The organism is Luteolibacter flavescens (assembly GCF_025950085.1).
Classification (GTDB): Bacteria; Verrucomicrobiota; Verrucomicrobiia; order Verrucomicrobiales; family Akkermansiaceae; genus Haloferula; species Haloferula flavescens.
Map to the genome: position 1 here is coordinate 1 of NZ_JAPDDS010000001.1, position 57,671 is coordinate 57,671.

Genomic DNA, 57,671 nt, shown 5'->3' on the forward strand with positions numbered 1-57,671 from the left:
GTGGCTGCGCCTGTTGCGAAGAAGGCGGCTGCGCCTGTTGCGAAGAAGGCGGCTGCGCCTGTTGCGAAGAAGGTGGCAGAGAAGCGTGCCATTTAGGTTCACACCACTGCCGTAACTATCCGGAAGGGGATATTTTGCTCGGTTGTTTACGGGGCCAGAAAGTTTAAACCGATGGGTTTGCTTGTTGACGGACTCGGCCCCATGGGTTTTGAGAGTTACCGTCAGAGGTTTCTTGCGGAGGAGAGGATTCGCACCGGGCGCCGGATGGCGGCGGAAATCGATACTCCCCGGGACAAGACTGTTTGCATGCTTGTGACAGAGGCTGAGAAGCAGGAGATCGATGAATGATCTAGCCGCGCGATTCAGCCGAACTCGATCTGCCGTGTTGGCCAAGATCGTCACCGCCTTTGTCGCTGATGCCTCCGAAGGCGGGGAGCCAGCGCGCTTGCTGGAGCTTTTTGGCGAGTGCCGGGGAGCGATGGGCTGCGGAAAGCCCTGAAACGGAGGATCGAAGGCTGTTTCAGCCGGGTTCGCCGGAACGAGGGTGGACGAAATGAAGTAAGCGGTGGAGTAAATCTGGAACGAAAGAAGCTCTCAGGATTCCCTGATTACAGCGTTTTACAGGGACTTCGAGGTGAAAAGGCGCCATTCTCAGCGATTTGGGCAATGGGGGACTCCGTAAGTCACTGATTTTCCGAAGCGAAAGCGAGGGGATTCCTGAGTTCCCTGTTGCCCGTAATTACAGGGAACTTGATTGCTTCGGTAACCACAGATGGCGGAGGTGGCTTGGACGAAGCACAGGGAGGTGTTATTTGAATGTAATCCCTCAGAATCATGGAATCAGAGCCTGAAGCCAAGCAGCCAACACGACGTGAGCTATACGAACGAGTCTGGACAACTCCAGCAACAAAGCTGGCCGCCGAGCTTGGAATCTCCGATGTCGCGTTTGCCAAGCGTTGCAAGAAGCTGAACATCCTTCGTCCCTCCCGCGGCTACTGGGCGAAGCTCGCGGCCGGGCAAAGTCCGCGTAAAGATCCGCTCCCTCCCGGAGACGAAGAGAAGCTGCTTGGTCAAGACCAGGTGTCGAGCCGCATCGACTTTCCCGACAGCAGCAGGAGTCTTCACTCTGCTGCTCGAGAGCTCCTGGCTGCACTTCGGTCGGCGAAGCCAGACAACGATGGCCTCGTTAAGGCGAAAGGACCTTCATTCCCCGAAGTGGAAGTCTCTAAAGCGTTGGCCGAGCACGCCGCACGCTGCGTCAGCACGATCATTGTTTCAGCGGAACGGCGCGCTGTGTCGTTCAAAGGTGTCCGCCGCTCTTACGGGACGGCCCACTTTGAAAGAGAGCGAGAGGAATTGTACCTAACCGTGAGCGAGAAGGTTGTCACCTCGAAGAGACAGCCCACCGAGCTAGACAAGCGCCGACCGCCTTGGGAATGGGAAACGAATGTTCGTGAGGTTTCAAAACGTCTGACATTTTCCATTAGCACTGACGAATATCGTCGAGGCCGTTCCGACAAGAGGTGGACCGAAAGCGAGGATAAATCCACCGAAGAAACCCTACGGGCGGTAGTAGATGGCATTTGCGATTATTACATTGAGCGGGATCGTGCGCGCATCCGGGAAGAAGAACGGCGGCGTGAACAAGCCGAGGCATACAAGCGAGAACAGGAAGAGGAGCGCAAAAAGAAGCATCTTGATTCGATCCAAGCGACCGCGAGGCAGAGGGCGGCCGACCTGGTCATAGCGGCCGAGTGGTGGCGAATCTACCGGAATGCGTGCGAGTTTGTCGCTGCATGTGAAGGAAGGTGGCGTGATTCTCAAGAACTGGTGCTGACTGCCGACCAAGAGGATTGGCTCCGCTGGGCACGAGAGCACGTTGAGTCACTTTCACCGTTCGAACTGGGTTTCCCAGACCCGACCGTGGATGGAGAGTTCGACACGGAGGCCGTCCCGTTCGGTGGCCCGTATCCACAAACGAGGAAGCTACCGAGGCCGCCGACGATGCCGGAGCTTAACCCTCCTCCCACCCAGCAATACTCAAGCTGGGGGCATGCGCCTGATCCCAAGCCCTACCCATTCTGGCTGAAGTATCAGCGGAGGTAGTCCAGACAGACGGCCTTAGAGCGCAGCGATGTCGTCCAGAAGGAATTTGTCCCTTTCCAAGATCTTCGAACGAATCGCGGGTGTTCTGACAAGCTCCTTCAGGGCCGCTGGTGAGCCAGCTCCCGGAGTGTGAACGATGGGCCGAAGGGCTTTTGAAATTGATTGGGATTCCAGCCTCAGGAGATTTCGCCGGATATTGGGGATCTGATCCAATGCGGGGCACCATTTCGCCCCTCGATCCAGCAGCAAGTTCATGCATGAGATTGCGGCTTCTTCCCGTTCCTTCAGCCTGTATGAGTAGAAAGAGGGACAAGGAAAACTCTCCAGCAATCTTTCGAGCCCCAAGCAAGTAGGGGGATACCCTTGATTGATCAAAGGGCCAGGAAGAAATCGAAGGATCTCCTTCAAGATTTCAACGGATTCGCAGAACGCCGCTCGACTCAGAAGCACGTTGGCCTGCTCAGAGTTCGGCCGCAACTGCAACGCCTTGAATACCTCCAAGTCTCCGCTCATCGCGCCTCGCTCCGCCGGCATCCATCCATAGTCTTCGTCGTCCTCGTCATCCCACGTATCGTCGAGGTTGTACGGGACCCTCAAGAATGGGTCTGCTCCAGCCCAAACAAGGAGCGCTACCCATCGAGGTTTCTTTTCGTTGATCGCTTCGATTAGAGCCAATGAAGCTTGCCTTCTGAGCGCTGGAAACTCTTCCCCAAGCGATCGGATAAGGCCTAGAAGGGGACGAGCCCTGATCCGATTAAGCGCATGTGCAAAGGCATTTTCCTTCGCTGGATCCATTCCGCTTCGAAGCGCTCGTTCAATGAGCTCCGGCCTTACGGTCTCGCAAATCTCTTCGAAATCCATCTCGGTCAAGGAAGCACCGTGATTCTCTATCAACTCCGCGAGATCCCAGCGCTTCATTTCCATCGAATCCGCTAGTGCCCGATCGAGGGTCGCCTGACTCCATCCTCCGAGCCTCAAAAGTTCCTCAACCATGCTGTGAAATCCCGTTTCCACGGCCTTCAGAAGAGGACTGAAATTGGCCGGCACCGATGGATCAAGGACGTCGGGCAGCTGTAGGGCGGGCCTCTTTCGAAGAATTTCATTGAGCTTGCCCGTTTTCACCAAGTTGAGGAGCTCCTGAAGCTCACTTGATGGCAGGTATCGATCCCGAGGCATTTGCACGCACTAGCATGCTTTTGACGCTTCGGAAAGGCCCTGACAAATCACGGATTTCGGCTTGGCGGGCTCAAATCGATCCTAAGCTCCGTGATAATTGCTGCACGCTCCGCCTCTGGAACCTCGGTCAAGAGGTAGGCGATGAGATCTTCCTGTCGGCTCTGACCCAACACCAGTCGATAAAGGGCGAGCGACTTTCGAAGCAAAGACAGGCGATCAACTTCTCGACTGAACGGAAGAGCAGGAACGTGCCGTTCAATCATGGCTTCACCTGGGTAGTGCCAATAGGGCACCAAATCATTGTCTCCGGCTCCCCGGCTGGACCGTGCTAAAGCGAAGAGATCATTCCACGCGTCCCCTTCATCCCTTGCCAGAGCTTCGAGGCCATGAGCCGAAGCAAGATTCTTTCGAATGGCATGGCCCTTGTAGCGATGGACGCGGCCTTCGCGTTGCTCCAAGTCCACCGGATTCGCCGGAAGATTCCAATGGGTGATCGCGTGACAATAGTGATGAAAATCCAAGCCTTCTTGACCGACAGAGGTTGATACCAGGACGAAAGGCCAGAACGGCGAATTGAAGGCACCCCGGACTCGCTCTTTCCGTGTGCCGGAAGAGCCCACAATTGGCGGGCCAAGTTCCTCGTTCCTTCTCTCATCACCGAAGCGCATGGCAAACCGTATCCGCATCGACTCATCCGACACTTTGACCTCGCGAGCATACTTTGGAGCATCGATCCGATCCACGCGAAGCGAAGCAACGCGGAGAGTCACCGACGCAATCAACTCGGCGGCAATTCCCTCCGCAACCTCGGCGCTGGATGAAGACGAGCCTCCGAGCGATTCGCGAAGAACATGGGAGTATTCATCCAGGACCGCCTGAAGCTGACCTGCGTGGGAATACTCGAGAACCCGTCGCCAATATGCGTATGCCTTGAATTCAGCCCGGACCATTTCGGTGACCTCGACGTGGTTGAAGAGTGTCAGAAAAGCCCTGCCAGCCTGTGCCGCGGAGATGCGGGTTCTCAAGCAGGCTCCGGGAGCGAGTTCGGTGACGCGGGCCAATGCCCGGAGCGCTGCAGTGGCAGGGCCGGCTGAGGCGATCAGTGCCAGAACCTTGAAGAGGTCAGGTGGAGGCGGGCCGAGCACCAGCCCGTCGTAGCGAATGCGCTCAACAGTTTCCTTCGCGTCCTGTACGTGCCGGGACCAACCGGCATCTTCCTCTGCCGATTCGGCGCCAGCCCAGCGTGAGGAGAGTTCCTCCAATTTCCACCACTCCCGGGATTGCTTCGGGAAGAACCGGAAATCCAAGAGCATCGGGACAATCCAATACCAACGCTCGTCGGGATTGCCTGTAGTATCCGAGTCGATGGCTAGGCTCTCCACCAAGGTTTTCAGCCTGCTCTCGAAAACTTCGAGCACCTCCAAAGCAGAGAAGTGTCCTGTACGCGCCAAATCCCGCGGGTCGAGCTCGCGGGCAAAAGTGATGCACGGATACACAAGCCCCATAAGAGGTAGGCCGGTCAATCGTCCGGCCGAGATTCCAAAGCGCAGCAAACCGCGCTTCTTTTGCAGGATCTCTGCGGTCAAGCTCCCCTTTGGCGAAGAGGAACGCATCATCCGTCTTTCCGCTTCATAGGACACCAGGGCCGAGACAGCTTTCGGCACCACATGCCAGGCGGAAAACACCAATCGTTTGGTCGCCCCCTGTAGGGCTGGGTCGGCATATGGTCCGGCGGGCTCGTAGTAGCTCAAGGAGGGTGGGAGCCAAAGCAGCCGCCACATGCCCCGGTCCACGGTTTCCGCCAAAAGGCCACGCAGGCGTGGATTTGATGGATCAACAGGCTTGTAGGACTGCATCTGATCGACCGGCAAAAAAGACTCCGGAAAACTCTGGATCAACCCGATAAGGTCGCGGTCTCCGGTTGTATCCTTGAACGCGGATTTCAACGCGTAGGTATCCATAAAATTGAAGAGGTAGGGAGCCGACTTCCAGTAATCGACGACGTCCCCTTCCTCCAAATGTTCAGCGACCTTTTGGGCTCCCAGGAAGGCCCGCACGTCGTGAGACTTCAGTTGTAGTCCGGCCGACTCCCGCTCGTGGAACATCCCGGCACGGGTTGTACTGTTTGCAAGCTTCTCGGTCCGTGCCATGACCTTCCGCAGGCGTTCCTGGAGCTGATCCTTCGCTTTCTTGAGAGAGGCCAGTCCCTCAGGACAACGCACAGAGGGCAGGGCGGAGCGGTAGTCCTCCAACACTGCGGAACAGTCCGGGCCAGAAGACCTCTCCAGAAAGCTGAGCAGCGTGGAAAACTCCGAGAACTGATCGTCCTCTTGCTCGTGATGCAGGCTTAGGCTCTTGTAAGGTGTCGCGGAAAGGAGCAGCAGGCGGGCACCGTGGCCAGCTTCTGATTCGAACAAGGATTGCGCGAGCTCGCCTGCTTCGGAGCGATCGTTGAGGAGATGGTTGAATCTCTGGAACTCGTCAAAAATGATCAGGTCCGGTTCCAGCGCATTCAAACACACTCGCGCAAGTAGCCGGCGGAGGTTTCCGATCCAGCGGGTCCGGCGCACCGTGGCTTCCCGCCCGGGCGTTATGTCGTTCCGGTGAAAGGTCCGCAGCAGATCTTCAAAGCGTGTGCGCAAGTTCGGCACACCTCTGGCGGTCTCGTCAGCCACTTGCTGCGCAAGCTGCCGGATGAAGGCCTCGGCAAGAGGGCGGTTCACGCTCGTTCGGTCGAAAGACTTCAGCGCTTTCTCGAATGAAGTCACACTGGCGTAATCGCACAGCACGTTGAGCGGCCTTCGGGATCCCTTTAGGTTCCAAGCCTCATCCAGAAGCGAGTAGAGCAGCACACGTTCCGGAACCGTTCCGCCATAGTTGTTCTGATCGAAGGAAGTTCCCGGGGTAAGCGCGATGAAGTTCACGCGATTCTTCCGGAGATCTTGAAGTTGCAGAGGGAGAAGAGTGAGGCGGGTTGATTGGGTTGTTGCGTTGCATCCGGGGATGCCGAGTCGCTGAACATTCTGCCTTGCGATGTCGGCGTTGGAGCAGACATAAATCACATCGATCCGTTCGACCGTCTCCCAGAGATGATCGATGGCCCGGGCAATCACGCCCCGCGCAACGAGCGTTTTTCCGAGCCCGACCTCATCGGCCACGAGGAATCGACGGGTCGGGTCTTCTCCATAGAACCGATCGAAAACGTACTCCACCGTCGAGCGTTGAAAGTCCTTCAACCCGGCGATGACGGATGCAGTGTCGGGACGCGGGCTCATTTCTTGGCGATGGATTGCTTTGCGACTTCCCAAATAGGCTCCCAGATTGACTGGAATTCCGGACCTACGAGATCCGAGGACTTCCCGCATCGCTGCAATGTCTCCAGGAGCGAGGCTACTCTTTCCATTTGGGCCGGGCCGCGGTGTAGAGCACGCAACATGGTTTCCAGCAGACAGGGTGGAGTGATAGCGAGGTCAGCAGCATCTCCTGCACCTTGGAGCAAAGTCGCCAATTCTCCGGAGGCGGCGGCATCTCCATCTCCATCTCCAGCCGCCAGCAGGAACAGGATGTAACGCAGGAGCTGCTCCTTTCCCTGAAGTAGAGCGGCCACCACGCGGTCCTGTCGGTCTGCCGGAGCACCCTCGAGCGGGAGATTCAATACGAAGGACGATTCGCGCTTCTTCCCGGCGATCTCACATTGCAAGCAGATGGCCAGCAGTGGCGTTAGAGCTTCATGCGAAACTTCTCGAAACGCCATGTCAGGTTCGAATGGCTGTGCCCGCTCTTCAGGCAGTGTGATCGGCCAAGCTTTCACCCGCACTCGTACGTCGGCGATTGTCGGAAATTCGTTCCACTGGAGACGCATATTGAACAGCGCCGGTTGCCCGCCCGCTGAAACGATGATCCGCGGCCGTCCCTCGATTACCTCGCGCTTGAGCAAGCGGAATAGGTCGTCAAATTCTTGCCTCAATGGATCGGTCGGCATGGGAACCTCATCCATGCCGTAAATCTGGAGGAGATCGGAGAAGCCAGTCACACCCTTCTCTCCAGCCAGAAAGCGGTCAACGCCGACCTTGCTCTTCTTTCCCACCATTTCGACCATGAACTCGACGTTGCGCTCGAGTGCGTGATTAGTGGCATTGAAGGAGCCGCTGAAGACGCTGGCAGACCAGCCGCGATCGATCACAAAAAGCTTCGCATGCAAACCTTCCAAGACTTCATCGGGTTCCGGATTCCGGGGCTCTTCAATCGCTTCCTCGCTGAGCTGGGGTCGGAGGAAGTGGACACTTTTGCAGCCCTTCAGGGTATCCACGGGGATATCCTGAAGGCTTTCGGCCCGGGATACCAAGTGAGTCGCCCGGCCGCGCATTAGGAAGTCGCGAATCACTGAATCGGAAAGGAATGGCGATACGATCAGGCTTTGGTCGCGTTTTTCACCGAAGGGTGCGCTTCTCTTTCCAGACAGCCCCGAGGTCCAGAAGCGGCATTCGCTCGCATCGAATCCCTCCGGCCATTCGAAGCGAACCCGCAATAGTTCATCAGCCATGCGGTGCGCTGCTCTCCTGCGACCTGCAGCAAGCGGATGCACGCAGAGGTTGGGGAGCGCTTCGACGAACTCCGCCAGCGGCCGGTTGGCGGAGATGGCTCTGGTTCGATCGGTGAGTTCTCCGTCCAGCGCCACCACCGTATCCCAAGAGCGATCAAAGGTGAGATTTCGGCTTAAGCAGAGTACGCGGTACTTTACGGAATCATCCTCGTCCACGTAGCGGACCACCCAGACCTTTGGATGGAAGACTCCCCCCGGTTCCTCCGGCTGAACCTCGTGAATGCAGGGTTCAAGGAAGGTGACAAGAGGTGAGTATTTCGTGGGAAGTCTGATATTGCCCGCCTGACAAAAGACCGAGAAGCGGTCACCATTCAATCGAAGCGCCTCCAGCAAGGCCAGGGGATCCGACAATTCCTCGTCTTGCCTCTCCCAATCGAAGAACACGAAGGAGAGTGGCAGCATCAGCGCGCTCATCAGATCGAGCGAGAAGGTCGTTCCTATGGCCCGGTCAAACCGACAACCAGCGGGTGGGCGCAAAAGCTCCATGAGGTGGGAGCGTGAGTCTGGCCTAAGCATGGCTCGCCTCCAGTCCATTGAAGATATCCTTTAGAATCCGCCTGCTATTGACCCAGCGGAACTCCAGCTGCGCGGAGCCGGCCTCTCTATTCCACAACTCTCTTGCGCGCGGGTTATCAATCCGGGCAAGGCTCTTCTTCAACCGCCGTTCCCGCTCCCCAATGAGGGTGCGTGCGCTCTGCAGGGATGCCAGCTTGGCCGGCTGATGCTTCAGGACCAGATCCCACCAAGCATTGATGAAATCCCGTGCTCCAGGATGGATTCTCAGATTTCCGTGATGGGCCTGCTCCCAGAACAAGGTTCGATCCCATTCTTCGAAGGCAGCCATACGGGCCTGCACCTTTTGCGCCCATTCCTCCATCCGGTCTCGGTAGTCGTTGGTTCCCTCACTCCAATCCGACTGCTCTGCCAGGATAAGGTTATAGAGAAGGGCGGCACCGTGCATGATTTCCGAGAAGACCTGTGCATGGTTCACCAAGTTCCGGTTCGCCAGCGAGAAGGAAGCGAAATCCGGGTGCTCCCAGACAAAGTCCACCTTGTTCACCTGTCGCGGATTGGCTGCGAGTTCTGCGAGCAGAGATCCCGCGCAAGGATGGCTTAGGCGAATCCTTTCTCGAAGATACTCTGCTTCCGCCCGCGAAAGACGGAGTGAACAAGTTCCCGGGAAATCCTTTGGTGGCTCAATCAGTCCGCCATGCCAATTCGATGCGGCAAGGTCGTCATGCTCCTGGTCTCGTTCTTCACTGCGGCGACCATGGCGGAGGCGAAGCGAGTAATGGCGATCAAGACTTCGCTGATACTGGGCTAGCGAGCCGCGGAAGGTTCTGATGCCCCAAACGCCGAGGCCTTGCCAATAGACGCTGCTGGGAAGCCGCTTCAGGGCAGTCCGGGCATACTTGCCGATGTTGCCGTCCTTGTCTTCCGATCGTTCGATCGCCTCAATCAACTCCGTTTCAGCTTTGCGCCCGCGGGCGGCAATAGCTGCAGAACCAACCTTCTTTTCCTCCAGGTCATGGTAAGTCCAAGCCACCAAAAGGAAGTAGCGAGCACGGGTCATGATAGTGCTCGTCCCCGGGAAAAGCTGGTCTGCGAAGGAGTCGCGAACGGAGCCCAATCCCAGCTCGTCCCGGGTATCTCGCTCTTTGAAGAGATCGACGACTTCAAGCATCTTGCGCCGGTCTCGTTCGGAATAGTCGAGCCAAGTAAATAATGACATCGAGACCTTTCTTCTGAAAATTGACCGCGCCCAGCTCGAATGAGTAGGAGCGCGTGGTGGATTGATCTTCGGCTAGTATTCGGGTTCGGGCCTCGTGGGCATGAAGGAATTGGAAATCAAGGGAGAGCGAATTGCCAGCTTGATCCCCGCTGTATGAATGACGTCAATTCCGGGGCAATCTGGGACCGGAGCTTTTCACCGGTCGCATGTCACCTGCCTGACAATGCGTTCGAGGTTCTCTGGAAGCCGGATCGCATCGACCTTTGCCTCGGGCAGAATACTTTTGATCAGGTGTGCGGCGATCCCCGAAACAATGGAGTCCTTCAGCGAGGTCCCCGGTTCTTGCTGGTGAATCAAAAGGCGCACCAGCTCGAAGCGGATCTTGATCATGAGCAGCGAGCGCGGCGTGAAATGAGAGCCGGGCACCTGTGACAAGACGCGCCGCAGGGCACGCGCTTCCAAATTCCGTGCGGTCTTTATGTCCTCGCTGCCAGGCATGGGCGGAGATACGTGCGCTGGCGAGGGCATCGCATCGGCCTTCTCTTCCCCCATCCCCGGAACAATTGCCCGCGGAGTGTCCCCGACCATTTCTGATGATACCTCGCTTCGTCGCGGAATCTGAGCGAGCAGTTCCCGCGTCTCCTCCTTCACCTGCCGGAAAAGCTCCGCCTCATCTCGAGCGGAAGTCTCCAGTTCCTTCCCGTGCCTGTCCGCTCCTCGCACCTGAGCGAAGAGTTCCTGTGTGGTCTCCGCCACTTCCCGTGTGATTCCCGCCAGATTGCGCACGAGTTCTTCCGGATTCTTCGATGGCTCAGACGACCGCCCTGAATCCGGCTCATCCCGGGCCATCGTGCCGGGCTCGTGTGGTTCCTCTTCATCTTGAAGCGGAAAGAGAGAATCCAGCAATTGTTCCCGATGATCCTCCTGCAGCTCTGGCAGGGCGAACTCGCAAAGGAAGATCTTCTCTCGATGCGTCCGGCGGTACCACCTGCCTTCTTCTTTGCCCTTCGCAAGAGGGCTCGATCTTGCTCGGCGGTCGAGCGCTTCGTGAAGCAGGTCCAGATCCATCAGCATTGCCATCTGAAGTCGGCCGCTCATCGCCGGATCATCGACAAAGAGCCGCAGGCACTCGATCACCGCCAACATCTGCTTATCGTCGCAGCGGTCCAGATCATCCACGGTCAGGAGCAGGGTCTGGAAGCGCTCCAGTGGCCGGGATGCCACGCGGAGGTAGAGGAGAAAGATCAAGCTTAGCGTCACCACCACAGCATAGCCTGCCCATGGATGCGAGGGTTTTACCGCAGGAGGCATTACCGGCAAAAGCGAGGCCGGGATCTGCGCCGCGACTTGCTTCAGGGCTGAGAGGTCCACTTGCCGGATACGCAGCGCTAGATCGCGTGCCTGCTGCAGATGCATTGCCAGCTCGCGCGCACGTGCCTGCTGCTCTTCGAACGAGTGAATCAACGGTAGCACCGGGCTCCAATTCGCGGTGCCAGGCCACGGCGACGGCAAGAGCTGCGCTTCGGAATGGGGTGCCGGCAACTTCTCCGGAATTCTCCAGCGCTGTGGAGCGCCGTTGAAATCGATCGAGGGGAGGATTTCCAACATTGCTGCGCGCCTAGCCAGCTCTTCCTCCAATTGCCGCCGGTCATCGGCTTCCTTCTCGGTCTGGAGCCGTGCCTCCTGCTCAGCCTTAGTCCTAGCGTCCTCCGCTGACTTCGCCTGCTGGTAGGCTGCCATCTTCCCAGAGTGGGCTTTGTCGATGGACCAGCATGCCGCCACCGCACTCACGATGACCAGTAATCTAACAGCAAGGCGCATCCACGATCCCAACTTCCCGGGGCGGAAGTCCACCCAATCAAGATCCGGATCCGCCTTTTCGCTCGCAGGCGTGATCCACAGCTGGAGCAGGCGCTTCAGGTCGCGCCCCACCACGGCCTGCAGGCCCAGCTTGTCCGCATACTCCGGCACCTTCAGATAACCGCGGGTCACCACGTATCCGATCTTCCAAGCCCGGAAGAGGAAGCCGAGGATCAGCAGAGCCCCCACCCAACCCGCGATGCTCCAGATGTGATGCATCCACTCCCCAAGCGCCAGTCTCGCCACCACGAGCAACAGCACACCGGAAACCAGCGGCCACCACCCGCTCTCTAGCAGTCCACAGCGGAATGACAGCCGAAGTCGCTGCAGCCAACTATGATTCTCTGCCGCCTCACGGATCCGTTCGTAGAGATGCACCCATACCTCAGGCCGCGAGGGAAACCGCCACGCGCTGAAATCCACCACCGCATAGGAAGGATGCGGCTCCGGATGACCGTGGAAGAATACCGACACGCTGCCGGGCCTCTTCAACTCGGTTTCGTCCTTCTTGGTATCCCCCGTATCGTCACCCGTCTGGGAATTCAATTGTGCCGTCAGGCGGGGAATCTCTTTGTGGTCTTGCAAGAGCTCCGACACTTTCTTCATCAGTGTCGACTTGCCCCGGCCCCACTCGCCATACAGCGCGAAGATAAAATCGGTGGTTCTGGACTCCTGATCGGAGTTCTCCCGTGGCCGGCGGCCGGAGAGGAAGATCGTCGCGATGCTTTCCGCAGTCCTGTCGATGTCTAGGCACAGCGCGTTGTAGCGGGACGGGCCAAGACCTTTTCCCAATGCCACTGCCGTTGAATCCTTGTCGCAGCCCGCCGATTCGAGCACGCTCTGCCAAGGGGTGTCGTGATCTTCGTCTTGCGAGGAAAGGTGCTCGATGAGGATGTCGCCCGCCTTTTCGGGATCGAAACCCAGCCGCTTCAGTTCTTCATGAATCCTCCTTCCCGCGGGGCTGGAGTTCAGGCTCAGGAATGCCGCGAGCAGATGTCGCGCGGCGATCCAGCTCCCCTCCCTGCGGCACTTGCCGGCGATGCGCGCCGCTTCCCTCCACAGTATCACGGCGGTCTCGCCCGCCTCCACCCCGCTCGGTTGCGGGTAGTGAGGCACCATGCGCGCCACCTCCACGCTACGCAGCTCGTCGAGATCATCCGCAGTGAGACCCAACTGCTCCACATACGAGGCCGGAAGGGAAATCTCGATGTCGCCGCTCTTCACGAGCGGCTGCTCCGCAAGCCCCACCTCGATGAAAGCGATGTAGATCGATGACGCGGTGACCGTAGGGGATGACTTGGCCTCGTGAAGGCCCGCGCAATCCTCCCACGCGTTGTGACCGATCTTCCAACAGCAGGCGGAAGGAGTGAAGCCTTCTACGGATCGTAGAAAGTCCCTTACCCGAGCCGCATCTTCAGGGGTTAGTGTGAGATCCCGCGTCTCGACCGGCGAGATTCCGTCACGAGCTGCGCGGCGCATGCGAAAGAGGTGCTCCGGATCGAGCTTTTCTCGTTTCACGGGCTCCCGGCGGATGGCGAGGCCGGTCGGCGGGTTCGTGAGCAGCTCTCGCACGGCCTCGAATGTTTCAAGGCTCTCATTATTCCAGTCGATCCATGTGGCGAGTTCGCTCAGCACCTTCTGCCACTCCCCGGCTCGCTCCTGCGGGGCGATCTCCTGATAGACTACGTTTGCCAAAACCCAGAAAGCTTGGCCCGCATGGATGACATCTCCTCTGCGCAGGATCATCGACCCGGCTAGCAAATCGCTCTCTCCGGGCTCGAGCATCGCCGCCAGGAGATGGTGACCACGAATCAATCCTTGATCTCCCGCAACGACTTCGACCAATGCCTTGCAGCGTTCCGCCAGGTCGTGCAGCGATGGATCGATCTCTGACTCCATCGGTTCATCACGGGCAGGCGATGGCTCTCCTCCTCGGAAAAACTCCTCTGTGAGTAGTGCGTTGAAGTTTCTCCAGTCCGGCGTGACACCTGTAGATAGCAGGTTCCCGAAGACGTCATCCGGAGACTCCGAATCCGAACCAGCGGCCTTTTCGGCCGCATGGATCATGGCTGTGAGAAACAGAGCGCGCGGTGTGAGTTCTGCCCGGAAGCCTTTCATCGCTATCCGTGATTCCCGGAGTGATCGGGCGGCGGCGCGGTGCCGTTCACGTAGGAGATGAATGATGTCGACAAGTTCGCTGCTCCACGGGAAATCGAGGCCATCGCGGAAGAGTATTACCTCGGGAGTGCGGGGCAGCGGCTCATCCCCCCCGGACAGCGCGTGAAGCAGCGCCGCTGTTACGATCTCCCGCAAGTCGCCTAGAGAACGGAAATGCCACGTCAGGAAGTCGGTCTTCCCGGCAGGCGACACTACGTCAGCCCTTATCGGACTGATGAATCCATCCTTTCTACCTCCGGTAATGGAAATCTCTTCCGGATGGAAAACAAGGATGTCCCTCAATGCCCCGGCCCGCTTCCTCGCCATGGCTCGTTCAAAGTCCACTTCGCGGAAGGGACCCTCGCCACGTGGTCGCGGCACAAAAACTCCGATGAAGATGTCGGCATCGTCCACGATGTCTAAGGCCTCACGCGTGTCAGGCGAACTTCCGGAGCGGATGCGTCCGGTGAACACCGGGCGGACACGGGCGGCGTCACAAGCGTCCTGCACTACGATCCGGTAGTCCTCCCGCTCGATCAAATCACCTCCGATCGCTGCTGTTAGCATCCCCGGTTCCTTGGGTGTGCGGACGTCAGTCCCCTTGATCCAGCTCACCAATTCAGCAAAGTCGTCATTCTCATGATACTGGCGGCGGCTTTCCAGCCACGGCGTCACGTAATTGAGTTCGTCCGGATCGGAATAGACGATTCGGACGTCTTGGAAGCGGTGGGGCGCCCGCTCCTTCATCTCGTAAATCCGATCCACCGCATGAATCGTGATCCTTTCTGGATCCGGCTCTGCTGTCTCGGTGAAGGTCTCAAAACAATCCTTGGAGCCAATGATGAGAATCTTGTCAGCACGGTTGATGTACTCAGACGTCCATGCTCGCCAATCAATCTTGGTCTCGCCCGATTCAACTTCGTGAAACTGGTCGAAGAACACCTCGATCCCATTTTTCCTCAGGCGTTTCGCCAGGCTTTGCACGCGATCATTCCGTGCGTCATCGGCTCGGCGGTAGGTGATGAAGGCACTCGGCATGAAGTTAGAGGGAGAGCGTCCGCGTCACTCTCCCGGAATTCAGGTGGGGTGGACAAGCAATTCCGTATCTCTATGACAGGTCGTCCTGTTCAGCGGTCGGCTGCTTAACCAGCTGCCAATGGAAAAATTCCTTGTCCCTTTGGCATCCTCGAAAGCGTCTTCAATAGCGAAAGCATGCTTGGGCGTCTTGTGGGAGAGAGGCGAAACTGCATGAGGTAAGCTGGGTTTCTGGACCACCAAGCTCCAGAAACCACTTGCATGAATCCGAAGCACCGTCGGCGTTATACTGCCGATTTCAAAGCCCAGGCTCTCGCGCTTCTTGAGGACCGCAAGCCCGTTTCCCCACTCGCCCAGGAACTCGGAATCAGCGACAATCTCCTCTTCGCTTGGCGGCTGGCCTCGCAGCGCGCGTAGGGCGGCAGCGAAGGACCGCAAATCGCAGGCGGGCGGGACGCAGCGGACGAACTGCGCACGCTGCGCCGGGAACTCGCCCGCACAAAGATGGAGAACGACATTAATAAAAAGCCGCGGTCACTTGTTGAGTCTGAGTTTACATTAAGCTCTGAAGATCACGAAAATTCGGTTTTTTCCAACCTCACCTTCAACGTCCGCCAGTTCGGCAAGAGCACCGACAATTGCCTGAAGAACGCTTTGTCGTGCGCCGGATGCTTGAGGTGGCAGATCTCGTGAACGATCACGTAGTCGATGCAAGGACCCGGAGTGTGGATGAGCTCGGGATTCAGCGCGATTCTCCCGTCCGCGCTCGCGCTGCCCCAGCGCTTCGGCATCTGGCGGAGCTGAAGCCTGGGTTCAGGCAGGCGTCGCTTGCGGCACCAGTCCGCCCACGATGCGACGCGCTTCTGAAATTGTTCCTTCGCACGGACGCGGAACCAGCTCTTCAAGGCCGCCTCCACTTCGGCAGCCTCGGCGTTCGGCGTGGCGATTTGGAAGAAGCCGCCCTTCAAAATTACGCTCGTGGATTCGCCCATGGTCACCTTCAGCCGGTACTGCCGGCCGAGGTAGCGATGCGTTGCGCCCGAAACGTAGCGTCGGGGCGGCGGGGCGATGTTCATCTCGCGAAAGGCGCGGCGCTGGGTGGCGATCCAGCGGGAACGCTTCTCAACCTTCGCGAGGATCGCGTCCTCCGCGGCGTCCTCCGGGGCGGCGAGTTCCAGCGAGCCATCGGGCAGCACGCTGATCGCCAGCGTCCGTCGCCGGCTGCGCCTGAGAACGGCGGGGCCTGCCGGCGTTTCGAGTGTCTGGATTTCAGACATCGTCGGATCGATGGATGGCGATGGTAATGACCGCCTCGATGATGGCGTCCATCTGCTCGTAGCTCATCGGGATGCCCTTTTCCTTCTGCAGTCGGAAGAGGAAATCATCCAGGTCGTTCCGCATCCGGTTCTGAGCGTCCACGTTTTCGCGCCAGCGCACCACGGCGTGCTTGCGGATGATGTCCTCCATGTCGCAGGCCGCGCCGGCGAGCACTTGCTCGATGGGATCCGGTGGCGCCGGCCGGGAGACACGGTATTCAACCGGATCCTCGCGCAAGACGGAGGACGACGGCGAATCCGCGCGGGCACCCGGGTTCATCTTCTCCTTCAGCGCGCCGAAGAGGGCGCGGGACAGGTCCCGCTCCTTGAGGATGTCCGGGGCTTCCTGGGACTTGCCGTCGCGGATCTGCTCCATGATCTCGGTCACGCGCTTCAGGTATTCGGCATCGGTGATTCGCTGCGCCTTGTAGTCGTCGATCGCCTGCTGGAGCAGCGCGGAGAACTTCCGGTAGAAGAAGGGATCCTCGTCCATCTTCTCGGTGATCGTCTTCTTGGTCCGGTTGGCGATCGTGTCGGCCTTCGCCCGCGGGCTCTGCGCCCGGTCGACTTCCGCCTGGAAGGCTTCCCGCTCGAAGATGTTCACCGGCTCCACGATTTGGAGGATCTCGTCCGCCTGGACGTAGGTGTTCAGCATCTTCTGGATCTGCTTCTCGTAGTCGCGGTAGTCGATCTCCTCGGCGTAGCGCAGCTTCACGCTGGCCCGCAGCTTCTGGAAAAAGGCGGCATCCTGCTTGTAGCGCTCCACCTTGTCCCGCGGCGTGTCGGAGATCCAGCGGATGCTGGAAAGCGCCATCTTCAGCACGCGGGAGAAACGCGAGAGCCGGGTGTAGAAATCGTCGCGGACGTCCTTCGCCTCCAAGGCCAGCTCGAAGGCTTCCTCGTCCTTCTTGTTCGGAACCGCCTTGAAGAGATCCCACACGAGGTCGTGATAGCCGGGCAGCTTCTTCAGCTCCTCCGTGAGGTCGGTGAGGGTACCCTCCAGATCCTCGGCATCGAACTTCCCGTCCAGGCTGCCGTAAAGCTCCAGCGCGTCGTGGAGCTGGGTGACCACGCCGTAGTAGTCGATGATGTAGCCGTAGTCCTTGCCCGGATGGAGGCGGTTCACGCGGGCGATCGCCTGCAGCAGGTTGTGCTCCTTCAGACCGCGGGCAATGTAGAGGACCACGTTGCGCGGTGCGTCGAAGCCGGTCAGCAGCTTGTCCACCACGATCAGGATCTCCGGCTCCTCGCCCTTCTTGAAGGCGTCGATAATGCGGCGGTTGTATTCTTTCTCGCTGCCATACTTGGCCATCATCGCCTTCCAGAACAGCTCCACGCTCTCGTCCTGCTCCGGCTGCCGGTGCTCCTCCGGGTTCTCTATCTCGCCGAGGCCGGAAATGATCACCTCGCTGGTGACCTTGCCGAATTGGTCGAGGAAGCTCTTCAGAAGCAGCGCCTCCTTCTTGCCCGGCGCGGTGAGCTGGCCCTTGAAGCCGGTGCCCGACCACTGCTTGGAAAAGTGCTGCGAGACATCCCAGGCGATCAGGTAAAGCCGGCTGTGCAGGCGGTTCAGTTCGTCGCGGGCGGCGAACTTCCGCTTCAGGTCCGCTTTCTGTTCCTTGGTCAGGCCCTCGCACATGGCTTCGAACATCGGGTCGATCGCCTTGCGATTCACCTCCTGCATCACGTGGCGGCCCTCGTAGAGCAGCGGCACCACCGCCTCGTCTTCCACTGCGTCGCGGATCGTGTAGGCGGGATCGATGAAGCCGCCGAATTTCTTCGCCGTGCTCTTCTCCTCCTTCATCAGCGGCGTGCCGGTGAAGCCGATGTAGCAGGACTTCGGCAGCGCCTTTTGCATCAGGATGTTCGCCTCGCCGTAGTGGCTGCGGTGGCTTTCATCCACCAGCACGAAGAGGTTCTCGTCCTCGATCGTGAAGCTCTTCGACTCCTTCGCCGCGGCGCCGAATTTCTGGATCAGGGTGGTGATCACTCCGGCCCGGTCGTCCTTCAGGAGCTGGATCAGGTGGGCGCCGGTCTTCGCCTGCTGCGGTTCCTTGCCGCATTGGTGAAAGGTCTTCCAGATCTGCTCGTCCAGGTCGATGCGGTCGGTCACGATCACCACCCGCGCGTTCGGGATGCCCTTCTCCAGCGCTAGCGCCTTGCCGAGCAGCACCATGGCCAATGACTTGCCGGAGCCCTGCGTCTGCCAGATCACGCCGCCCTTGCGGCGGCCCAGCGGATCCCGCTGGCGCACGCGCTCCAGCGTGCTGCGGATCGCGAAATACTGCTGGTAGCGGGCGATCTTCTTCACCGCGCCGCCCTCGTCGTAGATGATGAACTGGCGGGCCAGCTCGATCAGCCGCTCCGGCCGGCACAGCGACCACAACAGGAGATCCTGACCGGTCGGCTCGCGGCCGTGCATCGCCTGCTCCTCGATCTCCTCCTTGGCGAAGGCGAAGAGGCCCTTGAAGAGCTTCGCGTGCTCGTCCGGCCGCAAGGGCAGGTTCACCGCGGAGCGGACCGAGTCGCGGACCTCGTGCATCTCCCGCCACTTCGCCCAGAACTTCAGCGGCGTGCCGGTGGTCGCGTAGCTGCCGTCGTTCTTGTTCAGCGCGATGAGAAGCTGGCTGTGGATGAAAAGCTGCGGGATCTCGTCCTCCTGCTGGTTACGCAGGTTCTGCTTCACCGCTTCCTCCAGCGAATGCTTCACGTCCGGCCGCTTGCACTCGATCACCACGAAGGGGATGCCATTGACGAAGCACACGATGTCCGGCCGCCGCGTCTCGTGGCTGCCGGTTCGCTCCACATCATACTCCGCGGTGACATGAAAGGTGTTGTTCCACGGGTTCTCCCAATCGATGTAGCGCAGGGTGAAGCCCTTGGTCTCGCCATCGATCGTCTGGTCCAGGCTCTTGCCCAGCGTCAACAGGTCGTAGACCTTCTCGCTGGTGCGGACCAGGCCCTCGAAGGGGAGATCGCGCAGCGCCTCGATTGCCTTGGCGATGTTCTCCTGGCTGAAAGGTACCTCTTTGCCCTTGAAGGAAACCCGGTTCAGTCGCTGGAGCTGGCGGGCCAAGGTGTCTTCCAGCAGCACCCGGCCGAGTCGGCCGCGACGTTCGACCGCGACTTCTTCCGGGCTCAGATAGCCGTAGCCGAGCTGTTGGAGAAGACGCAGCGCCGGGATTTGGCTGATAGGAGCTTCTTTGAAGTCGGGGGTCATTGGTGAGGATGCCACCTCCCTTCTTCGTTGTAGTTGATGGAGCCAGCTCTGCCGCAGGCGTTCCAAACTTGATCGAACAAAGGACGAAGGAGAATGTCGGCGGGTTGATCGGGCGTTTCGATGAGAACCTCTTCGGTAAGGAGGTGGTCGCGATTGATCGCCGCATGATCATAGTGAACGGAGTGCGACGGTGAGACATACATCCAGAATCCTCGGACATTGAGGAGACTCAGGCTCAATGAATACGGCAGGGGAATGCCAATTGAGGCCAAAGCTTCCAGGTAACCGGGCAACGCCTCCATAAGCTTCTGCTCCCACGCGATGGAAGGAATGATCTTTGGCTTCGGGCTACCTTCTTTCCATTGTCGCGGTTCCAGCAACTGGGTTTCGACGACCTCGATAAACCCCTTCCTGAACAATTGGACGTAGGACGTCGTTTTGCCTTCGTGATTCGAGGCTTTCACCACGAGCCCGTCAAAATTGAACGCCGGCCCCCAACCCGAACAGTTCATTGGCTTGAGGCGAAAGTTCTGATCTGCCTTGCGAAGCTCCTCCGTATGGAGACGTCCTTCCCTCCGGAATCCATCGAGGGGAAGGATATGGAGCGCAAGCATGTGGGATCCGGCTAACTCGACTGGAGCTTCACCGCTTGCCAGGCGGTTGATCCGATCCAAACGGAATGCCCTGAGGCGTTCGGCATAGGTTTCTCCAGCATTGAACGCCAGTCGGAGCTCATGAACATCCAGGTCATACTTGCCATTCGAGTTTCGACCGCAGAATCGACTGATCCCGCTGTGCTTCACCATGTGGGGTGCCGAAAAGCTCCGGGGGATTCGAATGATCAACACATGCTTGCCCGAGATAAGGGGTACCGACCTCACCCGTGTGCCCACGATGCGAGGTTGCACGAAGTCCCTAAGCAAGTTCTCAACTTTTCCGGCTGCGTCGTCAGGATTAAGATTATTCAGTCCAACAAGCTCACCAGCCACGCCATCGGCTTCAGAGATTCCGAAAATCAGATCTCCGCCGTCGGTATTGGCGAACGCCGTCAGGTCGCTAAGAAACTCCCTCTTCTGTTCATCGGTTGCGAACTGAAGGGTCTGCTTATACTCGATGTTTTTGCTTTCCGGAATGCGATCCTCGACGAGGCGTTGCAGATCGCTTTCGGAAACTGCATCTAGGGAAAGGTGAATGAGGGACATGGCGCGGTCGGAGATCAGGGGGGCGATTTCGTGCTGGGCTAGTCGGTCGAAATTCCGTTCCACGGCAGGCTGAGTGCATGGAAGTAGGGCTGGAAGCTGTCTCGCACGATGTCGCTCACGATCCCCAGAAACGGTTCGCGGTTCCCGCGCACGTGATCCTCATCCAAGGACCGGTAATACTCCAAGCGCCGCTCCACCGGCAGCACGGCGGCGGGATAGCCGGCCTTCATCAGTTCCAGGTTCATCAGCAACCGCGAGGTGCGGCCATTGCCATCGACGAAGGGATGGATCTTCACGAAGTCACTGTGAACGCGCGCGGCGCGCTCGACCGGGTGAAGGCTGCCCGCCTCGTCGCGATACCACGTGATGAAGCGTTCCATCAGCTCCGGAACCACGAGCTGGTCCGGCGGCAAATGCTCGGCACCGGAAATGCGGACGTTCACCGTCCGGTAGCGGCCGGCGTTGTCGTCATTGATGCCTTTCAGGATGAGCTGGTGCAGCGACTTGATCGTCCACTCGCTCAGCGGCTCGTTCTTCGCGATCCCTTCTTCCAACAGCAAAATGGCGTCGCGGTGATTCACGGCTTCCAAGTGCTCCCGCAAGGTATGGCCGCCGATGGTGATGCCCTCCAGCGCCACCTTCGTCTCGCGCAAGGTCAGCGTGTTGCCCTCGATCGCGTTCGAGTGGTAGGTCCAGCGGACGATCAGGTCTTCCCGCAGGTTGGCAACGATCGCCGGGGCAAGCGGGCGATGCTGGTCGAGAGCTGCTTTGAGTCGGTCAATGGTAGTGAAAGCGTCCATGAGATTGGGGGATCACGTGATCAAATACTCGTCGGCAATCGCTTTGAGCCAGATCTCTCCGTCGACTTCGCGGTTGTTCCGGTCGACCGCCACCGGGGCGATCCGGCCACGATTGGCTTCGGAGAGCCTCAGCTTCTCCAAGAGCTCCGACTTGATCTGATCCTTGGTCTGGCCGTTGGCGGGACGAACCCAGAAAAGGGTCTTGCCATGCTCCTCGACGAGCTTCCGGAACAAGCCGTTGATGTGGCTGTCATCCGTGTTGAAACCGAAGCCAACGACCGCCAGGGCGTCGCATTGCGTGAACTGGTCGAAAAGTTCCACATACCGCCGCGACATGCTCACGGACGTCAGCGGCTTCAGTCCGCTTTGAGTGAGAATGAAGGGGACATGGAGTTGGTCGGCCGGAACTTCCTCAGGTGTATCCGCATTGACGACATCGTTGGTATAGGGGTTGTAGTAGTCGGTGACACCGCCATTGAGGTAAAACGTCTCAGGAAGCTCGAAGCCGAGGTCGCCGGCAAACCGTTCCAGAAGGCTGTTGTAATTGGAGGTCCCGATGGCCCCTAGCTCAATGTCCAGATCGTTTGCCTTCGCGAGGTCGTGGTAATAGCCCTCGCCCGGGAGAGCATCGTCCGCCGGCATTTGCGAGACGATGTAGGTCCTGGCGAGACGCATGAAGATCACCATCTTGGTAAACTTCGCCCACTCCGTTTTCGGGGCGAACAGGTAGCGGAAGTGATTATCGATCAGGGCTTGGTAGTCCAGGATCCCGTCGAACAGGGCTTCGAGAACTCCCCTCGCGAGCGCGCATAGCATGTCGACCAATGTCGGATTCTCGATCGCATTGAAATCAGTGCGCTCGGTGATGAGCAAGTCGATGGCATCGAGCCCCCCCTTGCTCATCTCCACGCGGAAGAGGCCGGCTACGTCGTCAAAGATGGGAAGATCGTCGGGAGCTTCGCTGAAGATCTCTTGATTGAGGCGGCTGATGAGGTCGTGGCCGCATGAACCCACGAGCAGCTGGAGGAATGAAACGGCAAAGCGCTTGAGGAGGGTTGCCTCCGGGTGGGCGCGGAGCACGTCAAGCAATGCCGAGTAGTAGCGGGAGCCGAAGATCTGCCCATGCTCGCCAAGCATCGCATTGAGGCGGATGACCTGGCTGTAGACCTCGGTGCCGAGTTCTTTGCCGAATTCGGCACGGTAGGCGGTCTTAAGTGCTGCCTCATCGAATTGGAGCCTCGCAAATTGGGCTTCGGCGAGCGTGTCGAAATCACCCAAACGCTGGATCAGTCGGTGCTTTTTGTTTTCGATCGACGACTCGATGAGGCTGCTGAACTCCGATTTTCCAAAGGCGTGGAGGTTCTTGGACCAGAATTTATCGGGCAGCCATTTCGTTGCGTATGCAGTGAACCGGTTGATCCGCTGCAGCTCCTCACGAAGCTTTTGCTTCTCCTCGGTGGGATCGAGTCGGAAGAGTTCGATCGCGAACTTGCCGCCGGAGGGGAGTCCGTAGGCTATCTCGGCGCCAGCGCCAAAAAAGAGTCCAAGTTTCATTCAGCTTCAGGGGTTACGCGGATCTTACCGGTGAGAAGCCGCTGCATCAGCCCTCGCTTTTGCTGGTCGAGGGCGTCGCGTTGGCGGCGGAGGAGGGCGAGTTCTTGGTCGGCGGTGTCGAGAAGGGAGCCGATCTGTTCCTGCTCTTCAAATGACGGAACTTTGAGTTCGATGTTCAGGAAGGCGGTTTTGCTAAGGACGCGATTTCGTCCAGCGCCGCCCGGCGAAGCGAGGCCGCAGTCGAACACGAAGCGCTTGCTGCGGATGTAGTGGCGGAAGAATGAGCGGGACGCTAGGCCGTCCTTGAAGAGGAACGTGGGAAAGCGATGGGAAACAAGGGCTCCGTCGGCTACATCCGGAACGATTGCGGCTGCTCCTTCCCAAGCAAAGGTGATGTTGACGACGAGGTCGCCAGCCTTGAGTTCAAAAAGCTCGTCGAGGGCAATCCCTTCCGGCTTGAAGTCCGGTTTGAGGAATACGCCCTTGCCGTGGCTCCGAATGCCTGCCGCCAGAAAGCTGCCGGTTGGCTTGGGGACAGTCCTACTAATTGGAGTTAAGAGATCGCCCAAGGTGGCGACTTTCCATTTTCCATTCGCCCCCTTCACCCGCTTCTTGCCGGTGAGAAGCTGCTGCATGAGCGCCTGTTTGCGGCGGTCCTTGGCGGCGATGAGGGCGTCGAGCCTTTCGAGGGCCTCGTCCCAGGTGCTGAGGATGTCGGCGATCTTGCGCTGCTCAGTGAGGGGCGGAGTGAGCGCAACGAGTCTCAAGAAGGAGCCTTTTTGGATCTTCTTCATGCTCTGGCTCGTGCCGGACGCAATGGATTGAAGTAAACGCCGGCAGTCGTCGGAGCCGATGACGTAGGCGAGCCAGCGCATGGACACCGAATCACGGTCCTTGGGACGAAGAAGCCAAAGCGTGTCGGGAAGGAACGACAGGGGGAAATCGTCTCCGACATAGGCAGATGCTCCGACGAGGGCTGGGGTGTTGCTCCGGCTAATTAGGATCGTGTCGCTTTCTGCGTGGACGATCAGTCGTCTGGCTTCGCCATTCGCCGGGGTCTTCAAATCGTGGGGATTGAAGCGACCGCCGGTGACACAACTGAGGCGGAGGACGCCAGGCAGGGTAGGCTGGGGAGGCCTCTCATCAGCAAGCACACTGACGCCGCTTACCGGTTGGCAGAGGATTTGCCCCAGGTGCTTTTCAGACCAATCCGCGGGCTTTCTCATACCCCCAGCTCCTCCAAGTATCCCTGCATCTTCGCCCGCACTTCGGCGAGCTCGGCTTCCAGGGTGGTGATTTCCCGCTTCACCGCGTCGAGGTCGATCTCGGCTTCCTCCTCGAACGTATCGACGTAGCGCGGGATGTTGAGATTGAAGGCGTTGTCGGCGAGTTCCTGCGAGGTGGCGCGGTAGGCGTATTTCTCGACCGTCTGGAAGGCGCGGTAAGTGGCGTCGATTTTGGTGAGGTGCTCGTCGGTGAGGACGTTCTGGTTCTTGGCATCCTTGAACTCGCGGGAGGCGTCGATGAAGAGGACGTCGCCGTGGGTCTTGCCCTTGTTGAAGAGCAGGATGGCGGCGGGGATGCCGGTGCCGAAGAAGAGATTCGCCGGCAGGCCGATGACGGCTTCGAGCAGGTTCTCTTTAATCAGCGCCTCGCGGATGCGGCCCTCCGCCGCGCCGCGGAACAGCACGCCGTGGGGAACCACGACGCCGACCCGACCGCTGCCCTCGCGGGCGGTTTCGATCATGTGGGTGATAAAGGCCCAGTCGCCCTTCGACTTCGGCGGCCGGCCGCGGTGGAAGCGGTGGAAGGGATCAGCCTCCGCTTCGTCGTGGCCCCACTTGTCGAGCGAGAAGGGGGGATTGGCGACGACGATGTCGAACTTCATCAGCTGGTGGTCGCCATCGAAGAGCCGCGGATTCCGCAGGGTATCTCCCCACTCGATGCGGAAGTTGTCCATGCCGTGGAGGAACATGTTCATGCGGCAGAGCGCATGGGTGGTGCCGTTCATTTCCTGGCCGTAGAGGGCGAAGTCCCGCTCGTCCGCTTGGCGGCCGACCTTGATGAGCAGCGAGCCGGAGCCGCAGGTGGGATCGCAGATAGTGTCGCCCTTCTTTGGTGCCAGCAGCAGGGCGAGGAGCTTCGAGACCTGGCCGGGCGTATAGAACTCGCCGGCCTTTTTCCCGGCATCCGAGGCGAAGCGCTCCAGCAGGTACTCGTAGACATTTCCGATCACGTCCTCCTCGCCGACGATGGACGGGCGGAGGTCGAGCTTCGGCGAGGCGAAGTCTTCCAACAGGAGCTTGAGCCGGGCATTCCGGTCGCGGGTCTGGCCGAGCTTGGATTCGGAATTGAAATCGACCTCGCGAAAGACGCCTTCGAGTTTCGCCTTGTTCGCCTCCTCGATGCCGGCGAGGGCGACATTCATCCGCTCGCCGATGTCGGTCCCGGTGCGCAGGGCGTGAATGCTGTAGAAGTCGCAGCCGTCCGGGAGCTGGAAGCGCTCGCGCGCCATGCGGCGGGCGACGCGGACTTCGTCGCCATCGTACTCGCGCAGGTAGGCATCGCGGTGGTCGCGCCAGACGTCGGTGATGTATTTCCAGAACAGCATCACGAGGATGTAGTTCCGGTAGTTCTCGGCATCGACGACGCCGCGGAAGGTATCGCAGGCGCGCCAGGCGACGTCGTTGATTTCGGACTGGTTGATCTTGGACATGGAAGGTGGGGTCAGGGGCGGTGGGCCCGGTTGATCAAGGTTTCTTCAAGGTGGAGGTGGCGAAGCACGGCAAGCCGGGATTCCAGGTCGCAGGCGTGATGGTGGAGGCGATCCGTCTCGACGATGGCATGCTGGATTTCCCAGGAGGGAAGTGGCACCTGGAACGCCTCCATCGCGCCTTTCTGGAGCGTGAGGACATTGGAGCCGCGGCGATGAAGGTCGAAGTAGTCGGTGGCATCTCGGGTTCGAAGGAGCCATGCGACATAGGCGGGCATGACTTTCCGAGAAGACGGGCGGATGATGAAGAACTGCGCGCCCACGAAGCATGGGGAATCGCTTCCTTCGAATAGGGACGCTGTGGTTCTCGCCCCGCGGTTCGGGAAAAGGATGTCGTCGGGACGGAGGACGACGGAGCTGCTGATCGCTTCCCGGGGGGAAACGCGGGTGAAATCCTGAGTGAGGAAGCCTCCGCGATCGTCGAGGTCGCTGATCTGGATGAGGCGGAAAGACCCCGCGGGGTCGGGACGGGTGGCGTCCCGGCCTCGCAGGGTGGCTCCCATGCGAACGCTCGCGAGTTCGGCTAACGTGTGGTTCGACATGGGAGATCCGGGCTTAAGGGCACTCCGGGAGGCTGAGCAGATTGTTCGGCTGCTCCCCGTCGTTTTCCGTCTTCAGGTACTTCCGTCCGCGCGCGCTGACGGCGACGATCACCCGGACCTTCTTGCCAGCTTCAAACGTGTAGAAGCTCCACTTGCCGGACTCGATCCCGGCGATGGCAGCATCGACGTCGAGTTTCCAGCGGGTGCGGTCGGCATTGAGGCCGCCGATGTTCTTGATGCGCTCATCCGCCGCGTGGCGGTCCGTCTTGTTGATGCAGGATACCTGCACTTCAGTAGCCATGGTCTTATTTCAGTGGTCCCCGCCCGTCCGCACGGCGGGGAATTTCCTTGAACCGGACCATCAGGAGAGTAGGCGTTTGGTTCTCTAGGCCGCGCTTCATCTCAGGATGTGCCGGACGAATGGGCCCGAAGAGCACCTGCTCTTCGGGCTTTTTTCGGCGGACGCGGCAATTCATATCGTGGGCGTTGGATGGTGGCAATGGGGAAATTTGGAATTTTGAATCATACATGATAATCGTGATTTTGCGGCTGTAGGGGATTCGCCGGAGCGGCGAATCTGCATCGCACCCAAAGGGCCTGCGATTTGAGCGGCTACCTTTCGAAGCTGCGAGCGTTGCTGAAGTCGTCTTGCCCGCCGTCAGAACCGGGCGGGACGGAGCGGTTTCCCCCGATAATTTCAAGAGTGCCTGTCAAACCATGACGTTAGCCCAGCAGTTACAGACTTCCGTCCCGAAGCCCCCTGCTCCAAGGTGGCCCGGTGAGTAGCGATGGTGTTCCTGTGGTGCCACATGACGATGGCGTTTTCGAATTTCAGAAGAAATTGGAGCATTCGCCGGTCGGTATCGCGGAGTTCGCTCAAGACGTAATCAGCGCTTTTCGTATCAAGGAACAAGAGAGGGTGCGTAAACTTAAGAAGCCGATCACCACGCCCCGCGGTATCCCGCTCGAGGTCGTCATGGAAGACATGAGGAAGCGTGCCGGTACCATCTCTCATGCTTCGACCCAACTCCATCACTTCGACACCAAGTATGAGCACCAGAACACAAAGCGTCTCGATGCGTTCGTCATGCATGCCGAACCCGTATACTCGAGCTTGGCTGTGGCCTCGAAGCACCATGAAAGCTACTGCTGGAAAGTAGCACTGCTAAATGCCTTTCGCGTTCTGGACCTCATGGGAGAATCCAACGTTGAGTTTCCCTTTGATTGGATCCACTTGGATGTTCGTCCATCGGATTCGAATTTTGCCGGACTGCTGTCGTCAGCTTCATTCCAGATGGGCTTCTATTACGCGAAAGCCCAGGCAATGAGGAATGCGACTGTCATGCTCCTGGGAAGGCAAATGTCGAATGGCCGGAAGGGTCATCAAACGCCGATGGGGCAGATCATACATGGCGCCTGTGAAGAGATTTTGATCCGGGGTGAGAGCCTGATCCAGAAGAACATTTCTAGGAGGGTCATGCAGATCTTGGAAGAGCAAGGTAAGGGATCCACCCAAAATGCCCGCTATGAGATCTGGGTTGGTGACCAAGTGGAGGTCGTTAATTCCAAGAAGCTCGGGAAGTTCATCCGCGATTTTCGCGACAAGCTTCTTTAAAATCATGCCCACCATTGCGATGGTGGGTACGACTGCCGGTAGCGTTCTCGGGAAAAATGTCCTTCAAAATGGCGCGTTGCACATTCGCGCCACATGAAGACAGCCCTCGAAATCGAAACCATTCCCGTAGCCGAGCTCGTTTCCCACGAGCAGAATCCCCGTAAGCACAGCAAGAAGCAGGTCCGCCAGATTGCCGACAGCATCCGGACCTTCGGGTTCAAGGTGCCCGTGCTCGTGGACGCCAACAACCGCCTCATTTGCGGTCACGGGCGAGTAGCTGCCTGCAAGCTTCTCGGCATCGAGTCGGTGCCGGCGATTCGGGCAGGCGATTTGGACGACGCGAAGATCCGTGCCTACATGATTGCCGACAACCGGCTCACCGAGAACGCCGAGTGGGACGACATCCTTCTCGCCGAGAACTTCAAGGTTCTCTCCGAGCTCGATCTGGACTTCGAGCTTGAGGTGACCGGCTTCGACTACGGGGACATTGAGAGTCTCATCTCAGCGGAAGAGGGGAAATCGACAGAAGAGCCCCCGGTTCCGTCGCCAGACTCGGTGCCCGCGGTCGCCCGACCCGGGGATATCTGGCTACTCGGCGAGCATCGTGTTTTGTGCGGCGATAGTCTGGACCGGGCTTCCTATCGGAAGTTGTTCCCCGGCAAGGCCAGGGCCTCGATCGTTTTCACGGATCCTCCCTACAATCTTCCCGCCAAAGACATCGGGAAGACCTGCGAAGCGAGTCACGGTGATTTTGCCATGGGATCGGGCGAGATGAGTTCCGCCGAGTTCCAGGCATTCCTTGAAACCGTCTTCGACCACCTTGGCTCTTTCTCCAGGAGCGGATCCATCCACTACATTTGCATGGATTGGCGCCATGCTCCCGAACTGCTTGCTGCGGGGAAGGCATCCTACTCCGAATTGAAGAATCTTTGCGTCTGGACCAAGAGCACAGGCGGGATGGGAACCTTTTACCGCAGCCAGCATGAACTGGTCTTCGTTTTCAAGAGCGGCACTGGCAAGCACCAGAACCACTTCGAATTGGGGCAGCACGGTCGCCACCGGACCAATGTATGGAGCTATCCGTCGGTGATGCACTTGAAGGGTACGGATGGCGACAAGGGTGGGAAGGAGGCCCTCAGCCTCCATCCAACCATCAAGCCTGTGGCAATGATAGAGGATGCCCTCAAGGATTGCTCGAAGCGCGGCGAGGTTGTCCTGGATCCCTTCCTGGGTAGCGGCAGCACGCTCATCGCTGCGGAGAAGACCGGCCGGGTCTGCCATGGCATCGAGCTTTCGCCCCGGTACGTCGATGTTGCCATCACCCGTTGGCAGCAGTGGACCGGTAAGGATGCGGTCCATTCCGAGACCGGCGTAACCTACGCGGAAACCCAACTCCTCTGATCTTATGAAGAGCACATTTCCGGACGATGATGACGACAACGAGGTGGGTTATCGCAAGCCGCCCAAGGGTTCCCGGTTCAAGAAGGGCCAGTCAGGCAATCCCTTGGGGAGACCGAAGAAGAAGAGAACCAATGCCGAGCTACTCAACGACCTGCTCGAAGAAAAAATCAAGGTCGGTGACAAGATCATGACCAAGCGCCAGGCTCTGTACCTCTCGCTCGTGAATGATGCGATCAAGGGGAAGGCCAGTGCCCGGAACACGGTGCTCGCGCTGGTCAATGACGAGGAGGTGGAGCTGGAAGAGTTTGAGGAAACCCTCGACGACAAGATCGCCTTTTTTGAGGTCCAGCGTCTCATGTCAAAGCGAGAGAAGGAGGACAAATGACCGAATCTCAGTTTCTCTATCGAATGCGGTTCAGAAGCTTCGTCGACTTCGCATTTCGCGAGCTTCATCCGGATGAGTCGTTCGTGAGGAACTGGCACATCGACCTGATGACCGAGATGCTCCAGATGATGCATCTGGAGCGAGGCCACGATCTTCGGCGGGTGATTTTCAATCTGCCTCCCGGTTATCTGAAAACCCACATTTGCTCGGTTTCGTTCCCCGCCTGGCTCCTTGGTCGTGATCCGAGGAAGTCAGTCCTGATTCTATCGGAAGATCCTGAGCCCGCCTTCGAGATCCAGGAGCGCTGTGCTGAACTCATCGGTAGCCAACGCTTCCGATCCGTCTTTCCCCGGGCGCGTATCAAGAAGGCATCCCGCTCGCTGGAACTGGACTATGGCGGCTGGATCCGGCACGCCGGCATCGGTTACTCATCCCGTCACACGAAGAGCGACATCGTGATCATCGACAACCCGCAGAGCTTGCACAGCCTGGACCGTATCAAGCCTGAACACTTTGCCGAGATTGGCAGGTTGCTGAAACAGCCCAAGGAGGGGCTCATCGTAATGAACACCCGTCGGATCGCCGCCACCGACCTCAGCTGGTTCTTTCACGTGAAGCTCAACGGTTGGGGGAGGGTTTCGATTCCTGCCGTCGCTCTGGAAGACGAGACCTGGAGTATTCCGCCCGACATTAACCACGTTCAAAAGAAGGGGGATCTCCTCTGTTTTTCGTTGGAGGGATGGGAAGACATACAAGGTCACTTGGCGGCGATGGGAGGCGAGGCATTCAGCTATCAGTATCTCCAAGGGCAATATTCACCGCCAACGAGTGGCGAGATCGAGTTGCCGGATCGCGACGGGATGAGCTGGAGAGCGATCGGCAATTTCGATCCGACCTGGTCTACCCAAAGGCATCTGGAGAAGCTCCGCGTTCTGGAGACGGAGCGGCGCAAGGCTCTTTACGAGGGCAGTGGGGATGGACCTTTTGATACCAGCTCATTTGTTTGAGATGGCTCTCAGAGGGAGCGAAATCTCTCAGTATGACTTGATCTGCCTGTAACGTGGAGCGTGTGTCGCCGGGACATGCAATCCATTGAGGATCTGGAAAAAATGACCAAGGACGAGCTGCTTGACCGGTGGCAGAAGCTCCCGGGTAGGCAGCCTCCTCCGGGGCGGATCGACCGATTGCTTCGCGAACTTGCCTATCGCTTGCAGGAGGAGGAGTTCGGACGACTCGACAAGAATACGACCGTCTCACTGCGCCGCCACATGGCTGAGTTCGGAAAGTCGCTTCGCTCCCCGCAACCGGCTTCCGCCGGGATCAAAACCCCGGCGAAAGTGGTTCTGGAAGCAGGGTCGGTGCTCACTCGCGAATGGGACGGCAAACGCATCACCGTTCAAATCGCCGGCCCGCGACAGTTCGTGTGGGAAGGTAAGGCCTTCAAATCCCTGAGTGCGCTCGCCCGCAAGATCACCGGCCAGCATTTGTCAGGACCATTGTTTTTCGGACTGAAGGAGGAATGCCATGGCTGAGAAGGTCAAGCGATGCGCGATTTACACGCGGAAGAGCACCGAGGATGGACTCGAACAGGAATACAATTCCCTCGATGCCCAGCGGGATGCCGCCACCGCCTTCATCCGCTCCCAGAAGCATGAGGGCTGGAAACCCATCAAGGAAACCTATGACGACGGGGGAATTTCGGGAGGGCACATGGATCGACCGGGACTCCAGCGATTGTTGGCTGACATTCGCGGGAGGAAGATTGACGTTGTCGTGGTCTACAAGGTTGACCGCCTCTCGCGATCCCTGGCCGACTTCGCCCAGCTCATGAAGCTGTTCGACTTGCATGACGTGTCCTTCGTGTCGGTCACCCAACAGTTCAATACCTCCAGCAGCATGGGCCGGCTCACGCTCAACGTGCTGCTTTCCTTCGCCCAATTCGAACGAGAGGTCACCGGCGAGCGCATCCGCGACAAAATCGCTCTCTCCAAGCAGAAGGGCATGTGGATGGGAGGGATTCCGCCACTTGGATATGACGTCCGTGAGCGGAAGCTCCTCATCAATCCGACGGAAGCTGAAACCGTTAGAACCTGCTTCCAAACCTACCTCGAAAAGTCCGGCCTCATTGAATCGGTTCTGGAACTCAACCAGCTGAACCTGACGACGAAGGCATTCACAAGTTTGAAGGGACGGGTCCAGCTGCCACGGCCATGGGTAGCAAAGGAACTCCACCGGTTGCTCACCAATCCGATCTATCGCGGGCTGATCCGGCACAAAGGCAACGAGTATCCGGGCGAGCACGAAGCCATCATCGCCTCCGATGTTTGGAACTCGGTTCAATCCAAGCTTCGCCAGCAGCAGTCAGACTTCCGCAGGACTGCCGGTCATCTCAACGAAACTGCCATTGCCAAGACCCGCCTGGTCCATCCCCTCAAGGGCTTCCTCTTTGGCATCGATGGACAGGCACTTACTCCGACCTACACCAACAAGAGCGAGAAAGCCGCCAACGGAACCAAAACGCGAAAGCGCTATCGCTACTACGTTTCCCAGCAGGCGATCCGCCAAGGATACGGCACCTCACCACTCAAAACCATCAGCGCTCCCTTGCTGGAGGATGCGGTGCGCCGGATGCTCATCCACGCCTTGTCCGATCTTGCTGGATTCTCTTCGTCCGAAAAATTGTCAACGGATGAGGTCCGTCATCGCCTCGGCATGCACGCCAGACACCTCGCCCGGCTCGACACTCCGGTTGAATTAGGAACGTGGCTCTCGAATGCTACCCCGAGGATCGTGGTTGTGACTGACATGGTGGCGATCCACATCCCTCAAGATCGTCTGACAATGCTGGCGGAATCGCTCCCGGAGGGGGGCGCGGAATCGGATTCTCTCCTAGACGGAATCCCTGCCGCGGTGACCTGTGAGAACGGTCAGGTGATCTTGACGGCAACGATCTCCTTCAAATCGCGGCGCGGCCGGTCGGAGATCATCGACGGACGAACCGGCGAGGAGATTGGCGTGCGCCACACCGCCCCGAATCGGGCACTGATCCAAACCATCGCCCAAGCAGAATTCTGGAGATCGGAACTCGCTCTGCATCCGGAAAAGACCCTTCAGGAAATCACTGAGGGATACGGGGTGAAGCCGACCTATATTAGACGACTCCTCAACGCCGCTTATCTTGCTCCGGCAATCAAGAAGTCGATTTTCCAAGGAACCCAGCCCGCTCGGCTTCAGGTGCAGGACCTGTTGACGCAACGCTCGCTCGACTGGAGAACACAAATGCTCGACCTGGGGTTCGACGATTCGGTGGCAGCCTGACCGATCGGACCGTCGAAAACCCTCTCGGAGTTCCTCGAATCCGGAAAGTGAACCACGGCCTGAATCGATTTGAGAGATTGCGTCTGGGATTTAGGAAAGAGGAGTACAAAGCGGCGCCCCTCCCGATTAGAGAGGGGCGGAATCCCGCGGAACCAAGGGAAATTCCCCGGTGAAAGTGAACCTTCCGGTTCATCTCTCAGAAAGTGGCGGACCGGGAGGGATTCGAACCCTCGGTACCCTTGTGAGGTACGCACCTTTAGCAAAGGTGTGCTTTCGACCACTCAGCCACCGATCCTGACTTGCGTCGCGCGGGAGGTTGAACACACGCGCGGGAAGTCGTCAACCATCCCGAAGCAGAAATCTCACAGTTCTTGCCGAAGCTTGAAACGGGCGGGGGAGTCGTGGCGCTATTTCCCCATGAGAGCGCTCTTGCTGGTGGCCCTTGCCGGGCTTTCGTCGTGTTCCCTTTTCAAGGATGAGGACAAGCCGGAGGTCTCGGAGACGAAGCCGAGCCTGGTGGGTCGGATCGCCTCGGTGCCAGAGGGGGGAGATTTCGTGTTGATCGAGTCCTACGGCACGTGGCGGGTGCCGGATGGCGGCATGCTCACCGGGATCGGCACGGAGGGGCGCGCATCGAACCTTTTGGCCACCGGGGAGAAGCTCGGGCAGTTTTCTGCGGCGGACATTCGTTCAGGGGTGGCGAAAGTTGGGGATTCAGTATATTTTCGTCCGATTAAAGATGACAAGCCCCCCGGAGAGTTCGTAGAAACACCCAGTGCGAGCCAAGCGCCGCCAGCGACGGAACCAAAAACAACCACCGGCGATATCCCGGCAAAACCATGAATTTCAAAATGATTCGCCTGCATCCCGAGTGTTAGGCGGTGAATTTGAAATTTGGTCTTGCTTACAGTCCGGTGACCTTGTTAGGTTCTTCTCCGCAAAGGCTGTGCTCCCTTACATGTCCCGAAAGATGAATACTACAACCAGCCATGAAACTGAGCACCTCGGGCGCCCCCGGCGCCTCTCTGCATGCCGATGCCGATCGCCTCGCTGACTTCGTCCTGTTCACGCAGCGCAGCTGCATCCTGAACCTGTCCAACGAACTCAACAAAGGCAACGTGTCGTTCCCCCAGTTCTTCCTCCTGACCTACCTTTCCAGCGAAGAGTATCTGACGATGTCGGATATCGCGAAGAAGATGGGTCACTCGACCGCCGCGGCCACGGGCCTCGTCGATCGTTTGGAAAAGCTCGGGTACGTCGAGCGCGTTCACGCCGCGGAAGACCGCCGCAAGATCATGGTCCGCATCACCACCAAGGGTGTGGATCTGGTCGGAAAAATGCGGAAGGAAATCGCCGCGGACCTCGCAAACATCCTCTCTGAAATGGACGAGGATCAGGCCGAGGCCGTCGAGCACACGAAGCGTGCCATTCGGGCGCGCGCTATCGCGTGAGCGACGAGTCCGCTGGCGCCCCCATAGGCGGATCGATCGCGCCCCCGTCACGATTTGTGCCCGTGACGGGGGCGCTCTCTTTTCCAATGTCATTCCTGAATCCTCTCAACCGGCTGCCCGGTATCCGGGCCGGCTGGATCGGTCGTTTGGACGGCGTCGAGGCGACGACCGATCGCGACGAAACCCTTTCCAACCTGCGGCCGCTCCATGAGGAGATCGTCCGCCGCGACTTTGGCAGCGACCGGTGGTGGCGCGCCGAGCAGGTGCATGGCAGCGGCGTGGCCGTGGTGCCGGGAGAGGCGACGAAGATGGCCGGTGACGGCCTGCCCGTGGTCCCGGACGTCGATGGCCTCGTCACGGCGGCACCCGGCGAGGTGCTGGGCATTTACGTGGCCGACTGCGGTGCCATCTGGCTCGCGGATCGCAGGACGGGAGCCATCGGGCTGCTGCATTCCGGGAAAAAGGGGACCGAGCTGAATATCCTCGGCCGGGCGATTACCCTGATGGGCGAGAAGTATGGCACCGAGCCCGCCGATCTCGTGGTGGTGCTGGGCCCGTGCATCCGGCCTCCGCATTACGAAATCGATTTCGCCGCCGAGATCGCCCGCCAGGCAAAGGCCGCCGGGGTGGGGGAATTTCACGACGAGGGTGACGATACCGCCTGCGACCTGACGCGGCACTACAGCTACCGCATCGAAAAAGGCTGCACGGGCCGGATGCTTGCGCTCATGGTCCGCGAGGAAACCGCATGAGCACCCTGACCGTCGAAGCGCCCGCCAAGCTGAACCTGACCCTGCGCGTCCTGCGCAAGCGGGAGGACGGCTTCCATGAGATCGACTCGTGGATGGTGCGGCTGCCGGGTCTCCACGACACGCTGACCTTTGCCACCGCGGAGGCCGACTCCTTCACCTGCAATGACCCGGGTGTCCCGTCCGATGACTCGAATCTGGTGCTGAAGGCACTCGCCGCGTATCGCGCCGAGACCGGCTTCGCACAGCCCCTGGCGATTCATTTGGAAAAGCGCGTCCCGCACGGGGCCGGGCTCGGCGGCGGCAGCAGCGATGCCGCAGCGACCCTCGCGGCGCTGGACCGGCTCCACGACCAGCCGCTCGGAACGGATCGCCTCATGGAAATCGCGGCGACCTTTGGCTCGGACATCCCGTTTTTCCTCGGCACGCCCTCGGCCCGCTCAACCGGGCGGGGGGAGGTCATCGTGGCCGCGGACGTGCCGCCGCCCTTGCCGGTGCTACTGCTGAAGCCGTCCTTCGGAGTCGCGACGCCGGACGCCTATTGCAATTGCCTCGGTGCGGAGGCGCTGGCAGGAGTCCGCCACGAAGCGCAGGTTTTTCCGTGGGGCGAGCTGGTCAATGATCTCGAGAAGCCGGTCTTCCGGAAGCACCTCTTCCTCGCCGAGATGAAGACCTGGCTGCTGGCCCGGCCGGAGGTGGCGGGCGCCCTCATGAGCGGCTCCGGATCTACCATGTTTGCCGTACTTCGCGACCCGGCGATGGCCGGTGCCGTGATCGCTACCGCCCGCGCCGAGCTCGACCCCACGCTGTGGGCATGGAGCGGGACGGTGTGCGGGTGAGGGCGGGGCATCCTTCCGATCACCGCAGACGGTGACCGGAAGAAGTGAAGGCAGGGCCCGCCGCTACCTCACGCGTGGTGCAGCAGGATGGAATTCGCCGCGAAGTGATCGGACAGGATGTCCGAGACGATCACCAGCGGGGTACCCGGGCGCACCAGATCCGCGGCGCGGAGCATCTCCACGGCACGGTGGATGGTCTCGTCGATGGTGGCGGCGAAGGGGAGCTTGAAGGCTTCCACATTCCGAGTCGCCGCGAGCTGGCGGCAGACCCGGTCCTTTGGCGTGAAGGCGTAGAAGCCATTCGTGCGCGGGCGGAGCATGGCCGTGTGATTTGCCATCACACCGCGGCGGGTCAGCACGATCAAGCGGGCGTCGGGCAGGGAATCCACCAGAGTCACCGCGGCGCGTGCTGCCTTCTGGCGTTCGTCGCGCAGCAGCACGCACTGGCCGTAGCCGAGGCCGCCGGTGCGCTCGATGCGCATGCTGATTTTCACCAGCGCCTCCACGCAGCGCAGCGGGTGCAGGCCCACGCTGGTCTCGCCGGAGAGCATCAGGCAGTCGGCCTCCTCGTAGGCGGCATTTGCCACGTCTGTCACCTCGGCGCGGGTCGGCGTCGGGTTCTGGATCATCGACTCGAGCAACTGCGTCGCGACGATGACCCGCTTGCCAAGCTCGTGGCAGCGTTTCACCAGGCGGCGCTGCAGAATGGGCAGCTCCTCGAATTCCACCTCCACGCCCAGGTCACCGCGGGCGACCATGATCACGTCGGTCGCCTGGATGATGGCGTCGATGTTTCGGATGGCCTCCTGGTCCTCGATCTTGGAAACGATCTGCGCCCCGCCTTCCAAGGCCTCCACGGCTTCGCGGAGTTCCCGCACGTGGGCGGCATCGCGGACAAAGGAGCCGGCGATGTAGTCGGCGTCGCATTCCACGGCGAGGGCGAGGTCCCCGCGGTCCTTTTCCGTCAGGGCAGGGAGATTCAGGCGGGTGCCGGGGAGATTGATGTGGCGGCGCGAGCCGAGTTTGCCCGCGGTCTTGCACTCGCAGATGATGCGGTCGTCCTTCTTGGTCTTGATCTCCATCAGCATCGTGCCGTTGTCCACGACGAGCGTGCGGCCTTCGGCCACGTCGGCCATCAGGCCGCCGTAGTTCACGGTGGTGGAGAGTTCGATGGACGGCTCGGAGTCGCTTTTGCGGAACTCGACCAGATCGCCGATCTTCAGCTCGTAGGGCTTCTCCAGATCGCCGGTGCGGATGGAGGGGCCGGTCAGGTCGAAGAGGACGGCGATGTGGGCGGAGCGATCCGCGGCGGCCTTTCGCACCCGGCGAGCCATCTCGCGGGCCCACTCGTGCTTGGCGTGGCTCATATTGAGCCGGAAGACGTTGGTGCCGAGGTCGATCAGTTGGCCGATGGTTTCCTCGGACTCCGTCGCCGGGCCGAGGGTGATGATGATCTTGGTTCTGCGAGACATGGTCCGGGGCGAGCCTGAGAGCGGGGGAGGCGAGAGTCCAGCGGTGAAGCGTGCATCTTCCGTGCCGGTTTCGTGGCAGACCCGTGGGAATATCCGGCGGCACGGCGATCCCGGCCGAGCTGCGGAGGGGGCCCGGCGTTTCCCTCGACGGTAGATTTTCGCGACACCCGCAGTGCCGCAGCTTGACCCCCGCCCGGCGCATTCGTACCTCTCCGCGCATGGAACCGCTGTACGAGGGAAAGGCAAAGCGTCTCTGGGCCACCGAAAACCCGGACGTGCTGCGCATGGAGTTCAAGAATGACGCCACCGCCTTCAACGGCGAGAAGAAGGCGCAATTCGAGGACAAGGGCCGCCTGAACAACGCCATCAGCACCCTCATCTACGGCTTTCTGGAAAAAGAAGGCGTTCCCACCCACTTCGTCCGGCAGATCGACGAGACGAATGTGGAAGTCCGCAAGGTGGACATCCTCATGGTGGAGGTCATCATCCGGAATCTCGCCGCAGGGAGCTTCACGAAGCGCACCGGCGTGGCCGAGGGTACGGAGTTTTCCCAGCCGATCATCGAGTTTTGCATCAAGAGCGACGAACTCGGCGACCCGCTGGTGAATGACGACTACATCCGCGAGCTGAAGCTGGCCACGCCCGAGGAACTCGCCTTCCTCCGAGCCTCGGCGCTGAAGGTGAATGACATTCTTGGCAAGTTTTTCGCCGAGTGCGGCCTGAAGCTTGTCGATTTCAAGCTCGAGTTCGGCCGTCTCTCGACCGATCCCGGCACCGTGGTGCTGGCCGACGAGATCAGCCCGGATGGCTGCCGCCTCTGGGACCTGAAGACCGGCGAGAAGATGGACAAGGATCGCTTCCGCCGCGACCTCGGTGGCGTCATGGAGGCTTACGCCGAAGTGCTGGAGCGTGTGAAAGCGGCCACTGCGGGCTGAGGTAGCCCGCCAATTTTCTCCACACGATGTCTACCCTCTTCGTGATCGGTCAGACTTGCCATGTTGGACATGAAATCGCATGAATTTTGGGGAGAGATCGTCTTGATGAGGTCATTGGGCCTGCCGCTAACACGACGTGGAGGGATGGGGCGTAGTAACCAAGGTGATTTTAGTATTTCAGATGTAAGTAAAGCTCTCGAATTGCCAAGCGTTGTTTCGCGATAAATTGGTGATTTCCCTTGCAGTGAAAATAATTTATCTAATTGGATTTTCTCTGTTTGTGGCGATTGCCATGCTGGTGTTTTTTCCGATGTCTGATCTGAGTGGGCATGGGGTCACTGCTGTGGAGGCTAGGGCCATCCGGAAGGAGTTGGTGTCTTGCGGATTTTACTACCATGATTGGAAATTTGTGCGTCTTCTCAAGGGCTCTAAAGTCACCGGTATTGACCTTAAGGTGTTGGAGGGCAGAGGTGTGGGGGTGAGATCTATATTTGTCAGGGTGTCTGAAAATGGTGGTTCAAGTGTTGATTATGTTTTCCGTCCGGAGACTCAGGAGTGGAAGAGGCTCGGGTGGAGTATTGATTGAATAGAAACGACGTTTTGGATTAATAGATGGTATTTATCGTCCTTGGGATGATTTTAGGGACGAGATTCCGCTAGCTACTTGCAGCGATCTCAAAACAGCGTCATCCGCAATCAGGCGACTGCGCGTATCTGTCTGAATTGCTCTACATCATGCATCGGCGTCTCATCGACAACGATTTGCCGACTGTCCCAACTCTATGCTGGGTCACCGTGGGGATTCTTGGCGGCATCACGCTGTGGATCCGCACGTGGCGGAGACGCGGGAGAATGAGAGCGGTTTACTGTTAGATCCGCTCCTTCACCCACGCCAGCGCCTGCTCCCGCCCGGTCAGGCGGCCTTCCAATTGCTCCGTCTGCACGGACTCGAGCAGGTCTCGGAAAACGGGGCCGGGTTGCAGGCCGAGGGAGATCAGGTCCCGCCCCGTGACCAATGGCGACGGGATCAGCGGCTCGGCGGCGAATTCCACCTGCTTGGCCTTCACGAATTCCAGGTTCTCCGTGAAGCCATTCGACGAGGCGCAATCGACGCGGTGCAACTCCAGCTCCATCGGGAAGGTGGGCACCGCCATGAAGCGCTTCAGCTTTGCCACGCGCATCTGCTGCACATTCATGAACTGCATGTGCCGCGAGACCATGAAGCTCACGGACTCGATGACGTCATTCGGATACCTCATCCGGCGCAGGATCTCCTCCGCCATCGTCGCGCCGAGGGCGTCGTGGCCACTGAAGCGGATGCGGTCGCCATCCAGCGTGCGGGTGGGCGGCTTGGCGATGTCGTGCAGCAGGACGGCCAGGCAAAGCTCCAGCGGCGCATCGTCCGCCAGCATCGTCAGCATGATCTTCGTGTGCGTGAAGACGTCGCCCTCGGGATGCCACTCGGGAGGCTGGTCGCAGCCGATTAGCTCCAGCACCTCGGGCAGGAAATGGTGGATGAGCCCGGAATCCACCAGCAACTCCAGGGCGCGCGCGCGCTTTGGCAGCACGATCATGCGGGAGAATTCATCGCGGATGCGCTCCGGAGAGATCCGCGCCAGTCCAGCGGCGTGCCCGCACATCGCCGCCCAGGTGGCGGGCTCGATTTCGAAGCCAAGCGTCACCGCGAAACGGACCGCGCGCATCAGTCGCAACGAGTCCTCGGAGAAGCGCGCCGCGGGATCGCCGATGGCGCGTAGCACGCAGGCGTCGAGGTCGGCCTTGCCACCGACGAAGTCGATCACCTCGCCGGTCTGGGGATTTTCGAAGAGCCCGTTGATCGTGAAGTCGCGTCGCTGAGAGTCTTCCTCCGGCGAGGAAAAGCTCACTGTCTCCGGCCGCCGGCCATCGCGATACGAGCCATCCGTGCGGAAGGTGGCGATCTCCACGTGATGCCCGTGGGACTTCGCGATCACCACGCCGAAGTGCGCGCCGACCTCGTTCGCTCCCGGGAAGATGCGGATCACTTCCTCCGGGATGGCGGAGGTGGCGATGTCGTAGTCCTTAGGCGCTTTTCCCAGCAGGCGGTCGCGCACGCAGCCACCTGCGAAGTACGCGATATGGCCTTCATCCGTCAGACGCTTGGCGAGGGCTACCGCTGTGGATCGGGCATCGGGCACGCGTGGGTGATACACTTCCGGCATTATGAGAACAAGACGCGCGGTGGGGACCCCATGCGAGGCGTCGCCGCAGGAGTTTTGGCTTCGCAGGGCCGGGCGGGAGGGCAAATCTACCTGCCGACATGACTCCCGATGTTGCCATCCTCGGAGCCGGGCCGGCGGGCTCGACTCTGGCTGCCCTGCTCGCCCAGCGTGGTTACAAGGTGCTGGTCTTCGACGATGCGAAGCGCCCCGAGCTGCTGGTCGGCGAGTCTCTGGTGCCGGCGACGGTGCCTGTGATGCAACGGCTCGGCATCGAGGAAAAGGTGAAGACCTACTCGCAGCACAAGCCGGGCGTGACCTTCCTGCACCGCCACGGCAGCAGGGTCGATTTCACCTTCGGCGTCGTCGCCGGGACCGTGCCCTACGCCTACAATATCCCGCGCCCGCAATTTGACGATACGCTGCGCGAGCGTGCGGAGGAGCTGGGCGCGCGCTTCATCACGCACCGGGCGACAGTGGAGAAAGGGGACGAGGCACGGGAGATCCAGCTTTCTGCGGAGACGCTTGCGGCCGCGAGGCTGGACGGGCATCCGAAGTTGCTCATCGATGCGACCGGGCGCGCGCGCCTGTTTGCGCGGACGCTGCGCATCGGGGCGAAGACCGGCGAACGCAGCGACGTCGCCTACTTCGCGCATTACGAGGATTTCCGGCATGACTTCCCGCCGGATGGGCAGGTGGTCATCACCATCCTGGAGCAGGGCTGGAGCTGGCGCATCCCGCTGCCGGGCCGGCTGTCCGTGGGCATCGTGATCCACAAGGACGCGGCGAAGACCTACGGGTCCACTCCCGAGGAAAGGCTGGACCACGCTCTGAGGACCGAGCCGCTCTTGAAGGATCAAGCGAAGGATGCGAAGCGCGTCACGCCGGTGATGACCTACACGAATTACCAACTCGTCTCCGATCGCGGGCACGGCCCGGGTTGGGCTGCATGTGGCGATTCATTCGGCTTCGTCGATCCGATGCTCTCGCCGGGCCTCTTCATGGCGCTGGAGTCGGCGCGTTTGTTAGACACGCATGTTTTCTCGAAAGGGGCCTCCGTGCTCGACCGGCCGGGCGAGATGGCGGCGGGATTCGCCGGAGCGGAGGCAGAGCTCCGCGACTGGCACCAGAGCTGGTGGGAGCTGATCCGGCACTTCTACGATGGCGGCATCTTCTCGATGTACGAGACGGGCACGAATTTCTCCGCGCAGTTCAAGGGCTGGCCGGGCATCCGCTTCGTGGAGGACCACATGACGAAGCACATAGCGTCAATGGCCTCCGGGGCATTCACGCGCAGGAAATACAGCCGCGGGCTGGTGAGCTTCATGCGGAAATACATGCTCCGCAACTGCCGCCCGCCCGAGGACTACGCGGTTCTGCCGGTGAAGTAAGGAGTGTCGACATCCTGTCGACACGCAGCGGACGGGGAAGACTCGTGTGAAAGCCTGCCCCGTCCGTAATTTCCGCGGTGTCACCACCGCGGCCACATTCCAAAATTCGGGCCGTCAGACGGTGACTGCCGCTTCCTCGTGGGCGCGTCGTACTTCCTCGCCGATGATGGCGACTCCGCGGCGGACGACGCTCTCGTCCATCGTGAAGGTCATGCGCAGGCACTCGTGGCGGTGCTGCCAGGACTCGTCGTCGTGGCCGAAGAAGAAGTAGTGCCCGGAGATGATGAGCACGCCGCGCTTCTTCAGGCGCTCGTAGAGCTCGCGCGAGGTGATGGGCAGGCCGGGGAACCACAGCCACAGGAAGAGCGCGCCCTCGCTACGATGGATGTAGTAGTCGAAGTCCTCGCCGAAGCTCTCCGCGACGAACTCGCGCGCCTGGCGGGACTTCTCGATGTAGAAGGGGCGCACCGTCTCGTTCGCCAGTTGCAGGATCTCGCCGCTTTCCATCAGCGGCAGAGCGATGGACTGGCCGATATTCGGATTCGCGAGGCCGACGACGGCGCTCATCGAGGCGACCGCGGCGGCGATCTTCGGGTTTGCGACCACGATGCCGGTGCGGGTGCCCGGCAGGCCGATCTTCGAGAGGCTCAGGGTGAGGATGATGTGGTCGTCCCACACCGGCTTCGCCTCGGTGAAGATGATATTGGGGAAGGGCGCGCCGTAGGCATTGTCGATGATCAGCGGGATGCCGTGTGCCTTCGCGAGGTCGGAGAGGCGGGCGATTTCCTCGTCGGTCAGCACGTTGCCGGTCGGGTTCGTCGGGCGGGACACACAGATCGCCGCGATGTCGTCCGTCACGGCCAGCGCGTCGAAGTCCACGCGGTATTTGAACTCATGCGGGCCGGTCTTCTCGATCTTCGGCGGCACGGCGCGGAAAAGATCGCCGCACGATCCTTGGTTCGCGTAGCCGATGTATTCCGGCACCAGCGGGAGCAGGATCTTCTTCCGGCGGCCGTCCGGCATCTCGCCGGCCAGCAGGTTGAAGAGGAAGAAGAACGCCGTCTGCCCGCCTGCGGTGACCGCAATGTGTTCCGGGCCGAGCTGCCAGCCGAATTCGCGACGGAAAAGCGATGCGACGGCGGCGATGAATTTCGGATTTCCGCGCGGCGGATCGTAGTTCGCCAGCGTGCGCTCCATCACGCCCGGCTCGGCGAGGATCTCCTCCATGCGGCGGCGCCAGAGGGCATTCACCTCCGGGATGTGGGCGGGCTGCCCGCCGCCGAGCATGCAGATGTCCGGGCCACCGGTGGCGAGAGCGTGGCCGAGGTCGTCCATGAGTTCCTCGATGCCGCTGCCTCCGGCGAGCTGCCGGCCGAAATTTGAGAATTCCTGTGTCATGTAGTGGGTGCCGTTGACCGTCGGGTGCCGGACCCTATAGTGCCCGCTCTTTCCAGAACAACCCCTGAAAAACATGCCTCTCCAAGTTGGCGAAAAAGCCCCTGATTTCACCCTAGTTACGAAAACCGCCGAAGGCCCGCAGCTCGTGAAGCTCTCCGACGAGATCGGCAAGTCGAACATCGTCCTGCTTTTCGTGCCGATGGCCTTCACCGGCGTCTGCACCACCGAGCTGTGCGACATTTCCGGCGGTATCTCGGAATACGAGGCACTGGATGCCAAGGTCTTCGGCATCTCCGGCGACAGCCCCTTCGCCCAAGAGGCGTGGGCGAAGCAGTCCGGCATCACGCTGCCGCTGCTGAGCGACTACGAGCACACCGTGGCAAAGGCCTATGGCGTCGCCTACGAGCAATTCCTGCCCGAGGCGAACCTGATCATGGGCGGCGTGGCAAAGCGCTCCGCCTTCGTGATCGATAAGGAAGGCGTGATCCGCTACTCCGAAGCACAGGATCACCCGAAGGACCTGCCGAATTTCGAAGCCGTGAAGGCGGCTCTACAGTCGCTCGCCTGAGCAACTGCCCCATCATCATGAAAAAGGCCGCGGGGATCACCCGCGGCCTTTTTTGTGGTCGTGAGAAGAGCGGGATCAGCGCTCGACCGGGGCATCGCCATCGGCCTCGTTGCCCGGGGGCAGTGGTGCGGGCTCAGGCTCGGCAGCAGGAGGCACCACGGGCTCGATCTCCGGTACGGGCGGGATGTCCTGGATGACCGGTGCTTCCGGATCAATGACCGGCGGGATGGTGGGGATACCCGGGTCGATGACCGGCGGGATGCTGCCCGGTGCGGGCGGATAGACCTGGATGGCATCGACGGATGCACCTGCCGGAGCGGACGCCTCGCCGATGAGCACCGAGGGAACGAAGCCGACCTCACCGCTGGCGAGCTCGACCTTCGCATAGCTGCCATCGTCGGTGATGACCTTCATCTCGGTATTGGAAGGGAGCAGCTTCTCGGCCGTGGCATCGCCGCTCGGGCGGGTCTTGAAGAAGGCCGCTTCCATGCTCGAGTGAACGTAGGAGCCCGGTTTCAGGCCGCGCGCCGCCACGGTGGCTGTCCGCGTGGATCCCGGTGGTCCCAGCGGATTGAAGTCGCCTCCGGTGGTCACCGTGCCGGTTTCGCAGGAAGCCATGACGAGCGCCAGCGGAGCGAGGGTCAGGAAATGTCGATTCATGAAGCTGCCATCACGCTGACATGCACATACGTACGGGTCAACGGGATAACAGGAGCGCATCGACATGCTCGCGCAGGGCGATTTGCCATTCGCGGGGCTTTTTTCCCAGCATGGCGTCCAGTCGGGACGTCGCCATCGCCGTGTGGCGCGGACGGGCGGCGCGGAATGCGGTCATCTCCGCCATGGGGACTGCCTTCACCTCCGGCACGGAGATGTCATGTGTGGAAAGGTGCTTGGCGATCTCCAAGGCCATGCCGTGCCAGCTCACGGGCTCGCCACTCTGGCAGCCGTGGAAGACGCCTCCCGGGCAGCCTGCCGACAGCCACGCGGCCACCCATTCGCAGAGATCCGGCGTGAAGCAGGGCAGCGAATACTTGTCCGCCACTGCGGCGAGATCCTGGCCGGCCAAGGCCTTGGCGACGATCTGGTCCGGGAAGGCAGGCTTTTCCGGGCCGAAGACCCATGAGACGCGCATCACCGCGCCGCCTGCAGCGAGCACGCCGGATTCTCCGGCGGCCTTCGTCTTCCCATAGACGGAAAGCGGGGATGGGGCCTCATCCTCGTGCCGCAGGCCGGGAGATACCCCGTCGAAAACGTAGTCGGTGCTGAAATGGAGGACCGGTCGACCTTGGCAAGCCATCACCAGCCTGCCCGGGGCATCGGCATTCACGCGGTGCGCCAGCGCGGGCTCTTCCTCGCACTGCTCCAGGCTGGTCAGCCCTGCCGGATTCAGCAGGACGTCGAAGTCGAGGTCTTCCAATACCCGCTCGCACCCGGGCGCGGACAGGTCCAGCCGGGTGCGGGGGAGTGCGACGATTTCGTGACACGCCGCCAAGCGGTCGGCCAAGGCGCGGCCGACGCGGCCCGTGGTACCGGTGATCGCCAGTCGCATCGCCCGGTCAGATGCCGAGGTGGGCGTCGTAGTCGCCGTGTGCCCCGGTGTCGCGGATCTTCCGCAGTCGGCGGCGGGCACCGAGCTTGCTTTCCGGGCCGTTGACGAGATTCACCACGCCGCCAATTGCCAGCGGCAGCAGCGTCGCGATGCCCATGACCGCGAAGCCGATGGCCACACCGCGGCGGGCGCGGGCGTGCATCATTTCGCCGAGGATGAGGCCGCCGGCGGCACCCAGCAGGGCAGGCGCTGCCAGTGCGGTTGCTTCGGTCCAGTTGCGTTCGCCGTCGTCGTCGGGGTTCATGAAAGAAAGCCTAACACTCCGGCGGCGGCAGACAATCCCTGAAAATGCCACGCGATTCGCCCTTCCCCCCGCCGCCGGGGTCGCTAGGGTCCTGCCGCACATGCCTGACCCCTCCACCACCTACGCCCTGATCCTCGCCGGCGGATCCGGAACCCGCTTCTGGCCGCTGAGCCGCAATGCGAAGCCGAAGCAACTGCTGAATCTCTTCGGCGACACCACCCTGCTGGAGCAGACGATCGCCCGCCTCGATGGCTTGGTGCCGGTGGAGAACATTCTCATCCTCACGAATGCCCAGCAGGAAGCCGGTGTCCGCGAGGTGGCTTCGATGTTGCCTCCGGAAAACATCTTCGCCGAGCCTGCCAAGCGTGACACCGCACCCGCCGTGGCGCTCGGCATCGCCCTCGTCGCCGCGCGGAATCCCGACGCGCTGATGATGGTGCTGCCCGCCGACCAGCTTATCCAGGACACCGCCGCCTACCACGCCGTGATGCGTGACGCGCTGGCCGCCGCGGAGAAGTCCGACGGCCTCGTCACCATCGGCATCAAGCCCACTTGGCCATGTCCGTCCTACGGCTACATCGAGCGCGGCTCCCGCGCCTCCATCCCCGGGCTGGAGTGCGACCAGATGCCCGCCGAGGTGAAGCGCTTCCGCGAGAAGCCGAGCACCGAGCTGGCCGAGCAATTCCTCGCCCAGGGCGGCTTCTGCTGGAATGCCGGCATGTTCGTCTGGTCGCTGCCGAATGTGATCCGCGAGCTGACCACGCATCAGCCCGAGCTGGCCTCCTTCATTTCCGAGATCCGCCGATCCTCGGACATCACGGCCACCGTGGCGGCCCAGTTCCCGAAGCTCACGCCGATCTCCATCGACTACGGCCTCATGGAAAAGGCCCGCCGCGTCCTGAACATCGAGGCGACCTTCGACTGGGACGACGTGGGCTCCTGGATCTCCGTGGCCACCTACCTAGACAAGGTCGGCAATGACAACCGCGTGAATACCCCGGTGTCCGAAATCGATTCCGAGAACAACGTGGTCTTCAACGCGCGGAAGGGCAGCCACATCGCGCTGCTCGGCGTGGATGACCTGATCATCGTGCAGACCGAGGACGCGCTGCTCATCGCCAACCGCCACCAGGCGGACGCGATCAAGAAGCTCTCCGACAAGCTGCCGCCGGAACTGCTGTAAAAAAGAGAAGCGGCCGAGGCCGCTTCCGGGAGGTGGCTGCCGCTGGATGCGGCAGCCACTTTTTTTATCTTCGCGGCGGGGCCGGATTACTTGTTAGGCACCATCGAGTAGAGGGCCATGGTCATGCAATAGGCCTCGTCGGCGCGCATCTCCTTCTTCTCGTGGCCGCTGCCCCAGGAGTCGGTGTAGTAGATCTTGTGCTCGCCGGGATCCGCCGAGGTGAAGTTGTAGCCGATGATCAGGCGCATGTGACCGCCGTAGCTCTGTGGCAGGCCCTTTTCCTTGAACATGCCGAGATAGAGCGTCCAGCAGAGCGGGATGCCCTGGTCCACGTATTCCTTCACCTTGCGCTCGAAGTGGGCGAAGGCCTGCTGGCCACGCTTCATGTCGCGGAAGGTTTCCTTGTGGGCGTTGAACCAGAACTGGCGGGGATCGACGTAGTAGTTGTCGGTATCGATGTCGATGGTCTTCACGCCGGCCTTCTTTGCAGCGGAGTTGTAGCCGCGGAGGTCGCGCTCGGCCCGCTTGTCGTCATACTCGATGTGCTTGAGCGTGCGCAGGTGGATCTTGCCGGTGACGCGCTGGAAGGCCTTCTCCATTTCATCGCCCGAGGTGCCGTGGTCATCGGTATTGGCAAGCTGGGCCATCTCGTGCTGGTCGATCTCGGCACCGAAGTAGCGGGCGACACGCTCGACACTCGCGACGACGCAGTAGCCCTTCTGCCCCTGGTCCACCATCGGGACGCCTTCCACCCAGGTGAAGCCCTTGTCGTCCTTCTTCACGTTGTTCGCGAAGCTGGTGCGGCGGGCCATCTTGGTCGGCGCGTTCTTGGCGGCGCTGATGGAGGTGAGGCGCAGGCGGATGAATTCGGCGCGCTTCGAGGAGCGGTTCATGCTGCCCTCGAGGAGGACCGCGGTGTCGCCCTTCTTCCACATCCAGCCTTCGAGGGGCACGGCACCCTGCTGGTTACGCACCTCGGAGCGGACGGCCATCTTCTCGTCGATGAGGTCCTTCCACTCCTTCAGCTTCGTCTGGTAGCTGGCGAGCGTGATCTCGCCGTCATCGCCGCGGTTGAAGAGCGAGATGGTGGCGTCGCTGGCATTGCCCTCGCGGCCGCGGATGACCACCTCGCCGACCTTCTTTCCGAGCATCTGATAGAGACCGGGTTCCGAGCGCAGGCCGTCCTTGTCGGACGAGAGCCATTCCATGTACTTCGGGCCGCGATTGAAGAGGAAGATCTCCACGTCGCCGTCCTCGTCGTCCTGGATTTCGACTTTCTTCTTGTCGTCCTTGTCCTCCTTCTCGGGAGGATTGGTGGACTTCCGCACATCTTCGAGAGACTTCGTCCAGAGATTTTCGTCGAAGATCACGTCATCCAGCACACGTGGCGTGTTCTTCTTCTCGTCGGCCTGGAGGGGCCCGAGGAGTGATACAGCGAGGAGGAGGGGAGTGATGAGTTTCACAGCGGGGAGCATGTAGTGACTAAAGTTATATTGTCCAACATCTGTCGGTGGAAAAATCGGCGAGTTGTCAAATTGACGTGTTAATTCACGTAATCTTCACAAAGCGCATCTTGTTTCAGGCAAATTGCCCTGCGCTCCCCGCCTCAGGGCCGGAAAGGGAAATCGGATTGTCAAAAACCGCAGGCTTGGTAGTTCACCACCTGATGACACAAGACTCGCGCGAAGCCCTGATCGAACTGCTTTTCCTGGCGCTCTATCTCGATGACCACCTCTCGCTCGCCGAGGACTCCGTGGTGACGGATGCGCTGGATTCGATCGGCTGGGACTCCGAGCATCCGCGCGAAATCTGCATCCTCAAGGCATTCTCGAGGGCGCGCGAGGCCTACTCCTGCGAGCTGAAGACGGAGGAATACCTCTCGGTGCGCGCCGAGATCATCAAGAAGGCCGGCACCGAGTCCACCGCGCTGACGTGGCTCTACAAGGTGCTGGGAGCCGACGGCATCTCGGACACGGAGGCCCGCTACCTGAAGATGCTGGAGAAGCGTTGGTTCGCGTGATTCCGCGTCAGGTCATTTCTCCTTCGCGAGCATCGTGAGGTAGGTCGTGGCGGCGCTGCCCAGATCGGACTTCGGGTCGAGCCGCTCGATCTCCTTGAGCACGGCGGCGAGGCCCGTTTTCTTCTCCGGCCAGCGCTGGTAGAGGGCGAAGCGGGCGGCCAGCGCCTCCTGCTTCTGGTCCTTGGTGAGCTGCGGCTTTTCCAGCCAGCTCCCGATCTCTGCGTCGGCGTCGGTGAATTTACCGGCCTTCCCTTGATCGACGGCCAGCTCGAGCAGCTTGCGGCCCGGGAAGGTGTAGCGTGCGACAGCGCCGCTACTGTCCCCGGGATCGGCCTTCTTCATCTCGTCGATGACGGGCTTGTAGGCGTCCTTCGGCCCGACACCAATGCCCAGCAGATCGAGACCGGCGGCGAGCTGCGTGGCCTTCCGGGGGCCCAGCATGTCCGCGGCGCGTTGCCAGAGGTCGTCGCGCTTCTTCCGCACATCGATGGCGCGCTGGATGGCCTGCTGGGGGCGGCCTAGTGAATCGAGCTCCGGCATGCCCTCGCGCAGCGCGACGAGCCGGCCGTCCTTGTCGAAGAGGGCGATGGCCGGCAGGCTTCGCGGCTTCACCGGGCAGGCTTCGTTCAGCTTCGCCAGTGCCTCGTCGTCGTCGGACGGGTTCTCCTTGCGGTCGATGTCGAGGATGAGCAGGTCGTTTCCAGCCGCCTTTTCGAAGTCCACGGATGTCCAGCGGCTGGCGAGCTTCTTGCCCGGCGTGCACCAGTCGGAGCCGTGGAAGAGGACCGCGATGTCCTGCCCGCCGGACTTCGCCTTCTGCAGGGCAGCGGGGAAGTCGGCGACGCGCTCGGCGGCGGAGAGCGTGTGGCAAACTACGAGGAAAATAGTAGCAAGGGAGATCTTCATCGGGGAAATCGGTAAGCGGTTCACTGCAGACGGCGCCCATAGACGTGGATGGCGGAAAGGTGGAAAACCTCCTTGCGGTCGTCATCGCGCTCGATCTTCACCCATCCGACACGCGGGGCCTTTCCTGTCAGGTCGATGCGCCACGGGCCTCCCGGCTTTTCGGTGCGGAAGACCTCCTGCCAGCCCTGGCCGTCTTCGGAAACGGACACTTTCAGCGGCACGATGCGGCTCGCGTTGTAGCCCGTGGAGGTGTCGGTGAAGGCGATGCCGGAGAGTTCGCCGAGCTTGGCAAAGCGGACCACCACATGGGGATTCACCTCCGAGTCGGTGTGGAGGCGACCGCCCTTTGCTTCCAGCACCGCGGCATGGCTTTCGGGGGCGTCCCAATTCGAGGTGGTCGAGAGCCGGATCAGCCCGCCTGCCGAGAGCAGTTCCCCGGGGAAGGGCTCCATTGGCGGGAGCTTCGGTCCGTCGTCCGTCGCCACCGCCCGCGCGAGTGCCTGGAAGGCCTCGACATTGTCGGTGGCTGCCGCCGCGAGGATCGCGGGGCGCAGTGCCTTGCGCGTCGAGTCGCCCGCGCTGCCGCCCGTGGAAAGGCCGCGCCCGAGGGCTTCATACCACGCGGTGTCGCCGCCCTTTCCGAAGCGCTCACTGCCCCACGCCACGACCGGGGCGAGCCAGTCGGACTTGGATTGCAGCGAGACCACCTGCTCGAAGAATTCCAGCTCCGCAGCGGGCTTGCCCAGCATCTTCGCCTGCTCGCCGAGCGCCTTTGGCAGGTCCCACATCACCGGCCCCTTGTGACTGGCGATGGCATTGTGGAAGGACAGCAGGAAGGGAATGCGCTCGTCCTCCGGCACGACTCCGATCATCGCGACCTCGATGTCCTTCACCACGTCCCACGCGGCCTCGGGATAGGTGGCGAGGGCGGCCAGTGCATCGTCGTGGACCTTCTTCCACGCGAGAGGCTCCGGCTTTCGTGAATCCCGCAGCCAAGCGACGTACTCGGACCACAGCGGGCGGTCGAGCGGCTGGGCCTTCAGCGCGAGCAGGTAAGCCTTCTCCGCAAGGTCCGGATTTCCCCCGCGCAGGGCACGCGCCTGCCAGAGGTGCAGCGAACTACGATCCGTGGCGTACTTCTCGCCGAGCACCTTTTCCTGCAGCACGAGCTGAGTCCACGTCCTGCCCCAGAGCGAGGTGTGGAGGCCGCGCTCCCAGGAGAGCGAGTAGGCGGGCGTCCACTCGCCCGGGGCCGTGCGCACCGCGTAGGCGCAGTGGCCGGGCTCGCCCATGGTGATTGCCGGGATGCCATTCGCTCGTGCGGCGGTGGCACCGTAGTGGGACAGCGAGCCGCAGACGCCGCCGACCTCGCGCACGCGCTCGGCGTGGATCATCTTCTCGAATGGCGCGTAGTATCTGCTGCCGTGGATCGAGTCGCCGAAAACATTCTCCAGCCGGTAGGGAGCCTGCCAGCACGCATCGGTGTAGTCCTTCACCGGCAGCTTCACGTGATCGCGCAGCCAGAGCATCGACTCCTCGCCCCAGCCGCCGTCGCCCGCCCAGCCTCCATTGCCCCCTGCGGAAACGACGAAGCGTTTTTCCCAGGTCGCGAGGGTGTCGAAGACCGGGTGGAGCTTGCCCGCCTTCCGCGAGTCGCGGAAGTAGCGGTAGCGCTCGTCGGCCTGATCCTCCGGCCAATCCTTCGCCGCATACATCAGGGCCACGGCGGCGGCGGTGGTGAGCTCGTGGCGGTCGGCCATGCCGGAGCGGTCCTGTTTCCACAGCGCCTCGGCGATGCGCATCATCTTCGCCGGATCTTCGGGGAGCGGGCCGGAGAACATCAGCTCGTCCAGCAGCGTGCCCTGCATCTCGCGGAAGAAGGTCGAGCGCGGGCCATTCGAAAGCGCCTTCCATTCCCTCGGCCCCAGCACGCGCTCAAGCTCGGCCATGGCCCACTGGCGTCGCACCACGGTATCCGTGGCATCCACCTTCAGTGCCGCCTCGGTCCGGGGGAGGGATATTTCAGCGATGCCGGTGCCCGTGAGAGCGAACAGCAGCAGCGGGGCAGAACAGAGCTTCATGGCGAGAAAACGCCACAAAAGCGGTTTTTGTTTCGAATTTAATGCAAAAAAGGACGCGTTTAATGATCGCTGGCCCATAAGTGGGCTCATGAATAAAGCAATGAGGCTTGTCGATGTGTCGTCGACATTTGTGCGGACGGAACGTCCGCACTCCTCAAAATCCTCGCAGTCGCAGCGTCAGAAGTCGTGCTCCAGCACCTCGATCGCGCGGCGGCACAGCTCGCGGCCGTAGTCGGTCCACTGGCCCTCGCCCCAGTAGCGGTAGCAGCTCGTCTGGCTGCACAGCAGGTGGTAGAGCGCGTTCTTGTAGCGCGGGTCGGTGGGCGGCACGCCGGCCTTCGTGATCTTCTCGGCGAAAAGCGCGGATGCCTCCTCCATGGGGCCGAGCACGTGGTCGTAGCCCTTCACCCATGAGATGTCACTCGTCCAGCTCCCGCCGTCCATGTGGAAAGGCTGAGCGTGCTGCTTGCAGTCCTCGATGACCTCCGCGAGCTTCTCCGGTCCGCCGCCATCGGGCATGCGTTCCCAGATCTTTTGCTGCATCGACGGCTGGATGGCGGTGAAGTCCGCCTCGCCGATGCCCAGCGTCTCGAGGTATTCCAGATACTCGGTCACGTTCACCGCAGGGGTCTCGCTGTCGGTGGCCTCGGCCATCGCTTCGAGGAATTTCGGGGGGAACTCGTTCATCATCACGCCGCCGTTTTCCCCGTCGGCGATCTGCGTGACCAAGCGGGGCACCGTTTTGCCCTTCAGCTCGGTATTGGGAAGGCTCTTCGCCTCGTAGTAGGGCTGCATCTGCGCGACCAGCTTCGTGTCGCTGCCCTGTGTCTTGATGATGGCGATGATGCTGACTTCCTCGCCGGAGGAATTCCGCGCGACGAGGCGGTGGGGCAGGTGAGGGGCACCGAGGCCGTGGCCGGTGCCGCATTCTTCCACTGTGTGCTCTTGCACGAGCACCCAGCGGTAGCCGCACTCCTTTAGCGTCTTGACGAACTCGTAGCAGACGTCCGGGTGATTCGGCAGCGCCATCTCGGACGGCGAGAAGCCCCGCACGCGGTTCAGCGCCTCATGGCCGAAGAGCGCGGCGAAGTGATTCTGCCAGGCCTTCACATGCAGGCGGAAATCCTGCACCGGCGTGGACGGTGCGACAGCGTGACCCCAAGGCGCGCCCAGCCACTCCACGCAACGCGAGTAGGCGGGGTCGGTGGTAAGGGCACGCAGGGCATCGATCACGTGCGTCGCCCCCATCGAGGCGAGCCCGTCGAAAAGACAGCCGGAATACTCCAGCATCACGCGCGGCTTCTTCCCCTGCGCCACGAGCTGCGGGACGAATTCCCCGATGCGCTTGTAGCACCACTCGAAGACCGGGGCGTTGTGATTGTCGCCGATGCCCTGGTTCTCCATCATGCTCTGGAGATTCCCGATCACGGCGGCGGTCCTGAGATCGCCGCCGCCTGCCGGGATCAGCGGCTGGTGCATGTGGAGCGCGATCGCGAAGGTGGCGCGCGCCTTGCCGAAGTCGATGTCGCTGTTTGGCAGGGCGACCGGGCCGGTGTGGGCCATGGTGGCTGCGACGGCCTCTTCATCACCGCAAATCGGTGGGATCTGGCTCTCCAAGGTGGGCATGGGAATGAGAGGGGTTGAAAGGTCGGTATCCTAACCGAATCGGCGGTGAGGGAAATCGGTTTCCTTGTTCTCGCGAGAGATCATCGACGGGCCGCCATCCGGGCACGACGGTGCTTCGTCATAGGACGTGCCTCCGACTCGTGAGATGGGTGCCCGGTCGATTGGATCAGGCCGCGGGGCGCGAGCGTGTGGCCAGCGCGGCCTTCGGCAGCACCGGCTTCGCGGCAGGGCGCGGCTCGGGCTCGGCGATGACTTCGTCGAGCGTCGGTGCGACCACCGGCCGGTCGAGCAGGCGCTCGTAAAGTTCCACGTAGCCTGCAGTGAAGCGGGCGGGGTCGAATTCACTGCGGCTCTGGCGCATGATGCGGGTGATCTCGCGCTCGCGGATTTCCTTCGGCTGGAGGTGGAACCACATCGCCTCGTCGATCGCCCAGCGGAAACCCGCAGCATTCGGGTCCTCGAAGGAGAAGCCATTGCCCAGCGAATTCTCGGAATCCAGCCGGCGCACCGTATCGCGCAGTCCGCCGGTGGCGTGGACGATCGGCAGGCAGCCGTAGAGCGGAGCGATCATCTGCGGCAGTCCGCAGGGCTCGAAGAGCGAAGGCATCAGCATGTAGTCCGACCCGGCGAAGGCCAGGCGGGCCAGACGCTCGTCGAAGTCGCGGATGGCGACGCGGCGGTGCAGGTGGTGGTAGTTGTTGATGTGATGCAGCAGATGCTGGTGCGGTCCATCGGCCACCACCACGATCTGGAGCTTGCGGTCCCAGTAGTCGGAGACGGTGCGCTGGAGGATGTCGCAGAGGAGCTGCGGGCCCTTCTGGATGGGATCCAAGCGGGAGGGCCAGAAGAAGATCGCGGCATCCGGATCTTCCTCGAGTCCGAGCTCGCGCTGCAGGGCCAGCTTGTTCGCGGCCTTGCCCTGCACGTGGTCGTGATCGCTGTAGGTCACCTCCAGCGAGGGGTCCGACTCGGGATCATAGGAGGGGTCCGGCGAATTCAGCACGCCGGACGCGCGGCCTGCGGCCATCTTCTGGCAGATCTCGCCACGCAGGAAGGCCCCGCCGTGGTGCTTGCCGTCCGCGAGTTCCTGGAGGAATCCGGGGCTCACCGTGGTGAGGTGGTCGGCGGCATAGACGCCCGTGCCCAGCATGTGGACAGGCACCGTGCTGCGGCACTGGTGATACTGGCCGGGCGGGCGGACGAAGTAGAGCTGGTTCCAGAAGTCGGCGGCACCGATGCCCGCCGCCTCCATGGCCTCCAGCGTGATGTCGCGGCTGTGGATATTGTGCAGCGTGAAGAGGCACTTGATGCCACGGCGCTTCGCCATTGCCGGGATGAGTCCAGTCATCCAGTCATTGCAATGGATGATATCTGGTTGTACTTTCGGGATGATCTGTTGCATCACCTCCCTTTGAAACACGAGGGCGGTGTGGAGGCATTCGTGCGGATTGTCACTATAGACGCGTCCGAGATTGTGAAATGCATAGTCGTCCGCGAGGTGGATGCGCTGGTCGTGGGGGTGGACGGAGCTGTTGATGACCTCGTCTGGCAGGCGTCCGAGGTGGTCGCGCTGGAAGAGACGGCGGAAATTCGGCATCGCCACATGCACCTCGGCACCGAGGTCCACGAGGCCGGAAACGAGGGCCGCGGTGGCGTCCGCCAGACCGCCCGCTTTCGCGCGAATCAAGCCTGCACCGGGGCCCAGCGCCTGTGGCAGGTGGGTGATTTCCGGTGTGACGATGAGGATGCGCGGTGGCTTGGCAGGCGAGGGAGCGGACATGGGCAGAGCGACGGAAGGGAAATGAGAGGCGAGTGGAGAAGACTGGAACAGGAGCAGGAAAGTAACGCGGACCTCCGGGTCACATGCCAACCGGAGCGGGTGGCGATATTGTGAATAACACGACCCAGCAGACAGCGTGCCGACCTGCCGCGCGCCCCGCGTAAAACCCCGTAGGCGAGCCACAAGATAGATCAACCAACGATTCATGTTTTTATGATCGGCGATCGGCGTACGCGATCCGCCTATGCCATCAATCATGCGTCACGGGAGATCGCTCATTCTTGCGTCACGGGAAAGGGCTCGACTTTGGCCCGGCCAATGCTCACGACGTTGGCGGCTCGCAATTGACCCGGGGGATGCATGGCATCTGCCGGCATCGTTCCCTCCATGAATCGGATTCGTGTTCTCAAACTGGGCTGGGAGTTTCCCCCCTTGATCAATGGCGGCCTCGGGGTTGCCTGCCTCGGACTTTCCCAGGCGCTCTCCAAACACGTCGATCTCCAGGTGATCGTGCCGCGCTCCGCGCCTGAGGCGGACTTCGAGGACTTCAAGCTCACCGGGCTGAACAACCTAAAGACCGAGGACCTCCAGCCCGTGGAGGGGAAGTATCACTACGAGAGCTTCGCGGAGATCCAGCGCGTGCCCATCCACCTCGACCCGTATGCTTCGGATGAGGCGGGCACCACGGAGATCGTGCGGCAGCCGGGCGGGGAGATCGCGTTTTCCCGCACGACACGCAGCCAGCTCGAGCAATTCAAGACGGGCGAGCTCTACGGCGACGACCTCGGCACGAAGGTGATCGAGTTTTCCAAAGTGGCTGCGAAGATGGCCATGCTGCTGGACTTCGACGTGGTCCACGCGCACGACTGGATGACCTTTCTGGCGGGGGTGGAGGTGAAGAAGGCCACGGGCAAGCCGCTGGTGATCCACGTCCACGCCTCGCAGTACGACCGCGCCGGGGCGGCGGCCCGCGGCTGGATCTACGATCTGGAGAAATACGGGATGGAGGAGGCCGACGCCATCATCCCGGTGAGCCGCTACACGGGGAAGATCTGCGCCGCCCACTACAACATCGACCCCGCGAAGATCCACCCGGTCCACAACGGGGCCGAGGCGGTGGATGCCTTCAGGACCAAGAAGCCCTTCCCGGAGAAGCTGGTCCTTTTCCTCGGTCGCCTGACCGCGCAGAAGGGGCCGGAGTTCTTCCTGGAGATCGCCACGCGGGTGCTGAAGAAGACGCGCAATGTCCGCTTCGTGATGGCCGGGACCGGCGAGCGCCTGAAGCCGCTGGCGGAGAGCACCGCCTTCCGCGGGCTCGGCGGGTATCTCCACTTCACGGGCTTCTTGAACAAGGAGAAGGTGAACGAGCTGCTCTCGATGACGGACATTTATTGCATGCCGTCCGTCTCGGAGCCCTTCGGCCTGTCCGCGCTGGAGGCCGCGCAATTCGGCATCCCGGCGGTGATCTCGAAGCAATCCGGCGTGGCCGAGGTGCTGAAGGGCGCGCTGAAGGCCGACTACTGGGACGTGGACCTGATGGCCCAGCACATCATCGACCTGCTGGAGGACGACGCGCTCCGCGAGCGGGTGGTGAAGCAGGCCGAGGAAGACATGGCCGCGGCCACTTGGGACGCCGCCGCCGAGAAGGTGGTGGAGATTTACGAGGAGCTGATTTCCCGGCCATCGAAGCCACGCGGGCCTGCCGATCCGCTGGGTCTTTTCCGCGACTGACGGCGAGCGGTCTTATCCCCCCTGAGCCATGCCTCACACCTGCCTCTACTTCCAGGTGCATCAGCCGAACCGGCTGATACCGTATGACTTCTTCCAGATCGGCCAGCACGCCTTCTACGAGGATGACGGGCTGAATGCCGAGGTGCTGTCAAAGGTGGCGGAAAAGAGCTACCTGCCGGCAAACGCGCTTTTCAAGAAGGTCATCGAGCAGACGCACGGCCGCTTCCGCATGGCGCTCTCCATCAGCGGGACGGTGATCGAGCAGATGCAGCACCACCGGCCGGACGTGCTGGCCTCCTTCCAGGACCTGGTGGCCACCGGAAGCGTGGAGCTGCTGGCGGAGACCTACTACCACTCGCTGGCGATCCTTCACTCGCGGAAGGAATTCGAGCGCCAGGTCGAGCGGCACCTGGAGATCCTCGAGTCCGTTTTCCGCGTCCGCCCGCGGGTCTTCCGGAATACCGAGCTGATCTACAACAACGCCATCGCCGCGCAGGCGGAGACGATGGGCTTTGACGGGATCATGGCGGAGGGAGTGCCGTGGGTGCTGAATGGCCAGTCGCCGAACCAGGTCTTCCGCGCGCCGTATGTGACGCGGATGAAAACGCTGCTGCGGAATGCCTCGCTCTCGGATGACCTCGGCTTCCGCTTTTCCGACAAGACCTGGAACGAGTGGCCGCTCACGGCGGAGA

The 57,671-nt window shown here is 61.0% G+C and carries 45 protein-coding genes and 1 tRNA gene (1 of these 46 running past the window's edge); 20 read left to right on the forward strand and 26 right to left on the reverse strand.

What is annotated here, in order from left to right:
* Positions 1-834: 834 nt before the first annotated feature.
* Entirely contained in the window at positions 835-2,106 is a 1,272-nt protein-coding gene (locus OKA04_RS00005; RefSeq protein ID WP_264499054.1) for a hypothetical protein, read from the forward strand.
* Positions 2,107-2,121: 15 nt separating this feature from the next.
* Here OKA04_RS00005 and OKA04_RS00010 read toward each other — a convergent pair whose 3' ends face one another.
* From OKA04_RS00010 to OKA04_RS00030, 5 genes are all read right to left on the reverse strand, one after another.
* Positions 2,122-3,228 carry a hypothetical protein gene (locus OKA04_RS00010; RefSeq protein WP_264499055.1) on the reverse strand — a complete coding sequence of 369 codons (1,107 nt, stop codon included), beginning with the start codon at positions 3,226-3,228 and terminating at the stop codon, positions 2,122-2,124.
* Between the two features lie 101 nt (positions 3,229-3,329).
* On the reverse strand, positions 3,330-6,557 hold the full coding sequence (locus OKA04_RS00015; protein ID WP_264499056.1) for a helicase-related protein: 3,228 nt from the start codon (positions 6,555-6,557) through the stop codon (positions 3,330-3,332).
* A complete protein-coding gene (locus OKA04_RS00020) occupies positions 6,554-8,287 on the reverse strand; it encodes a phospholipase D family protein (RefSeq protein ID WP_264499057.1) in 1,734 nt (577 codons plus the stop codon). The genes OKA04_RS00015 and OKA04_RS00020 overlap by 4 nt, the downstream gene beginning before the upstream one ends.
* 106 nt (positions 8,288-8,393) lie before the next feature.
* Positions 8,394-9,617 carry a DUF6361 family protein gene (locus OKA04_RS00025; protein ID WP_264499058.1) on the reverse strand — a complete coding sequence of 408 codons (1,224 nt, stop codon included), beginning with the start codon at positions 9,615-9,617 and terminating at the stop codon, positions 8,394-8,396.
* A 195-nt stretch (positions 9,618-9,812) separates the two neighbouring features.
* Entirely contained in the window at positions 9,813-14,672 is a 4,860-nt protein-coding gene (locus tag OKA04_RS00030; protein ID WP_264499059.1) for a P-loop NTPase fold protein, read from the reverse strand.
* Positions 14,673-14,930: 258 nt separating this feature from the next.
* Here OKA04_RS00030 and OKA04_RS00035 point away from each other — a divergent pair, with 258 nt between their 5' ends.
* On the forward strand, positions 14,931-15,086 hold the full coding sequence (locus tag OKA04_RS00035; protein ID WP_264499060.1) for a transposase: 156 nt from the start codon (positions 14,931-14,933) through the stop codon (positions 15,084-15,086).
* Between the two features lie 155 nt (positions 15,087-15,241).
* Here OKA04_RS00035 and OKA04_RS00040 read toward each other — a convergent pair whose 3' ends face one another.
* The 9 genes from OKA04_RS00040 to OKA04_RS00080 form a co-directional block, all read right to left on the reverse strand.
* A complete protein-coding gene (locus OKA04_RS00040) occupies positions 15,242-15,946 on the reverse strand; it encodes a M48 family metallopeptidase (RefSeq protein ID WP_264499061.1) in 705 nt (234 codons plus the stop codon).
* The gene (locus OKA04_RS00045) at positions 15,939-19,205 is read right to left on the reverse strand and encodes a type I restriction endonuclease subunit R (RefSeq protein ID WP_264499062.1); all 3,267 of its coding nucleotides are present in this window, start codon (positions 19,203-19,205) and stop codon (positions 15,939-15,941) included. Before OKA04_RS00045 ends, OKA04_RS00040 begins: the two co-directional genes overlap by 8 nt.
* Positions 19,202-20,407 (reverse strand): AlbA family DNA-binding domain-containing protein, encoded by a 1,206-nt coding sequence (locus tag OKA04_RS00050; protein WP_264499063.1) that lies wholly within the window; start codon positions 20,405-20,407, stop codon positions 19,202-19,204. The genes OKA04_RS00045 and OKA04_RS00050 overlap by 4 nt, the downstream gene beginning before the upstream one ends.
* Before the next feature lie 38 nt (positions 20,408-20,445).
* A complete protein-coding gene (locus tag OKA04_RS00055) occupies positions 20,446-21,207 on the reverse strand; it encodes a Fic family protein (RefSeq protein ID WP_264499064.1) in 762 nt (253 codons plus the stop codon).
* A gap of 12 nt (positions 21,208-21,219) precedes the next feature.
* A complete protein-coding gene (locus OKA04_RS00060) occupies positions 21,220-22,761 on the reverse strand; it encodes a hypothetical protein (RefSeq protein ID WP_264499065.1) in 1,542 nt (513 codons plus the stop codon).
* Complete coding sequence (locus OKA04_RS00065; protein ID WP_264499066.1) at positions 22,758-23,825, reverse strand: restriction endonuclease subunit S; 1,068 nt, start codon at positions 23,823-23,825, stop codon at positions 22,758-22,760. Before OKA04_RS00065 ends, OKA04_RS00060 begins: the two co-directional genes overlap by 4 nt.
* Positions 23,826-23,983: 158 nt before the next feature.
* A complete protein-coding gene (locus tag OKA04_RS00070) occupies positions 23,984-25,477 on the reverse strand; it encodes a type I restriction-modification system subunit M (RefSeq protein ID WP_264499067.1) in 1,494 nt (497 codons plus the stop codon).
* Between the two features lie 11 nt (positions 25,478-25,488).
* The gene (locus OKA04_RS00075; protein WP_264499068.1) at positions 25,489-26,076 is read right to left on the reverse strand and encodes a restriction endonuclease subunit S; all 588 of its coding nucleotides are present in this window, start codon (positions 26,074-26,076) and stop codon (positions 25,489-25,491) included.
* A 13-nt stretch (positions 26,077-26,089) separates the two neighbouring features.
* Positions 26,090-26,377 (reverse strand): DUF3892 domain-containing protein, encoded by a 288-nt coding sequence (locus OKA04_RS00080; protein WP_264499069.1) that lies wholly within the window; start codon positions 26,375-26,377, stop codon positions 26,090-26,092.
* A gap of 501 nt (positions 26,378-26,878) precedes the next feature.
* Between OKA04_RS00080 and OKA04_RS00085 the strand changes: the two genes are divergently transcribed.
* The 6 genes from OKA04_RS00085 (at position 26,879) to OKA04_RS00110 (ending at position 32,795) form a co-directional block, all read left to right on the forward strand.
* A complete protein-coding gene (locus OKA04_RS00085) occupies positions 26,879-27,691 on the forward strand; it encodes a hypothetical protein (protein ID WP_264499070.1) in 813 nt (270 codons plus the stop codon).
* 93 nt (positions 27,692-27,784) lie between these two features.
* On the forward strand, positions 27,785-29,092 hold the full coding sequence (locus tag OKA04_RS00090) for a site-specific DNA-methyltransferase (protein ID WP_264499071.1): 1,308 nt from the start codon (positions 27,785-27,787) through the stop codon (positions 29,090-29,092).
* A gap of 4 nt (positions 29,093-29,096) precedes the next feature.
* Entirely contained in the window at positions 29,097-29,477 is a 381-nt protein-coding gene (locus OKA04_RS00095) for a DUF5681 domain-containing protein (RefSeq protein WP_264499072.1), read from the forward strand.
* Positions 29,474-30,484: a hypothetical protein gene (locus OKA04_RS00100; protein ID WP_264499073.1), complete on the forward strand. Its 1,011-nt coding sequence runs from the start codon at positions 29,474-29,476 to the stop codon at positions 30,482-30,484. Before OKA04_RS00095 ends, OKA04_RS00100 begins: the two co-directional genes overlap by 4 nt.
* Positions 30,485-30,559: 75 nt before the next feature.
* Positions 30,560-31,009: a DUF2924 domain-containing protein gene (locus tag OKA04_RS00105; protein WP_264499074.1), complete on the forward strand. Its 450-nt coding sequence runs from the start codon at positions 30,560-30,562 to the stop codon at positions 31,007-31,009.
* Positions 31,002-32,795, forward strand: coding sequence for a recombinase family protein (locus tag OKA04_RS00110; protein WP_264499075.1), 1,794 nt, complete (start codon positions 31,002-31,004; stop codon positions 32,793-32,795). Before OKA04_RS00105 ends, OKA04_RS00110 begins: the two co-directional genes overlap by 8 nt.
* A 204-nt stretch (positions 32,796-32,999) precedes the next feature.
* Here the strand turns inward: OKA04_RS00110 and OKA04_RS00115 are convergent.
* Positions 33,000-33,090: transfer RNA gene (locus OKA04_RS00115), tRNA-Ser, on the reverse strand.
* A 122-nt stretch (positions 33,091-33,212) separates the two neighbouring features.
* Here OKA04_RS00115 and OKA04_RS00120 point away from each other — a divergent pair.
* The 4 genes from OKA04_RS00120 to ispE all read left to right on the forward strand — a co-directional run bounded on the left by OKA04_RS00120 (position 33,213) and on the right by ispE (position 35,834).
* Complete coding sequence (locus OKA04_RS00120; protein WP_264499076.1) at positions 33,213-33,638, forward strand: hypothetical protein; 426 nt, start codon at positions 33,213-33,215, stop codon at positions 33,636-33,638.
* Between the two features lie 146 nt (positions 33,639-33,784).
* Positions 33,785-34,246 (forward strand): MarR family winged helix-turn-helix transcriptional regulator, encoded by a 462-nt coding sequence (locus OKA04_RS00125; protein ID WP_264485903.1) that lies wholly within the window; start codon positions 33,785-33,787, stop codon positions 34,244-34,246.
* Between the two features lie 86 nt (positions 34,247-34,332).
* A complete protein-coding gene (locus tag OKA04_RS00130; protein ID WP_264499077.1) occupies positions 34,333-34,998 on the forward strand; it encodes a purine nucleoside phosphorylase YfiH/LACC1 family protein in 666 nt (221 codons plus the stop codon).
* Positions 34,995-35,834, forward strand: a complete 840-nt coding sequence (ispE, locus tag OKA04_RS00135; RefSeq protein ID WP_264499078.1) for a 4-(cytidine 5'-diphospho)-2-C-methyl-D-erythritol kinase — start codon at positions 34,995-34,997, stop codon at positions 35,832-35,834. Before OKA04_RS00130 ends, ispE begins: the two co-directional genes overlap by 4 nt.
* Positions 35,835-35,902: 68 nt before the next feature.
* Here the strand turns inward: ispE and pyk are convergent, their stop codons facing one another.
* Positions 35,903-37,306 (reverse strand): pyruvate kinase, encoded by a 1,404-nt coding sequence (gene pyk, locus OKA04_RS00140; RefSeq protein ID WP_264499079.1) that lies wholly within the window; start codon positions 37,304-37,306, stop codon positions 35,903-35,905.
* 218 nt (positions 37,307-37,524) lie between these two features.
* Here pyk and purC point away from each other — a divergent pair, with 218 nt between their 5' ends.
* Together purC and OKA04_RS00150 are read left to right on the forward strand one after the other, a co-directional pair.
* Positions 37,525-38,241 carry a phosphoribosylaminoimidazolesuccinocarboxamide synthase gene (purC, locus tag OKA04_RS00145; protein ID WP_264499080.1) on the forward strand — a complete coding sequence of 239 codons (717 nt, stop codon included), beginning with the start codon at positions 37,525-37,527 and terminating at the stop codon, positions 38,239-38,241.
* A gap of 229 nt (positions 38,242-38,470) precedes the next feature.
* Entirely contained in the window at positions 38,471-38,827 is a 357-nt protein-coding gene (locus tag OKA04_RS00150; protein ID WP_264499081.1) for a hypothetical protein, read from the forward strand.
* A gap of 283 nt (positions 38,828-39,110) precedes the next feature.
* Here the strand turns inward: OKA04_RS00150 and OKA04_RS00155 are convergent, their stop codons facing one another.
* The gene (locus OKA04_RS00155; protein WP_264499082.1) at positions 39,111-40,418 is read right to left on the reverse strand and encodes a CCA tRNA nucleotidyltransferase; all 1,308 of its coding nucleotides are present in this window, start codon (positions 40,416-40,418) and stop codon (positions 39,111-39,113) included.
* A 122-nt stretch (positions 40,419-40,540) separates the two neighbouring features.
* On the opposite strand from OKA04_RS00155, the gene OKA04_RS00160 reads away from it, so the two are divergent.
* Positions 40,541-41,830, forward strand: coding sequence for an NAD(P)/FAD-dependent oxidoreductase (locus tag OKA04_RS00160; protein WP_264499083.1), 1,290 nt, complete (start codon positions 40,541-40,543; stop codon positions 41,828-41,830).
* Positions 41,831-41,944: 114 nt separating this feature from the next.
* On the opposite strand, the gene OKA04_RS00165 is transcribed toward OKA04_RS00160, so the two are convergent.
* On the reverse strand, positions 41,945-43,228 hold the full coding sequence (locus OKA04_RS00165) for a valine--pyruvate transaminase (protein ID WP_264499084.1): 1,284 nt from the start codon (positions 43,226-43,228) through the stop codon (positions 41,945-41,947).
* Positions 43,229-43,301: 73 nt separating this feature from the next.
* Between OKA04_RS00165 and OKA04_RS00170 the strand changes: the two genes are divergently transcribed.
* Positions 43,302-43,796 (forward strand): redoxin domain-containing protein, encoded by a 495-nt coding sequence (locus OKA04_RS00170; RefSeq protein WP_264499085.1) that lies wholly within the window; start codon positions 43,302-43,304, stop codon positions 43,794-43,796.
* A gap of 75 nt (positions 43,797-43,871) precedes the next feature.
* On the opposite strand, the gene OKA04_RS00175 is transcribed toward OKA04_RS00170, so the two are convergent.
* From OKA04_RS00175 to OKA04_RS00185, 3 genes are read right to left on the reverse strand one after another with little or no spacing between them, the layout of a single operon-like run.
* A complete protein-coding gene (locus OKA04_RS00175; RefSeq protein WP_264499086.1) occupies positions 43,872-44,456 on the reverse strand; it encodes an SH3 domain-containing protein in 585 nt (194 codons plus the stop codon).
* A 37-nt stretch (positions 44,457-44,493) separates the two neighbouring features.
* On the reverse strand, positions 44,494-45,348 hold the full coding sequence (locus OKA04_RS00180; protein WP_264499087.1) for an SDR family oxidoreductase: 855 nt from the start codon (positions 45,346-45,348) through the stop codon (positions 44,494-44,496).
* Between the two features lie 7 nt (positions 45,349-45,355).
* The gene (locus OKA04_RS00185; protein ID WP_264499088.1) at positions 45,356-45,652 is read right to left on the reverse strand and encodes a hypothetical protein; all 297 of its coding nucleotides are present in this window, start codon (positions 45,650-45,652) and stop codon (positions 45,356-45,358) included.
* A gap of 100 nt (positions 45,653-45,752) precedes the next feature.
* Between OKA04_RS00185 and OKA04_RS00190 the strand changes: the two genes are divergently transcribed.
* The gene (locus OKA04_RS00190; protein ID WP_264499089.1) at positions 45,753-46,835 is read left to right on the forward strand and encodes a mannose-1-phosphate guanylyltransferase; all 1,083 of its coding nucleotides are present in this window, start codon (positions 45,753-45,755) and stop codon (positions 46,833-46,835) included.
* An 86-nt stretch (positions 46,836-46,921) separates the two neighbouring features.
* Here the strand turns inward: OKA04_RS00190 and OKA04_RS00195 are convergent, their stop codons facing one another.
* Positions 46,922-48,310, reverse strand: coding sequence for a C39 family peptidase (locus tag OKA04_RS00195; protein WP_264499090.1), 1,389 nt, complete (start codon positions 48,308-48,310; stop codon positions 46,922-46,924).
* 191 nt (positions 48,311-48,501) lie between these two features.
* On the opposite strand from OKA04_RS00195, the gene OKA04_RS00200 reads away from it, so the two are divergent.
* The gene (locus tag OKA04_RS00200; RefSeq protein ID WP_264499091.1) at positions 48,502-48,855 is read left to right on the forward strand and encodes a hypothetical protein; all 354 of its coding nucleotides are present in this window, start codon (positions 48,502-48,504) and stop codon (positions 48,853-48,855) included.
* A gap of 12 nt (positions 48,856-48,867) precedes the next feature.
* On the opposite strand, the gene OKA04_RS00205 is transcribed toward OKA04_RS00200, so the two are convergent.
* The 4 genes from OKA04_RS00205 to OKA04_RS00220 all read right to left on the reverse strand — a co-directional run bounded on the left by OKA04_RS00205 (position 48,868) and on the right by OKA04_RS00220 (position 55,248).
* On the reverse strand, positions 48,868-49,761 hold the full coding sequence (locus OKA04_RS00205; protein WP_264499092.1) for a hypothetical protein: 894 nt from the start codon (positions 49,759-49,761) through the stop codon (positions 48,868-48,870).
* Positions 49,762-49,781: 20 nt separating this feature from the next.
* Complete coding sequence (locus OKA04_RS00210) at positions 49,782-51,842, reverse strand: hypothetical protein (protein ID WP_264499093.1); 2,061 nt, start codon at positions 51,840-51,842, stop codon at positions 49,782-49,784.
* A 177-nt stretch (positions 51,843-52,019) separates the two neighbouring features.
* Positions 52,020-53,468, reverse strand: coding sequence for a polysaccharide deacetylase family protein (locus OKA04_RS00215; RefSeq protein WP_264499094.1), 1,449 nt, complete (start codon positions 53,466-53,468; stop codon positions 52,020-52,022).
* Positions 53,469-53,634: 166 nt separating this feature from the next.
* Complete coding sequence (locus OKA04_RS00220) at positions 53,635-55,248, reverse strand: glycogen synthase (RefSeq protein ID WP_264499095.1); 1,614 nt, start codon at positions 55,246-55,248, stop codon at positions 53,635-53,637.
* A gap of 387 nt (positions 55,249-55,635) precedes the next feature.
* Between OKA04_RS00220 and OKA04_RS00225 the strand changes: the two genes are divergently transcribed.
* Positions 55,636-56,979, forward strand: a complete 1,344-nt coding sequence (locus OKA04_RS00225; protein WP_264499096.1) for a glycosyltransferase — start codon at positions 55,636-55,638, stop codon at positions 56,977-56,979.
* A gap of 28 nt (positions 56,980-57,007) precedes the next feature.
* A protein-coding gene (locus OKA04_RS00230) for a glycoside hydrolase family 57 protein (RefSeq protein WP_264499097.1) crosses the window boundary here: on the forward strand, positions 57,008-57,671 show its 5' portion. It continues 554 nt past the right edge of the window; only the first 664 of its 1,218 coding nucleotides appear in the window; the start codon lies at positions 57,008-57,010; its stop codon lies beyond the right edge, outside the window.

Bases quoted from the DNA above. Each gene is read 5' to 3' on its own strand.
- OKA04_RS00005 (WP_264499054.1), top strand. From the start codon at position 835: ATGGAATCAGAGCCTGAAGCCAAGCAGCCAACACGACGTGAGCTATAC.
- OKA04_RS00015 (WP_264499056.1), bottom strand. From the start codon at position 6,557: ATGAGCCCGCGTCCCGACACTGCATCCGTCATCGCCGGGTTGAAGGAC.
- OKA04_RS00020 (WP_264499057.1), bottom strand. From the start codon at position 8,287: ATGCTGCCACTCTCCTTCGTGTTCTTCGATTGGGAGAGGCAAGACGAG.
- OKA04_RS00025 (WP_264499058.1), bottom strand. From the start codon at position 9,617: ATGTCATTATTTACTTGGCTCGACTATTCCGAACGAGACCGGCGCAAG.
- OKA04_RS00030 (WP_264499059.1), bottom strand. From the start codon at position 14,672: ATGCCGAGTGCCTTCATCACCTACCGCCGAGCCGATGACGCACGGAAT.
- OKA04_RS00035 (WP_264499060.1), top strand. From the start codon at position 14,931: ATGAATCCGAAGCACCGTCGGCGTTATACTGCCGATTTCAAAGCCCAG.
- OKA04_RS00040 (WP_264499061.1), bottom strand. From the start codon at position 15,946: ATGTCTGAAATCCAGACACTCGAAACGCCGGCAGGCCCCGCCGTTCTC.
- OKA04_RS00045 (WP_264499062.1), bottom strand. From the start codon at position 19,205: ATGACCCCCGACTTCAAAGAAGCTCCTATCAGCCAAATCCCGGCGCTG.
- OKA04_RS00050 (WP_264499063.1), bottom strand. From the start codon at position 20,407: ATGTCCCTCATTCACCTTTCCCTAGATGCAGTTTCCGAAAGCGATCTG.
- OKA04_RS00055 (WP_264499064.1), bottom strand. From the start codon at position 21,207: ATGGACGCTTTCACTACCATTGACCGACTCAAAGCAGCTCTCGACCAG.
- OKA04_RS00060 (WP_264499065.1), bottom strand. From the start codon at position 22,761: ATGAAACTTGGACTCTTTTTTGGCGCTGGCGCCGAGATAGCCTACGGA.
- OKA04_RS00070 (WP_264499067.1), bottom strand. From the start codon at position 25,477: ATGTCCAAGATCAACCAGTCCGAAATCAACGACGTCGCCTGGCGCGCC.
- OKA04_RS00075 (WP_264499068.1), bottom strand. From the start codon at position 26,076: ATGTCGAACCACACGTTAGCCGAACTCGCGAGCGTTCGCATGGGAGCC.
- OKA04_RS00080 (WP_264499069.1), bottom strand. From the start codon at position 26,377: ATGGCTACTGAAGTGCAGGTATCCTGCATCAACAAGACGGACCGCCAC.
- OKA04_RS00090 (WP_264499071.1), top strand. From the start codon at position 27,785: ATGAAGACAGCCCTCGAAATCGAAACCATTCCCGTAGCCGAGCTCGTT.
- OKA04_RS00095 (WP_264499072.1), top strand. From the start codon at position 29,097: ATGAAGAGCACATTTCCGGACGATGATGACGACAACGAGGTGGGTTAT.
- OKA04_RS00100 (WP_264499073.1), top strand. From the start codon at position 29,474: ATGACCGAATCTCAGTTTCTCTATCGAATGCGGTTCAGAAGCTTCGTC.
- OKA04_RS00105 (WP_264499074.1), top strand. From the start codon at position 30,560: ATGCAATCCATTGAGGATCTGGAAAAAATGACCAAGGACGAGCTGCTT.
- OKA04_RS00110 (WP_264499075.1), top strand. From the start codon at position 31,002: ATGGCTGAGAAGGTCAAGCGATGCGCGATTTACACGCGGAAGAGCACC.
- OKA04_RS00120 (WP_264499076.1), top strand. From the start codon at position 33,213: ATGAGAGCGCTCTTGCTGGTGGCCCTTGCCGGGCTTTCGTCGTGTTCC.
- OKA04_RS00125 (WP_264485903.1), top strand. From the start codon at position 33,785: ATGAAACTGAGCACCTCGGGCGCCCCCGGCGCCTCTCTGCATGCCGAT.
- OKA04_RS00130 (WP_264499077.1), top strand. From the start codon at position 34,333: ATGTCATTCCTGAATCCTCTCAACCGGCTGCCCGGTATCCGGGCCGGC.
- ispE (WP_264499078.1), top strand. From the start codon at position 34,995: ATGAGCACCCTGACCGTCGAAGCGCCCGCCAAGCTGAACCTGACCCTG.
- pyk (WP_264499079.1), bottom strand. From the start codon at position 37,306: ATGTCTCGCAGAACCAAGATCATCATCACCCTCGGCCCGGCGACGGAG.
- purC (WP_264499080.1), top strand. From the start codon at position 37,525: ATGGAACCGCTGTACGAGGGAAAGGCAAAGCGTCTCTGGGCCACCGAA.
- OKA04_RS00160 (WP_264499083.1), top strand. From the start codon at position 40,541: ATGACTCCCGATGTTGCCATCCTCGGAGCCGGGCCGGCGGGCTCGACT.
- OKA04_RS00165 (WP_264499084.1), bottom strand. From the start codon at position 43,228: ATGACACAGGAATTCTCAAATTTCGGCCGGCAGCTCGCCGGAGGCAGC.
- OKA04_RS00170 (WP_264499085.1), top strand. From the start codon at position 43,302: ATGCCTCTCCAAGTTGGCGAAAAAGCCCCTGATTTCACCCTAGTTACG.
- OKA04_RS00175 (WP_264499086.1), bottom strand. From the start codon at position 44,456: ATGAATCGACATTTCCTGACCCTCGCTCCGCTGGCGCTCGTCATGGCT.
- OKA04_RS00180 (WP_264499087.1), bottom strand. From the start codon at position 45,348: ATGCGACTGGCGATCACCGGTACCACGGGCCGCGTCGGCCGCGCCTTG.
- OKA04_RS00185 (WP_264499088.1), bottom strand. From the start codon at position 45,652: ATGAACCCCGACGACGACGGCGAACGCAACTGGACCGAAGCAACCGCA.
- OKA04_RS00190 (WP_264499089.1), top strand. From the start codon at position 45,753: ATGCCTGACCCCTCCACCACCTACGCCCTGATCCTCGCCGGCGGATCC.
- OKA04_RS00195 (WP_264499090.1), bottom strand. From the start codon at position 48,310: ATGCTCCCCGCTGTGAAACTCATCACTCCCCTCCTCCTCGCTGTATCA.
- OKA04_RS00200 (WP_264499091.1), top strand. From the start codon at position 48,502: ATGACACAAGACTCGCGCGAAGCCCTGATCGAACTGCTTTTCCTGGCG.
- OKA04_RS00205 (WP_264499092.1), bottom strand. From the start codon at position 49,761: ATGAAGATCTCCCTTGCTACTATTTTCCTCGTAGTTTGCCACACGCTC.
- OKA04_RS00210 (WP_264499093.1), bottom strand. From the start codon at position 51,842: ATGAAGCTCTGTTCTGCCCCGCTGCTGCTGTTCGCTCTCACGGGCACC.
- OKA04_RS00215 (WP_264499094.1), bottom strand. From the start codon at position 53,468: ATGCCCACCTTGGAGAGCCAGATCCCACCGATTTGCGGTGATGAAGAG.
- OKA04_RS00220 (WP_264499095.1), bottom strand. From the start codon at position 55,248: ATGTCCGCTCCCTCGCCTGCCAAGCCACCGCGCATCCTCATCGTCACA.
- OKA04_RS00225 (WP_264499096.1), top strand. From the start codon at position 55,636: ATGAATCGGATTCGTGTTCTCAAACTGGGCTGGGAGTTTCCCCCCTTG.